At 61.7% G+C, this 50,501-nt stretch carries 33 protein-coding genes (1 of these 33 only partly in view); 19 read left to right on the plus strand and 14 right to left on the minus strand.

The window, feature by feature from the left end:
- On the plus strand, positions 1-901 hold the 3' portion of the coding sequence (locus R3F07_16160; GenBank protein ID MEZ5277916.1) for an alpha-glucosidase/alpha-galactosidase. Its footprint begins 695 nt before the window's first position; the window shows 901 of its 1,596 coding nt (coding positions 696-1,596); its start codon lies off the left edge, out of view; the stop codon is at positions 899-901.
- Positions 902-1,145: 244 nt separating this feature from the next.
- Here the strand turns inward: R3F07_16160 and R3F07_16165 are convergent, their stop codons facing one another.
- Positions 1,146-2,471: a hypothetical protein gene (locus R3F07_16165; protein MEZ5277917.1), complete on the minus strand. Its 1,326-nt coding sequence runs from the start codon at positions 2,469-2,471 to the stop codon at positions 1,146-1,148.
- Between the two features lie 155 nt (positions 2,472-2,626).
- Between R3F07_16165 and R3F07_16170 the strand changes: the two genes are divergently transcribed.
- The 4 genes from R3F07_16170 to R3F07_16185 all read left to right on the plus strand — a co-directional run bounded on the left by R3F07_16170 (position 2,627) and on the right by R3F07_16185 (position 6,429).
- Positions 2,627-2,893 carry a hypothetical protein gene (locus tag R3F07_16170; GenBank protein MEZ5277918.1) on the plus strand — a complete coding sequence of 89 codons (267 nt, stop codon included), beginning with the start codon at positions 2,627-2,629 and terminating at the stop codon, positions 2,891-2,893.
- A gap of 200 nt (positions 2,894-3,093) precedes the next feature.
- Positions 3,094-3,825 carry an SDR family oxidoreductase gene (locus tag R3F07_16175; protein MEZ5277919.1) on the plus strand — a complete coding sequence of 244 codons (732 nt, stop codon included), beginning with the start codon at positions 3,094-3,096 and terminating at the stop codon, positions 3,823-3,825.
- Between the two features lie 9 nt (positions 3,826-3,834).
- Complete coding sequence (locus R3F07_16180; protein MEZ5277920.1) at positions 3,835-5,289, plus strand: FAD-dependent oxidoreductase; 1,455 nt, start codon at positions 3,835-3,837, stop codon at positions 5,287-5,289.
- Between the two features lie 81 nt (positions 5,290-5,370).
- Entirely contained in the window at positions 5,371-6,429 is a 1,059-nt protein-coding gene (locus R3F07_16185) for an alcohol dehydrogenase catalytic domain-containing protein (GenBank protein MEZ5277921.1), read from the plus strand.
- Positions 6,430-6,532: 103 nt separating this feature from the next.
- On the opposite strand, the gene R3F07_16190 is transcribed toward R3F07_16185, so the two are convergent.
- Both R3F07_16190 and R3F07_16195 read right to left on the minus strand, forming a co-directional pair.
- Positions 6,533-7,546 carry a hypothetical protein gene (locus tag R3F07_16190; GenBank protein MEZ5277922.1) on the minus strand — a complete coding sequence of 338 codons (1,014 nt, stop codon included), beginning with the start codon at positions 7,544-7,546 and terminating at the stop codon, positions 6,533-6,535.
- A gap of 354 nt (positions 7,547-7,900) precedes the next feature.
- Positions 7,901-8,665, minus strand: coding sequence for an SDR family oxidoreductase (locus R3F07_16195; protein MEZ5277923.1), 765 nt, complete (start codon positions 8,663-8,665; stop codon positions 7,901-7,903).
- A 192-nt stretch (positions 8,666-8,857) separates the two neighbouring features.
- Between R3F07_16195 and R3F07_16200 the strand changes: the two genes are divergently transcribed.
- Together R3F07_16200 and R3F07_16205 are read left to right on the plus strand one after the other, a co-directional pair.
- Positions 8,858-10,225, plus strand: a complete 1,368-nt coding sequence (locus R3F07_16200) for a glycoside hydrolase family 27 protein (protein MEZ5277924.1) — start codon at positions 8,858-8,860, stop codon at positions 10,223-10,225.
- Between the two features lie 143 nt (positions 10,226-10,368).
- Positions 10,369-11,364 (plus strand): kelch repeat-containing protein, encoded by a 996-nt coding sequence (locus R3F07_16205; GenBank protein MEZ5277925.1) that lies wholly within the window; start codon positions 10,369-10,371, stop codon positions 11,362-11,364.
- Between the two features lie 50 nt (positions 11,365-11,414).
- On the opposite strand, the gene R3F07_16210 is transcribed toward R3F07_16205, so the two are convergent.
- Positions 11,415-12,470 carry a LacI family DNA-binding transcriptional regulator gene (locus R3F07_16210; protein ID MEZ5277926.1) on the minus strand — a complete coding sequence of 352 codons (1,056 nt, stop codon included), beginning with the start codon at positions 12,468-12,470 and terminating at the stop codon, positions 11,415-11,417.
- Positions 12,471-12,784: 314 nt separating this feature from the next.
- Between R3F07_16210 and R3F07_16215 the strand changes: the two genes are divergently transcribed.
- The 7 genes from R3F07_16215 to R3F07_16245 all read left to right on the plus strand — a co-directional run bounded on the left by R3F07_16215 (position 12,785) and on the right by R3F07_16245 (position 31,752).
- Positions 12,785-16,198 carry a hypothetical protein gene (locus tag R3F07_16215; protein MEZ5277927.1) on the plus strand — a complete coding sequence of 1,138 codons (3,414 nt, stop codon included), beginning with the start codon at positions 12,785-12,787 and terminating at the stop codon, positions 16,196-16,198.
- 513 nt (positions 16,199-16,711) lie between these two features.
- Positions 16,712-20,125: a hypothetical protein gene (locus R3F07_16220; protein ID MEZ5277928.1), complete on the plus strand. Its 3,414-nt coding sequence runs from the start codon at positions 16,712-16,714 to the stop codon at positions 20,123-20,125.
- Positions 20,126-20,304: 179 nt separating this feature from the next.
- Positions 20,305-22,782, plus strand: coding sequence for a family 43 glycosylhydrolase (locus R3F07_16225; GenBank protein MEZ5277929.1), 2,478 nt, complete (start codon positions 20,305-20,307; stop codon positions 22,780-22,782).
- Between the two features lie 188 nt (positions 22,783-22,970).
- Positions 22,971-24,224 (plus strand): MFS transporter, encoded by a 1,254-nt coding sequence (locus R3F07_16230; GenBank protein ID MEZ5277930.1) that lies wholly within the window; start codon positions 22,971-22,973, stop codon positions 24,222-24,224.
- A 140-nt stretch (positions 24,225-24,364) separates the two neighbouring features.
- Complete coding sequence (locus R3F07_16235; GenBank protein ID MEZ5277931.1) at positions 24,365-27,625, plus strand: DUF5060 domain-containing protein; 3,261 nt, start codon at positions 24,365-24,367, stop codon at positions 27,623-27,625.
- Between the two features lie 264 nt (positions 27,626-27,889).
- Entirely contained in the window at positions 27,890-29,020 is a 1,131-nt protein-coding gene (locus R3F07_16240) for a family 43 glycosylhydrolase (GenBank protein ID MEZ5277932.1), read from the plus strand.
- The gene (locus R3F07_16245; protein ID MEZ5277933.1) at positions 29,017-31,752 is read left to right on the plus strand and encodes a carbohydrate-binding family 6 protein; all 2,736 of its coding nucleotides are present in this window, start codon (positions 29,017-29,019) and stop codon (positions 31,750-31,752) included. Before R3F07_16240 ends, R3F07_16245 begins: the two co-directional genes overlap by 4 nt.
- Before the next feature lie 170 nt (positions 31,753-31,922).
- On the opposite strand, the gene trxC is transcribed toward R3F07_16245, so the two are convergent.
- The 5 genes from trxC to R3F07_16270 all read right to left on the minus strand — a co-directional run bounded on the left by trxC (position 31,923) and on the right by R3F07_16270 (position 36,988).
- Positions 31,923-32,372: a thioredoxin TrxC gene (gene trxC, locus R3F07_16250; protein MEZ5277934.1), complete on the minus strand. Its 450-nt coding sequence runs from the start codon at positions 32,370-32,372 to the stop codon at positions 31,923-31,925.
- 1 nt (position 32,373) lies between these two features.
- A complete protein-coding gene (gene clpB, locus R3F07_16255; protein ID MEZ5277935.1) occupies positions 32,374-34,989 on the minus strand; it encodes an ATP-dependent chaperone ClpB in 2,616 nt (871 codons plus the stop codon).
- Positions 34,990-35,029: 40 nt separating this feature from the next.
- Entirely contained in the window at positions 35,030-36,034 is a 1,005-nt protein-coding gene (locus R3F07_16260; protein ID MEZ5277936.1) for a J domain-containing protein, read from the minus strand.
- A 121-nt stretch (positions 36,035-36,155) separates the two neighbouring features.
- Positions 36,156-36,554, minus strand: coding sequence for an Hsp20/alpha crystallin family protein (locus R3F07_16265; protein MEZ5277937.1), 399 nt, complete (start codon positions 36,552-36,554; stop codon positions 36,156-36,158).
- Between the two features lie 8 nt (positions 36,555-36,562).
- A complete protein-coding gene (locus tag R3F07_16270; GenBank protein ID MEZ5277938.1) occupies positions 36,563-36,988 on the minus strand; it encodes an Hsp20/alpha crystallin family protein in 426 nt (141 codons plus the stop codon).
- Between the two features lie 479 nt (positions 36,989-37,467).
- Here R3F07_16270 and R3F07_16275 point away from each other — a divergent pair, with 479 nt between their 5' ends.
- Together R3F07_16275 and R3F07_16280 are read left to right on the plus strand one after the other, a co-directional pair.
- Positions 37,468-39,000, plus strand: a complete 1,533-nt coding sequence (locus R3F07_16275; protein ID MEZ5277939.1) for a GH3 auxin-responsive promoter family protein — start codon at positions 37,468-37,470, stop codon at positions 38,998-39,000.
- A 407-nt stretch (positions 39,001-39,407) separates the two neighbouring features.
- Positions 39,408-39,842: a DnaJ domain-containing protein gene (locus R3F07_16280; protein MEZ5277940.1), complete on the plus strand. Its 435-nt coding sequence runs from the start codon at positions 39,408-39,410 to the stop codon at positions 39,840-39,842.
- Positions 39,843-39,893: 51 nt separating this feature from the next.
- Here the strand turns inward: R3F07_16280 and R3F07_16285 are convergent, their stop codons facing one another.
- The 5 genes from R3F07_16285 to R3F07_16305 all read right to left on the minus strand — a co-directional run bounded on the left by R3F07_16285 (position 39,894) and on the right by R3F07_16305 (position 45,713).
- Positions 39,894-40,361, minus strand: a complete 468-nt coding sequence (locus tag R3F07_16285) for a hypothetical protein (protein MEZ5277941.1) — start codon at positions 40,359-40,361, stop codon at positions 39,894-39,896.
- A 106-nt stretch (positions 40,362-40,467) separates the two neighbouring features.
- Positions 40,468-41,628, minus strand: coding sequence for a DUF481 domain-containing protein (locus R3F07_16290; protein MEZ5277942.1), 1,161 nt, complete (start codon positions 41,626-41,628; stop codon positions 40,468-40,470).
- An 84-nt stretch (positions 41,629-41,712) separates the two neighbouring features.
- Positions 41,713-43,248 (minus strand): sulfatase-like hydrolase/transferase, encoded by a 1,536-nt coding sequence (locus tag R3F07_16295; GenBank protein MEZ5277943.1) that lies wholly within the window; start codon positions 43,246-43,248, stop codon positions 41,713-41,715.
- Between the two features lie 104 nt (positions 43,249-43,352).
- Complete coding sequence (gene larA, locus R3F07_16300; GenBank protein MEZ5277944.1) at positions 43,353-44,612, minus strand: nickel-dependent lactate racemase; 1,260 nt, start codon at positions 44,610-44,612, stop codon at positions 43,353-43,355.
- A gap of 129 nt (positions 44,613-44,741) precedes the next feature.
- Positions 44,742-45,713: an integron integrase gene (locus R3F07_16305; GenBank protein MEZ5277945.1), complete on the minus strand. Its 972-nt coding sequence runs from the start codon at positions 45,711-45,713 to the stop codon at positions 44,742-44,744.
- 1,084 nt (positions 45,714-46,797) lie between these two features.
- On the opposite strand from R3F07_16305, the gene R3F07_16310 reads away from it, so the two are divergent.
- From R3F07_16310 to R3F07_16320, 3 genes are all read left to right on the plus strand, one after another.
- The gene (locus R3F07_16310; protein ID MEZ5277946.1) at positions 46,798-47,346 is read left to right on the plus strand and encodes a transposase; all 549 of its coding nucleotides are present in this window, start codon (positions 46,798-46,800) and stop codon (positions 47,344-47,346) included.
- Between the two features lie 458 nt (positions 47,347-47,804).
- Positions 47,805-48,503, plus strand: a complete 699-nt coding sequence (locus tag R3F07_16315) for a hypothetical protein (protein MEZ5277947.1) — start codon at positions 47,805-47,807, stop codon at positions 48,501-48,503.
- A gap of 640 nt (positions 48,504-49,143) precedes the next feature.
- The gene (locus R3F07_16320) at positions 49,144-50,277 is read left to right on the plus strand and encodes a transposase (protein ID MEZ5277948.1); all 1,134 of its coding nucleotides are present in this window, start codon (positions 49,144-49,146) and stop codon (positions 50,275-50,277) included.
- The last annotated feature ends 224 nt before the right edge of the window (positions 50,278-50,501 follow it).

Genomic DNA, 50,501 nt, shown 5'->3' on the forward strand with positions numbered 1-50,501 from the left:
GCTCGAGCTCTTTGAGGAACACCCGGAATACAGCGTCAATGAGAAGGTCCGCATCGACGTCCTCCGCCGTTTTGGCTACTACAGCACGGAGTCAAACGGACACCTGAGCGAATACCTGCCCTGGTACCGGAAGCGGCCGTCCGAAATCAAGAAGTGGATCTCGATGAGTTCCTGGATCAACGGGGAGACCGGCGGTTACCTGCGGGTCTGTACCGAGGGCCGCAATTGGTTTGAGACCGATTTCCCGAACTGGATCAAGCAAGAGGCCCCGAAGATCTCCGCGGAACACCGCAGTGAGGAGCACGGCAGCTATATCATCGAGGCGTTGGAAACCGGCCGGGTCTATCGCGGCCACTTCAACGTGCCCAACCGGGGCCACATTACGAACCTTCAAGACGGCTGCATCGTTGAGATTCCCGGCTATGTCGACCGCAACGGCCTCAATATGCCGGTGGTCGGGGACCTTCCGATGGCCTGCGCGGCCACCTGTTCGGTCTCAGCCCGCGTCCAGCAGATGGGTGTCGAGGCGGCCGTTCACGGCGATCTCACCCTCTTGAAGCAGGCCATGCTCCACGATCCCCTGACCGGCGCGATCTGCAATCCCGAGGAAGTCTGGCAGATGACCGATGAAATGCTGGTCGCCCAGGCGAAGTGGCTTCCTCAATACAAGACCGAGATCCCCGCGGCCCGCCGGCGTCTCAGCGAACACGTGAAGAACGGCACGCGGGTAAAGCTCAGGGAAACGTGGAAGGGTTCGGCCCGCAAACGGACCAAGACCATCGAAGAACTCTCCCGCAACGTGGCTTCCGCCCGGGCCAATGCCTCCGCTGCCGACAAGGGCAAGATGACCCTGGACGGGCGGGTGGCCCGACTGGTCAAGGAGAACGGCAGCCAGCCCTGAGCATAAAGGAATCCATCCTGAATGGTTCTAGGCCGAATCCATGCAGTTGGAAGTTGAGATGGGAGTCACCTTTTGGTTGGGGTGCAGGAATTCTCATGGCAGATCGAATTGCCCGTGCTCCGAATGGCTGGCCAGGGACGACCAGCCCTGCTTCGCCAATGGTACGGCACGGCGTCCCTGACGCGTCGCCATTGCACTCAGCCCAACGGCATCGTTCCGACTTTGCCATTCATCCCTGAATCCTTCAGTCAGGCGAAGGGATCCTGGTATTGATCGAATCCCGGTCGGACTTGATCTCTGTCCGTAGGTAGAGGACATAGGAGACTCGCTGCACCATGCGGAACGCCCTTGCCTGGCCATCCCGCCAACCCGGAGAGAATTTCATCGCACTCAGATCCTCCAGAACCCAGTCGGAGTAAATCCGATTGGTCGTGCCGGTCACCTCGAGATCGAGAAGTGACCCGGCCTCATCCACCCGGAAGGCGATCTCGACCGCCCCGTCGGCAAAAGCGCTTTTCATCTGAGGCGGGAAGGTATCCCTGAGTGGCCGATCCGCGATGGGAGGAATCACCTGAATCGGTCGGGGAGGGTCGATCAGGACCCCCTCAGGGCTGTCACTGAGGAATCCGAAATGCAACTCCAACGGAGTGCCCTCGGGGTAGTCCACCTGTTCTTCGGCTGAAAGCCGCCAGGATCGAACGGCCAACAGAGCCTGCAGCGCATAGGGAACCGGAACCTCATCGATGATCCGGGCCGAGGAGACGACCCCGTTCGGACCGAAGTCCGCCACCACAGAAACCTCAAGAGATTCCGAATTCTGGCCGAAGCCCGGATACTGGGGAAGGGATCGGACCGGATCCGCCCCGAGTACCTCCCCATGGTTCCCCATCGCGGTCGGCGCGAGGTAGAGAACGAGGTGACTCTCAATCGGAACCCCATCCCTCGTCGCGGGCTTGAACCGCAGTTCGTTTCGCGCCGGTTCGAAGTAATGCCTGATCAGCCCCTTGGCCAGGTCGTCGTCTCCGAAAAAACGCTTGATCGCCCCGCTCGCGTCGATCTTGAAATCCACCCGTATCCGACCAAACACCACGTGTTCATCCTCCTCCCGTGCCGCACAGAGGGTGTTCATCCGGGTGGCCAGCTTCCGGTCGATTGTCCAGAGGGGGCGGGCGGGGATGTAGTCGCCATTTCGGCGTCGTTCCTTGTCGATGAAGTAGTCGATGACCGTATAGCGGAAGAAACCGACGACGTTTCGCCCCCCCTCCTGCGCCGGACGGAAGGTCCAGCGGGCGACCGCATCCCGCATCGGCTCACTAAATTCCGCACTGGGGAGGTAAAAGGCACCCGACCCGATCAAACCTCCCTCACTCGAAATCATCAGGTCATAGACGACCTCCCTCTTCTCTCCCTCCTTCAGGGGATCCGCCGGATATACCGGAAGCATGAATTGCTCGATGCGCGCCGCTTCATACCCCTCGGCCTCGAAAGAGGGGTCTGCCGGCAAGGCAAAGAGGTTCCGGGCGAACAGCCCAGCCCCAAGGCCGACGGTGAGAAGAAATCGGATCTTCATCGTTGGAAGCAATTTCCCGCAGAATAGGGAAGGCCCGGTCATCTGTGCGAGTCTGAGCCAAGCCCTGCGCATTGATCGGCAGAAAACGCCGATCCGTACCATCGGCGTGATCTTCCAAACTTCCCTTCTTCTCTTCCTCCCGCCAGAAACCCTCCATGCATGCGATTCACCTGCACGGCCCGAAAGACCTGCGTCTCAGCGAACACGTGAAGAACGGCACGCGGGTAAAACTCAGGGAAATGTGGAAGGGTTCGGCCCGCAAACGGACCAAGACCATCGAGGAACTCTCCCGCAACGTGGCCTCCGCCCGGGCCAATGCCTCCGCTGCCGACAAGGGCAAGATGACCCTGGACGGGCGGGTGGCCCGACTGGTCAAGGAGAACGGCAGCCAGCCCGGGAAGATGGCCCAGAGCGCAGGCTGACACCATGGCCTTGCCCTATCGGCCTTCCTGACCGGGAGGTTGTCCCGACCGCCGCGGCCCTCCCATCGGCCCGATTACGTCCGTGGTGCCCCGAGGCCCGATCGGCAGTCGGAGACGGATTAAGACTCCGGGACGGTTCGGTTCTTCTTGACCGGGGGAAGGATGGAAGGGTTCTCTGAAGACCGAGGAGAACCGGAATCATGACACAGGAACTGAACGGGAAAGTCGCCCTCGTGACCGGCGGCGCCAAGGGTTTCGGCCGGGGCATTGCAGCGGCGCTGCGCCAGGCCGGAGCCACGGTCTTCATCACCGGCCGCGACCAAAGGGCCCTCGACGAAGCCAAGAATGCCATCGACGTGAACGCGATCCGGGCCGATGCCACTTCATCGAACGACTGGGATCGCGTGATCGAAGAGATCCTCAACCGGGCCGGCCGGATCGATATACTGGTCAACAACGCCGGGGGCGGTATCCGAATTGTACCGACGGAGGAGCAGACGGACGCGGATATCGCCGAAGTCATCGCCCTGAACCTGAACGGCCCCATCTACGGATGCCGCAGAATCGCCCCGCTCATGCGGAAACAGAAATCGGGCACCATCATCAACATCTCCAGCAGCGCCGCTCACTATGCCTGGCCGGCTTGGGGCATCTACGGAGCCGCCAAGGCCGGCCTGAATCACTTTTCCAGGTCCCTCTACGTCGAGCTGCGCCCCCACGGGGTCCGGGTGACCACGATCAGTCCATCCTGGGGGGCAACCGGCTTTCTGGGGGCTGCAGGAATGGATGCGATGGACCCGGACACGGTGTCCCGCAGCATCCAGCCCGCCGAGCTGGGAAAACTCGTGACCAACGTCTGCCTCCTGCCGGACCACCTCTGCATCCAGGAGACCATTCTCTGGCCCATGATCCAGGACGTGAGTCCGATGTAGAGGCGCTCCATGACAACAGAACGCTACGATCTCGCGGTCATCGGTGGCGGAAGCGGCGGGTTCGGCGCGGCCCTCGCCGCCGCCCGGGAGGGCTGCCGGGTCATCCTGATCGAGCGCGCTCCCACCCTTGGGGGCAATGCCGCCAGAGGGGGGGTCAACTGCTGGGAACCGGGGGCCGGCGGGACCGGCTTTCCCTTCGAAATCTACAAGCACCTCAAGAAGATGCCCCGCTCTGTCGGCATCTATACTCATCGCCGCCACATGTCTGTTCCGGTGGCCGGTCAACCGATCTTCCCCGGGGGTGAACAGGTCATCGACCCGGATCGACGTTATGTCGATTCCCTCCGTCGGTTTGCGGGAAAATCCGTCGAACGGGATTGGGCATTCACTCGGGAGCATTGCCATGGCGTACCCTTCGAGCCGGCCGCCTACGAGCGCGTCATCGGGGAAATGCTCGCGGAAACCGGCCGCGTGACCACTCGCGTTGGGACGGCCTTCACGACTGTTGAAGTGAGCGGGCGGCGGATCACCTCGATCGGCCTTGATTCCGGTGAGGTGATTGAGGCGGATACCTTCATCGATGCCACGGCCGACATCCACCTGGCCGCGATGGCCGGGTGTCAGACCCAGCTGGGCCAGGAAGCCCGGAGCGTCTACCAGGAACCGAGTGCCCCGGAGAAGCCGACCGATCGCTTGAACGCGGTCACCCTGATCTACCGGGTCGACCCTCGCACGGACGGCCCGGGGGTGGACCCGCTGCCCGACGGTATCGCGGAAAGCTGCTGGTGGCGGAAGGAATTCCCGGTCGCCGCCTGCAATGAATACCCGGCCGGCGGGTGGAACATCAATATGCTGCCGACGATGGAGGGGCTCGAGGCGTGGCGGCTGGGGCCGGACCGGGCCCGTCTGGAATGCCGGCGCCGGGTCATCGCTCACTGGCATCATTTCCAGACGGTCTTTCCCGAATGGCGGCACTACCGCCTGACCTGGATCGCGCCGGCCCTGGGGGTGCGCGAGACGCGGCGCTTGGTCGGACGCCATGTCCTGACCGAGCACGATCTCGACGCCACCCTGAAGAGCCAGACCCATCCCGACCTCATCTGCATCGCCGATCATCCCAAGGATGTTCACGGCGAAGCCCGCCAGGGCATGATGAAGGAAGTCTCCTTTCCCTACGGAGTCCCTTTCCGGTGTCTCCTGCCGAAGGAATTCGACAACCTCGCGGTCGCCTGCCGGGGCGCGAGCTTCTCTTCCATCGGCGCCTCCAGCTGCCGGCTGTCCCGAACCATGATGCAGCTCGGGCAGGCGGCCGGCACCGCCGCCGCCATCGCCCGGCGTCATCGTATTTCAATTTCAGATACACCGGTCCGGACACTGCGGGAAACCCTGCAGGCCCGGCAGGTCCAGCTCACCTGGCCGGCGCCGGCCGGTCTGCAGGCTTATCTCGAAGCCGAGGACGCCTGACGGTGCCCGACGGGAAACGCAGCTCCGACCGGAGCATCTTCCAAACTTCCCTTCTGCGGCGCTTCCCTCCAGAATCCCTCCATGCATGCGATTCACCTGCACGGCCCGAAAGACCTGCGTCTCAGCCAGGTTCCCGATCCCGACCACGATCCTGCCTCGGGCGAGGTCCTCATCCGGGTCGGTGCGGTCGGGATCTGTGGCTCGGACCTCCACCTCTACGAGAGCGGACAGATCGGAAATATCGGGCGCTCGGCCCCCTTCGTGCCCGGTCACGAATTCATGGGAACGATCGAGGCGATCGCCCCCGGGACCCGCGACGGGCACAATGCCCCACTCAATGTCGGCCAGCGCGTGGCGGTCGATCCGCAGGTCCCCTGCCGGCACTGCCGCTGGTGCGACGAGGGGCATCCCAACCTCTGCCCGAACCACAACTTCTTCGGCCTCCACCCGGCCGACGGTGCCCTTCGGGAGCAGATGATCGTTCCGGGCCGGAACTGCTTCCCCATCCCCGATTCGATCAGCGACGGCGGCGGGGCCGTTCTTGAGACCCTCGGGGTCGCCATCCATGCCGTCGACCTCGCTCATCCCCGGGTGGCTTGCTCGAGCGTGGTCATCGGCTGCGGACCAGTCGGACTGCTTGTCCTCCGGATGGCCAAGCTGGCCGGGCTGGAACCCCTCATCGCCATCGATCCCATCGCCAACCGCGTCGATCTGGCCCGCGCATGGGGGGCGACCCATGGAATCGTCGGGCGATCGGAAGAGGCGATTGAGGAAGTCAGGGAGATCACCGCTGGACACGGGACCGATTTCACCTTTGAAGCCGCCTGGGCGGGACCTTCAGTGGGCGCAGCCGTCACCATGGCCGCACCCGGAGGACGGGTTGTCCTCGTGGGTATCCCGCCCGATGATGCCTGCGCAATGGCCCATTCCGAAGGACGCCGCAAGGGACTCTCGGTCATCTTCTCCCGACGGATGAAGCACGTCTATCCCCGCGCCATCAAACTGGCCACCGGCCCCTCCCCTGCGGTCGCCGTCGACGAACTGATCTCACACGTCTTTCCACTGGCCGAGACCGCCAAAGCCTTCGCGCTGAATTCCGCCTACGGGGACGGGGTGATCAAGGCGATCATCCGGCCGTAGAGAATTGGGGCGTAGGAGAGGCTTTACGCCTCGATCAACAATTCTATCGAGGCGTCAAGCCTCTCCTACAGATCATCTCACGGAAAGTTCATCCCAATCGCTCTCAAGGATAAATATCCTTGGGTGCGCTTTCGTAAAAGTCCCTGATCTCGCCGAAGCGCCGGTCCCTGACCTTGTGGCCCCATTCGGGTTCGGTGATGAGCGGGCGGCCGATGGCGACGAGATCAAACTGTTCATCGTTCAACAGCTTCTCGAGTGCCTTGAGACTCTCCTTCCCGTCCCCGGCAAACTCTTCGGATTTGAGCCCGATATTGCCGACAATGATGGTGGGTAGCCCGGTCAGTTTCTTCGTCCAGCCCGCCAGGGTCAACGGATCACCGTCGAAGGGAGGTTCCCAGAACCGGCGGGTGCTGGGGTGAAGCATGTCCACCCCGGCTTCGACGACTGCGCTGAGCAGCGTCTCGAGTTCGGCCGGCGAATGGAAATAGGAGGCGGTCATGTCATCCACCCGCCAGTTTGAGAAACGCAGACAGAGCGGCATGTCCGGCCCGATCTTCAACCGGGTTTCGCGGATGATCTCAGTGGCAAACCCCATGTCTCCTGCCCGCATGAAACTGTCGAGCAGGTAACCGTGCGCCCCATGAAGTTCGACTCCGTCAAAACCGCACTTCGGCGCGACCTCGGCCGCATGACTGAAAGCCTGAAGCAGATCCCGCTTGTCTTTCGCGGTGGCCAGACGAACCACTTCCTTGCCGTCGTCATCCCGGATCGAACGGCCCGCCACGCCGGGTCTCACCAGGGGACCGCAATGCCAGATCTGCGGGAAGATCCGGCTGTCTTCAGCGTGCACAGCCTCGACCACCTGGCGCCATCCTTCTACCGTGTTCGTCCGGAGAAAAGGTACATCGCCATAGGCCGCCCTGGCTTCCGGGTGATCGACCAGGACACCCTCCGAAACGATCAACCCGATGCCTCCCGCTGCCCGCTTCCGATAGTACTCGGCCATCATCGGAGTCGGATTGCCATCCACCGCCCGGCTCCGGGTCATCGGGGCCATGGCAAGGCGGTTCTTCAAGGACAACCCTGCCACTTCAATCGAATCAAACAACGTCTTCATAAAGATGGAGAAAACGCGGCCAGGGACATTCAGGCGAGACTGAACTCCGAATCACCGGCAGTCCCCCACCTGCAGACCGCCGGCCGGTTTGTTTCTTAACGCGACAAGCCATCCGTTCAGACTCGGTTCCCTGTGGACCCTGCCCAAGCGAGCCGTCCGTCCCGGCAAACTGCAGGGGATGACAGGATGATGCGCTACCCTGATCAACTTCCCGAGGAACTTTGAAGCCAACCACTGCCAGCCCGGGGACGTCGACGAGCCGATACGGATCATCGACGAAGGACCGTCCTGGTTCCGCGCGGTCGGCCTCAAGACCTTGGGCGGATTCGATGTGAACTGGTCCGTCAAGGACGGTTAACCACCCAGCAACGTTCCGCCGTCGCAGACGAGGTTCTGGCCCGTGACCAGGTCTGAGCCCGTGATGATCGAGACAATCGCCGCCGCCACATCCTCGGGGGTGCAGACCTTTTTGAGCACGGCCGCGTCCGCGCGTGCCTTCCGGGCCTCTTCATAGCCTTCACCCAGCCCCTCCTGCAGCCATTCGCCGGCAATGAAGCCTGGAGCCACGGCATTGACACGGATCCGCGGGCCAAAAACCCGGGCCAGGGAGAGCGTCAGTGTGATCACGGCCGCCTTCGAGGCGCAGTAGGGAACCGAACTGCCTGTGCCGCGGATGCCGGCAATGCTGCTGAGATTCACAATCTCTCCTCCACCGCTCTTTTCCATCCATGGTTTGACCGCACGGCAGCATTGAAAGACACCCCGCACATTGGTGGCGAAGAGGTCGTCCCAGTGCCGTTCCTCCACCTTCTCGAGCTCTCCGTGGGGTATGAATACCGTGGTCCCGGCGTTGTTCACGAGGATATCGAGGTGTCCAAACTCTTGGTGGGCCGTCGCCATCAGGGCGCGACAATCCTCGTCCTGCCGCACGTCTCCCTGAATGGCCAAGGCCCGGACCCCGCGGGCTTCGAGGTCCCTCACGGTCCGCTCCGCCCGTTCCCGGGATCGATGGTAATTGATGACGACGTTGCAGCCCAGACGCGCCAGAGCCAGACCGGTGGCTCGGCCGACTCCACGAGCCGCCCCCGTGATCACAGCGACTTTTCCCGCCACTTGCATGGGTTCTCTCTAGCCCCGGCATGGAGATACCGCAAGCACGCGGTTTCTCCTGGTTCGCCTTCGGGTCCGAAACCGGCCGTTTGCGCAAACCCGGCTCCGGTGTCCGCTTCACCTCTTCTGTCCTGCTTCGAGTTTACGGTCCAGCAACCGATCACTTCAGCCGGCCCCGCCGGAATACCACAGTGGAGCCCCATGTCCCTGAATCTCCCCACTCCTCCTCTCGGCTGGAACAGCTTTGACAGCTTTGGTGGCTACCTCCACGAAAAGGCCGCCTTCGAGCAACTCGAAGCCTTTGCCTCCAGGCTGGCGCCGGCCGGCTACGAATACTTCGTGGTCGATATCGGTTGGTACGGAGAATACGAGTTGAAGGCCGGCACCCTCTATCCTTCGCCCAAGTCCAAGCACGCGATGGACGCCCACCTCGATGCATTCGGCCGTCCCCTTCCCTCGACCTGCTATTTCCCCAATGGATTCGAGCCGCTTATCCGTCGAACCCACGAACTGGGCCTGAAGTTTGGTCTCCACATCATGCGGGGCGTGCCGCGAAAGGCCGTGGCCCGGAGTCTGCCCGTTCTGGGAACCGAGGTCACTGCGGCGGACATCGCCGACACATCCTCAACCTGCCCGTGGTGCCACTACAACTACGGCATCGACATGACCCGACCCGGAGCCCAGGCCTACTATGATTCGCTTGTCGCCCTCCTCGCCTCCTGGGGGGTCGATTTCATCAAGGCCGACGATATCACCGGCTATCCCGCGGAAATCGAGGCCATGACCCGGGCCATCGCCCGGACCGGACGTCCCATCGTGCTGAGTCTCTCCCACGGAGGTGAAGCCGACCCAGCCATGCTGCCCGTTTACCGGCAGTCCGACATGGTGCGCATCACCAAGGACATCTGGGACGACCTCGAATCGATCGAACGCTCGTTCCTCGCCTGGGATTTCTGGCAACCGCAGACCGAACCCGGCTTCTGGCCGGACCTCGACATGATTCCCTTCGGCCGACTCCAGACCATGAGTCCCGAGCCGGCGCCCGGCGAGTTACCCGAAGGTCGGAATCCCTCTCTCTGCGGAAAGGGGTTCCTCCGGGACTGCCAACTCAGCTCCGACCAGAAGCGCACCTTCATGACCCAGCGCGCGCTGTTCGCCTCGCCCCTCTTCCCCGGTGGTGATCTGACCACCCTGACCGAAGATGAGACGCGGCTGCTGGCCGATCCGCGCATGATGGCCTGCAATCAGAACGGGGTCAGCGGGTCCATTCTCTACATGCGGGGCGACGTCCAGGTCTGGCGGGCCGCGCACCGAACAAGGCCGGGCTGTGGGTGGCTCGGCGTTTTCAACCGCAATCCCGCCCGTCGTCCGGAGTCCATCATCCTCACGCCGGACCGCCTCGGTTTATCGCCCTCCACCCGCCTCCACGATATCTGGGAAGACGCGGATCTCGGCCACCTCGGCGACAGCCCCTACATCCAGGTCGCCCCGACCGCCGTCTGCTTCATCGAATACACGGACGGACTCTGGTCAAAGACAACACTCAGGCCGGAACACCCCTCGGATTGAGTTGCTCCCGGGGACACGGCTCCCACGCGACCGGGAAACGCGACGCACACGGGTTTCTCCACGCGATGCCATGAAGTAGCGCCCACCATTTGACATGGACCTCTCCTGCCCTCCCTGCTAACAGATCCAATCCTTCACCTCCGATGAGAGTCCATTCGTCAATTCTGCTCGTCCTTCCCGTCCTCCTCTCGCCAATACCCGGTTTCTCATCGGACGACTCCGACGCCGCCTGGGGGACCGTCGAGTGCGTCGGTGAACCGCATGCCCGCCACGAGGCCGCCTTTGTCGCCTGTGCAGACCGATTCCATCTGCTGGGCGGGCGGCGTATCCAACCTGTCGATATTCTGGATCCCGAGACGAACACCTGGAGATCCGCCTCTCCGCCTCCCTTCGAGATCCATCACTTTCAGCCGGTCACCCATGCCGGCAAAGTCTACCTGCTCGGCGCCATGACCGGCGGCTATCCCCACGAGACTGCGGTCGGACAGATTCTCGTCTACGATCCAGCCGAGGACCTCTGGAGCCTGGGCGACGAGATCCCGGAGGATCGCCGACGAGGCGGGGCCGGCGCCGTGCTTCACGAAAACACTGTTTACCTGGTCTGCGGGATCATCAACGGCCATTGGGATGGCAACGTGGCCTGGCTCGATGCCTGGGACCTCGAAACGGGAGAATGGCGGAGGCTTCCGGACGCTCCCCACGCCCGCGACCACTTCCAGGCCGTCATCATCGGCGACCGGATCTACGCAGCCGGAGGACGCCGCACTTCCGGATCGACCAGGGAGGTCTTCAATCTGACCGAGGCGGCCGTCGATGTCTTTGACCTGAAGACCGGAACCTGGACCACTCTGGAAAACCCCATCCCGACACCGAGAGCCGGGACCGCTGCGATCGCGATCGGCCATGACCTGATCGTGGCAGGCGGCGAAAGTGATCGCCCGGAAGCCCACCGCGAGGTCGAGGCCCTCGACGTCCGGACGGGCCTCTGGCGTTCATTGCCCTCCCTCGTCCAGGCGCGCCACGGATCCGGGCTGGTCTTCCATCAGGGCAGTCTCTTCATCGCCTCGGGCAGCGGTGCCCGAGGGGGCCGGCCGGAACTGACCACGATGGAACGGCTCACGATGGTGGACCCCCGCTGAACCGGGACGAACCGCCGAGGAGGCCTCCCCTCTCCGCCCGGATCTGCCTGTCAGGAGCCCGTCGGCACCGCACGACGGTCCAACACGGTGTTACCCATCATCCAGGTAGCCGTTATCAGGATCGCCCGGGGATGGGCCGGGACACCAACTTCACCATTCTGCAGGCCCCGGATCATGATGTCGACCGCCGCTTCACCGGCCTCGTCATTGTGCTGATCCATGGCAGCCCAGCCTTCGGCATCGAGCCGCCTTTCGAGTAGAACGAGCCCCATGTCCCGGGGAACCCGGTAGCCGCGTTCTTCCAGCCAGCGACGGACGTTGATGTGCAAAGTGAGGATGACATCGGGCCGGTGCTTTTCCAGCCATCGGTCGACGACTCCCGGATCCTCCCAGGCCTTTTCCTGATCGGACAACCAGGGCACCCGGTCCGACGGAGGCAATTGCCGTTGGGCGTAGGCAAATCCCGCGCTGAAGCGTCCATCGACGAGCAGATCGACCGACTTGTCCACGACCAGTCCCGGACGCCGGTAGCCCAGGGCCACCACCCGGTTGACCGCCTCGACGATCAAGGCGTGGTGATCGACACAACTGTAGGAGAAGCGCGGTGATTCCGTGCGGACGCCGGTGAGCACGCAGGACCGGGTTTCCCAGATCGGACTCCACTTCTCCGGCATGTGGCGCTGGCGAAAGGTGCCAACCAGGATGATGCCGCGAATTCCCCGCGCACTCAGGATCGAGTCCAGGCGTTCCGGACGCATCCCCTTGTCGTAGAGCCAGAATTCATCCATGCCGTAGCCCTGCTGGGCGGCCCGGTGCCGACAGCCCGCCAGCCACGCCGCCAAGGTCGGATGATCGTGGATTTCCGCTGAATGCGGATACCCGTTGAGCAGACCCAGGGTCCGTTTGAACTCGATGCCCTGCGATCGCCGGAGCTCGGCCATGAGGTGCGACATGACCGGGTTCTTCCGGTAGCCGAGGTCCGCGGCAATCTTGACGATCCGCTCGCGGGTCGGGGCCGAAATGCGATCGTCGTGGCGCAAGGCCAGGGAAACCGCGTTCTTGGAAACGCCGGCGGCCTGCGCGATATCTGCCATTGTGACTGCCATGCGTGGTGATTCTCGGGAAACCGAAACTGGGGAAATTTCCCAAAGGCAGGAACTCTATCACATCCCGTGTTTTACTGTCAACCGAGAAAGCATTTCTGCCTCTGAGCGAATATGATAAAACCTACCAGACTCAACCCTGTAACCCGAACCCCCGGGCATGCCCATCTGCCTGAAATTTCTCACCAACCGAGTTTTCAACTGACGCCAACATTACGGTAATGCGATTGTGCCGACCGCCTCCCTGATCCGGTCGACGCGACTCAGGCCCTGCGGGGCCACCTTACTCTCCCTCGATAACCGTGTATCCAATGAACATGAAAACGACACCAACCGACAAATACCCGGGTCTGCCCTCTTGGTTCAGGTCCCTGCTGCTACCGGCAGCCGCCCTCAGTCTGTTCTCTGCAACCGCCTTCTCCCAGGAAGTCGCCCCGGCCACAGCTGCCGGGGAGGCCGACGAGGAGGTCGTCGAACTCTCTCCATTCGTCATCGACGCCGAATCGGAGACGGGTTGGGTGGCCTCGGAAACCCTGGCCGGCAGCCGCCTCAAGTCGAAGTTCAGCGACATCGCCGCACCGATCGAGGTGCTGACGATGGACTTCATGGACGACTACGGTCTGAACAGCATCGAGGATGCGGCCAAGTACACGGTCAACGTGGAGTCCGGCGACGACATCACCCTGGGCAACGGCCTGCCCGGCTCGACCGGAAGCGGCACGGTGCGTATCCGGGGCCTGGCTGCGCCGACCAATTCGCGCGAGTTCTTCGGTTCGCTCATGCCCAGCGACAACTACAACATCGACCGCCTGACCGTCGCCTCCGGCCCGAACTCGATCCTGTTTGGAACGGGCAGTCCGGCCGGTGTGATCGACTCGAGCCTGAAGCGGCCGACCTTCAAGAACGGCGGAACGGTCGGTCTGCAGGTCGATTCCTTCGGCGGATACCGCGGCACCCTCGACTACAACCAGGTCCTGGTGGACAACGTTCTTTCGGTCCGGGCCAACGCCCTTTACGGCGTGCGCAGCTGGGACATCGAGGATGCCGATGAGACCAGCAAGCGGATCAATGTCGGCGTGACCTGGAAACCCTTCAAGAACACGACCTTCTTTGCCAACTACGAGTACACGGACATCGACTCCAGCCGGCCCTCGACCCTCTGGCCGACCGATCAGATGACCACCTGGTACGAGTCCTCCACCTACGGACTGGGCGGCGGTTATCCCAGCCGCTATATCTTCCCCAACGACGCGGCCTGGGCCGCCGGCGGCGACGGCGTGGCGGAGCGTTACCTGCCACCCAATCCGTCCCAGGGTGTCGCGCCGGTTCCCGGTATGCAGCAGCAGCTTTTTGATGTGGCCGGCAACTTCCCGGTCGTCATCGATGGCGCCAACGCGATCAGCCAGATCTGGGGCTGGCAGAATTCCGTCGATATCAACCAGGTTCCCTCGTGGAATCACATTTCGCCGATCAACAACGAGGCGGACGGCTGGACCATCCTCTCGGACAAGTACTATCCGGTCGATGTCAACACCCTGGCCAACGTGCGCGGCGCCAACACCAAGTGGGACACCTTCAACTTCAACTTCAGCCAGAAGATCATCGAGGATCTCTACTTCGATGCGGCCTACCAGTACCAGAAGCAGGACCTCTTCTCCTGGGAAAAGATCAACTATATCAGCGCCCAGACGCCGACCATTGACGCCAATATGTATCTGCCGGACGGCGTCACCCCCAATCCCAATGCGGGCAAGGTCTACTTCCAGGGTTATCCTGCCTATTCCAAGGGAGTCCAAGAAGTGAACGACTGGCGCTTGGCTCTCTCCTACGAGCTGGACTTCGTCAAAAAGACCGAACGCTTCGGCTGGTTGGGCAAGCACCGCCTGGCCGCCCTACTCTCCGGTTTCCAATCCGAGCAGCGCGAGCAGGCCTATCGCTACCATATCCAGCCCAAGGAAGAGGCCGGCGGCTGGCGCGATCCGGTCTTCCCGGGAATGGACTACGCGGTGGACACCCTCCATGAGGGCATCAACGTCTCCCCGCTGCTCTCCTCCCCCTACCAGACCTCGACCACCAACGGCGTCTCCTCCATCCGCTTCAACAACGCCGGGGAGCCCATCCGCCAGAACAATTCGGCTTGGCGCACCAGCGCCCAGCGCCGTCCCCAGGTGCGTTATTATCTCGAGGGCAACGAGTTCATCCCCAACCACTTCATCCCCTCGGGCGAGCCCTGGACCATCACCGACGCCAACGGCGAAGCCTGGACCATGACTCCCGAGGAGTGGTACGTGGAGGATGGCGTCCGCTGGGTCAGCCGCGAGGGCTTCGCCCCACAGGGCAAGACCAAGCAGGACACCCAGCAATTCACCTACCAGGGGTATTTCTGGGGCGGACGCATCGTCGCCACCTACGGCTACCGCGAGGACAAGATCAAGGCGGCCAGCCTCGACTACATCAACGACCAGCAGAATGGCGTGCAGGAGAACTTCTTTGATGTCGACTTCGGCGAATACGGTGAATCCGAGTCGGGCACGACCCAGACCAAGGGCATCGTGGCCTATCCCTTCCAGGGCTGGCTCCACATGCCTCTCGGCTTCGACATCGGCGGCTTCTACAATGAGTCCGACACCTACCAGCCGCCCACCCGCAACTACGATCCCTACGGCGGCCTCTATCCCGGCGCCCTGGGCGACGGACAGGACTACGGCGTGATCATCAGCATGTTCGACGGCAAATTGACCGGACGCTTCAACATCTATGAAAACAGCTCCGGACCGCAGCGGGCCGGCAACGTGCCCTTCAACCGTTTCCGCTTCACCTTCAACGGACCGTTCAACCGGGTGACCGCCCTGGCGCCTTCGATTGAAGGTACCAGTGGATGGCCGACCAATGTGGAAGGAACCAGAGACCGGGTCTACAATGAACTCGGCGCCGGCGATCCCTACTGGGTGGTCAGCTTCCGCGAGGCCACCGGTCAGGAGCTTCAGCTGAACTGGAAACCGGTCAACAACCTCGACCTGCGGTTCACCTGGAACTCCCAGGATGTGGTCGAAAGCCAGATCGGTCTGGATTGGTGGAACTTCCTCGATACCATTACCCCGATCATCGACAGCTACGGCTTCCCCGAAGGCGGGGAGACCGATCCCAGCGACAAGAACGGCGACGGCGTCATCACCCAGAACGTCACCTGGAAGGACGCCCCGTGGCAGCAGGGACAGTGGTCCAACTTCGTTCCGGGAGCCGCCACCCAGTCCTATACGACGGTCAAGCAGCAGTGGGACAACACTGCGATCAACGGCTCGACCGGACGCGGCATCATCGAGGCGCTCGACGGCAAGGCCAATGAGTTCGTCCGCGAGAACCGCTGGAACCTCAACGCCAACTACCGTTTCACCGAAGGAGCCCTCAAGGGCTTCGACGTCGGAGGCGCCGTCCGCTGGCGGGCCGCTCCGCTCATCGGTTACGGAGACAAGGTACAGGCCGGAACCACCATCGTCGACCTCGACAACCCGATCTACGGTTCACAGGAGGTCTACTACGACTTCCGGGCCGGCTACCGGGGCCAGATGGCGTTCATGGGCGATCGCAACTACCGCATCAACCTCAATGTCCGCAATGTCTTCGACAAGGACGAGGGTCTGGCTTCCATGGCCTCCGCCAGTGGTCAGGCCATCCGCTACCGCCGGGTTGACGGACGCCAGTTCATCCTCTCGCTCGAGTTCGACCTTTAGGGTGGGTTGAGTTCAGCAGACATCCGGAGCCGGTCCCGTCAGGGGCCGGCTCTTTTTTGTTCCTCGCTCCGCAATTTATTTGACTGTCAAATCAAAAGAGGACTGCGCTTTTCTGCAAAAGAAAGCAAATCCGAAACTGACCGCTGAAGCGTACCGGTATCTACGATACGAACTTAACCTTTGGCGGGAAACTGAACCCCTCAATCCCACATTCCAGAGAGCACCCTGCCGGTTCGTTCAGCGGGGCAGTGGGAAGGACCTGCACTTGCTCACTGACGGAACCCAGGGCGAGGCAACGGCACCCCCAAAGGCCTGAGCTGACGGGCGAATCAACCAGGCCACCGCTGACCCGATGCCTCCCCGGCTCCACCTCTCACCGGAACCCCATTCCCAACCTTTCCAAGAAATTCTCCCCTGCCGCTCGGTGAAAAACCAACCACTTGGCTTGCCGACCGGCGACAACGTCAGACTAACCCGAACAACAACCGGGCACTCAACCTGCCCAAACCCTGTATGAAAACAACCCAGAACAGCAGGCGATCCAGCCGATTCCTGCCCGTCGGAAGCATGTGGCGCATTCTCACTCTATCCGCTCTCGGCGCGGTGACCGCCTTCTCCCAGGAAGTCGCCCCGGCCGCAGCCTCCGGGGAGGCCGACGAGGACGTCATCGAACTCTCTCCATTCGTCATCGACGCCGAATCGGAGTCGGGTTGGGTGGCCTCGGAAACCCTGGCCGGCAGCCGCCTCAAGTCGAAGTTCAGCGACATCGCCGCACCCATCGAGGTGCTGACGATGGACTTCATGGACGACTACGGCCTGAACAGCATCGAGGATGCGGCCAAGTACACGGTCAACGTGGAGTCCGGCGATGACATCACCCTGGGCAACGGCCTGCCCGGCTCGACCGGAAGCGGCACGGTGCGTATCCGGGGCCTGGCTGCGCCGACCAATTCGCGCGAGTTCTTCGGTTCGCTCATGCCCAGCGACAACTACAACATCGACCGCCTGACCGTCGCCTCCGGCCCGAACTCGATCCTGTTTGGAACGGGCAGTCCGGCCGGTGTGATCGACTCGAGCCTGAAGCGGCCGACTTTCAAGAACGGCGGAACGGTCGGTCTGCAGGTCGATTCCTTCGGCGGATACCGCGGCACCCTCGACTACAACCAGGTCCTGGTGGACAACGTTCTTTCGGTCCGGGCCAACGCCCTTTACGGCGTGCGCAGTTGGGACATCGAGGATGCCGATGAGACCAGCAAGCGGATCAATGTCGGCGTGACCTGGAAGCCCTTCAAGAACACGACCTTCTTTGCCAACTACGAGTACACGGACATCGACTCCAACCGGCCCTCGACCCTCTGGCCGACCGATCAGATGACCACCTGGTATGAATCCTCCACCTACGGGCTGGGCGGCGGTTATCCCAGCCGCTATATCTTCCCCAACGACGCGGCCTGGGCTGTCGGCGGCGACGGCGTGGCGGCGCGTTACCTGCCGCCCAATCCGCCCCAGGGTGTCGCGCCGGTTCCCGGTATGCAGCAGCAGCTTTTTGATGTGGCCGGCAACTTCCCGGTCGTCATCGATGGCGCCAACGCGATCAGCCAGATCTGGGGCTGGCAGGACTCCGTCGATATCAAGCCGGTTCCCTCGTGGAATCACGTTTCGCCGATCAACAACGAGGCGGACGGCTGGACCATCCTCTCGGACAAGTACTATCCGGTCGACGTCAACACCCTGGCCAACGTGCGCGGCGCCAACACCAAGTGGGACACCTTCAACTTCAACTTCAGCCAGAAGATCATCGAGGATCTCTACTTCGATGCGGCCTACCAGTACCAGAAGCAGGACCTCTTCTCCTGGGAAAAGATCAACTATATCAGCGCCCAGACGCCGACCATTGACGCCAATATGTATCTGCCGGACGGCGTCACCCCCAATCCCAATGCGGGCAAGGTCTACTTCCAGGGTTATCCCGCCTATTCCAAGGGAGTCCAAGAAGTGAACGACTGGCGCTTGGCTCTCTCCTACGAGCTGGACTTCGTCAAGAAGACCGAACGCTTCGGCTGGTTGGGCAAGCACCGCCTGGCCGCCCTGCTCTCCGGTTACCAATCCGAACAGCGCGAGCAGGCCTATCGTTACCATATCCAGCCCAAGGAAGAAGCCGGCGGCTGGCGCGACCCGGTCTTCCCGGGAATGGACTACGCGGTGGACACCCTCCATGAGGGCATCAACGTCTCCCCGCTGCTCTCCTCCCCCTACCAGACCTCGACCACCGACGGCGTCTCCTCCATCCGCTTCAACAACGCCGGGGAGCCCCTCATCCAGAACAATTCGAGTTGGCGCACCAGCGCCCAGCGCCGTCCCCAGGTGCGTTATTATCTCGAGGGCAACGAGTTCATCCCCAACCACTTCATCCCCTCGGGCGAGCCCTGGACCATCACCGACGCCAACGGCGAAGCCTGGACCATGACTCCCGAGGAGTGGTACGTGGAGGATGGCGTCCGCTGGGTCAGCCGCGAGGGCTTCGCCCCACAGGGCAAGACCAAGCAGGACACCCAGCAATTCACCTACCAGGGGTATTTCTGGGGCGGACGCATCGTCGCCACCTACGGCTACCGCAAGGACAAGATCAAGGCGGCCAGCCTCGATTACATCAATGACCGGCAGGCCGGCGTGCAGGAGAACTTCTTCGATGTCGACTTCGGCGAATACGGCGAATCCGATTCCGGCACGACCCAGACCAAGGGTATCGTGGCCTATCCCTTCCAGGGCTGGCTCCACATGCCTCTCGGCTTCGACATCGGCGGCTTCTACAATGAGTCCGACACCTACCAGCCGCCCACCCGCAACTACGATCCCTACGGCGGCCTCTATCCCGGCGCCCTGGGCGACGGACAGGACTACGGCGTGATCATCAGCATGTTCGACGGCAAATTGACCGGACGTTTCAACATCTATGAAAACACCTCCGGACCGCAGCGAGCCGGCAACGTGCCCTTCAACCGTTTCCGCTTCACCCTCAACGGACCGTTCAACCGGGTGACCGCCCTGGCGCCTTCGATTGAAGCTACCAGTGGATGGCCAAAGAACGCGGAGGGGACCAGTGACCGGGTCTACAATGAACTCGGCGCCGGCGATCCCTACTGGGTGGTCAGCTTCCGCGAAGCCACCGGTCAGGAGCTTCAGCTGAACTGGAAACCGGTCAACAACCTCGACCTGCGGCTCACCTGGAACTCCCAGGAAGTGGTCGAAAGCCAGATCGGTCTGGATTGGTGGCGCTTCCTCGACACCATCACCCCGATCATCGACAGCTACGGCTTCCCCGAAGGCGGCGAGACCGATCCCAGTGACAAGAACGGCGACGGCGTCGTCACCCAGAACGTCACCTGGAAGGATGCCCCGAACAACCAGAATCAATGGAATCTGTTTGTTCCGGGAGCCGCCACCCAGTCCTATACGACGGTCAAGCAGCAGTGGGACAACACCGTGATCAACGGCTCGACCGGACGCGGCATCATCGAGGCGCTCGACGGCAAGGCCAATGAGTTCGTCCGCGAGAACCGCTGGAACCTCAACGCCAACTACCGTTTCACCGAAGGAGCCCTCAAGGGCTTCGACGTCGGAGGCGCCGTCCGCTGGCGGGCCGCTCCGCTCATCGGTTACGGAGACAAGGTACAGGCCGGAACCACCATCGTCGACCTCGACAAACCGATCTACGGTTCACAGGAGATCTACTACGACTTCCGGGCCGGCTACCGGGGCCAGATGGCCTTCATGGGCGATCGCAACTACCGCATCAACCTCAATGTCCGCAATGTCTTCGACAAGGACGAGGGTCTGGCTTCCATGGCCTCCGCCAGTGGTCAGGCCATCCGCTACCGCCGGGTTGACGGACGCCAGTTCATCCTCTCGCTCGAGTTCGACCTTTAGGGTGGGTTGAGTTCAGCAAACATCCGGAGCCGGTCCCGTCAGGGACCGGCTCTTTTTCCTGGTGGATTCCGCGTATCCCGGGGTTCCCTCATCCGGGTTGCCCTCAGGGTGCATTTCGTCTAGAAAATCCGTCCGACTCTTTCGGATACACATAGCCACCCGAGTTTCCCACCCGTGCCATGGACTCAACCCGCCGCCTCCGACTCCTGGCCGCGCTTTTTGCGCTGCCTCTCCTTCACTCGTCCGCCCAACCAATGAGCCGCGCGGAGCAGGTCCTGCGCGAGAACCAACCCCGGGCCGACCGGGGCGACGGAACCTACCGGAACCCCGTCCTCGCCGGTCACTACCACGATCCCAGCCTGGTCCGGGTGGGTGATGACTACTACATGACCCACTGCCCGGACCTGCTGATCTGGCACAGCCGCGACCTGGTGAACTGGGAGCCGATCGGTCGGGTGAATCATGGCATCAGCGGCGACATCTGGGCGCCCGATCTCGTCCACCACAACGGCCTGTTCTACCTCTACCTTCCGGTCCGTCTCTCCGAACCGAATCAGCCCCTGCGCTTCACCAATGTCGTGCTGACAGCCGAAAATCCGGCCGGACCCTGGACCGACCCGGTCGACCTGGGAATCGGGGGAATCGACCCGGGCCATGTGGCCGGCCCGGACGGGCGTCGCTTTCTCTACGTCAACCAGGGCCGGGTCGTCGAGCTCACACCCGACGGACTCGGCGTGATCGGCGAGCCGCGTGAAGTCTATTCCGGGTGGCCCATCCCGGAGAACTGGATCGTCGAATGCATGTGCCTGGAGAGCCCGAAGTTCGTGACCCGCGACGGGTGGATCTACCTGGTCTCCGCCCAGGGCGGCACGGTTGGCCCCTCGACCAGTCACATGATCACGGTGGCGCGATCGCGCTCGCCGGAAGGTCCCTGGGAAGACGCGCCGGGCAATCCCATGCTGAGGACGGCGAGCCGCACGGAACCCTGGTGGTCGCAGGGCCACGGGACGCTCATTGATGCTCCGGACGGATCGTGGTGGGTCGTCTATCATGCCATCCGCCGCAACCATCGCGCCCTTGGACGCAATACCCTCCTGCTTCCGGTCACCTGGACCGACGATGGCTGGCCGGTCATTCCGCAAAACGTCCGGTCCGATTCGGTTCTTTCCAAGCCTCCCGGGCAAAGCGTCGGCCACGGCCTGCCGCTTTCCGATTCATTTGCCGGCCCGCAGATCGGCCTCCAATGGATGGGGACCGGCGATGAGACAATCACGATCTCCGATGGCAGTCTGGCCCTGGCATCCCGGGGCAACGGACCGCTGGATGCGGCCGATATCCGCATCCAGCCCGTCAATACGAGCTACGAGGTCCGGGTCGAGGTGGAACTGGCCGGGGCCTCCGAGGGCGGCCTGCTCATCACCGGGGCCGAGGCCGGACCCACCGGCGTCTTCCTGCGGCCGGGCGCGGTCGGCACCTACGCCCGGGGAAGGGAAAGGTCGACGGTTGGGACCGAGGCGCAGCGCCTCTTCCTGAGGATTCGCAACGTGGAGGACGATGTCGCCCTCTACCGCAGTCCGGATGGCCGGAACTGGACCAAATTTGCATGGGGGGCGGAGGTCTCCACCTACAATACACTGAGGATCGCCCTCTATGCGGCGGGCGGGGGGGCGGTCCGCTTCCGCGATTTCCAGTACCGCGGTCTTCCCGCGGACGACACCGCGGTCTTCTCAAGATCGGACCTCTATATCCGCGATCCTTATGTCCTCCCCGTCGAGGAGACGCAGACCTACAACCTCTATGCGACCAGCCGGGACCAGGAAAGCGGACGTCGTGGCGTCCGCGTCTACAAGAGCCGCGACCTTGAGAACTGGCTGGATGGAGGGCTGGTCTTCGAGATACCCGACGGCAGCTGGGCCGATCCCGCCAAATCGCTCTGGGCACCCGAGGTCCATCGGTATCAGGAGAAATACTACCTCTTCGCCACGCTTTCGAATCCGGAGAGGGAGTTGCCGGCCGATCTGCCCGACCGGCCTGATCTCTACCTGCGCGGCACCGGTATCTTTGTCAGCGACTCGCCGGACGGACCTTTCCTGCCCCTTTCGGACAGGCCTCATACGCCCGAGGACTGGATGAGCCTGGACGGCACGCTTTGGGTGGAAGACGGCGTGCCCTATATGATTTTCTGTCACGAATGGTGGCAGATCGGCGACGGAACCTTTGAGCTCGTTCCGCTTTCCCCCGGCCTCGAACGGCCGACCGCCGATCCGGTTGTTCTCTTTCACGCATCCGAAGGGCCGTGGACCCGTGACATGAGGGAACAGGCCCGCCGGCGGGGTCGGGACACCTGGACCGGCCGGGTCACCGACGGGGCCTTCTTCTACCGATCAAAAACTGGAAAGCTGATCATGCTCTGGTCCAGTTTCGGTGAAGACGGCTATGCCTGCAGCTACGCGGTTTCGGAAAGCGGGCGATTGAGCGGACCGTGGATCCAGGCGGAAACGCCCCTCTACGATCGGGACGGCGGGCACGGGATGATCTTCCGGACGTTCGACGGACGCCTCATGCTCTCCCTCCACGCCCCCAACGATCATGAATCGGCCCGGGCCCAATTCCTCGAGATCGAGGATCTGGGAGACTCCCTGCGAATCCTTGAGTGACGGTAAAGCCCGGCAAGGCGTGAAAGAAGCCGGCTAAAGTGGGATCCTCAACTGCACATTGTTCGATCTACGATGAATCCCGATCCGATCCATCAAGCTGGACCTTGGTCCGGCCCTACGAACTGTCGTTCCCAGATCTCTGAAACCTGACCTCTGACCTCTTCTCCCACGCCCTTCCCTCCTCCTCCATGCCCCGCCGTTACCTCGTCGTCGTCGCCACCTTTCTGCTGTCTTTCCTGCTCTACGTCGACCGGGTCTGCATCTCGACCGCCAAGGAGCCGATCGTCGAAGATCTCGGACTGTCGGATGCGCAGTTCGGCTGGATCCTTTCCGCCTTCGCTTTCGGTTACGCCCTCATGCAGACTCCGGCGGGAGCGATGGCGGACAAATTCGGAGCCCGGCGCATCCTCGCCTCGGTGGTGACCCTCTGGTCTTTTTTCACCGGCCTGACCGCGCTGGCCTGGGGTTTTGTCTCGATGATGGTCGTTCGCTTCTGCTTTGGCGCGGGGGAGGCCGGCGCTTTTCCCGGGATGGCGCGGACGGTCTATTCCTGGATCCCGGTCAGTGAGCGGGGGCTGGTCAAGGGGATCAACTTCTCGGCCTCCCGGCTCGGAGCGGCCCTGACCATGCCGGTCCTTCCGTGGTTGATTCACGCCATCGGCTGGAAGGAATCCTTCCTTCTGCTCATGGTCATCGGCTTTGCCTGGGCCACCATCTGGTGGCTCTGGTTCCGCGATGAACCGGCCGAGCACAAGGGCATCGATGCAAAGGAGCTCGAGTACATCATTGCCAACCGACAGGAGGCGGGCGCCAGGAAGATCGCGCCCACTCCTCTCAAGGCCGTCGAGCTCTTCACCTCCGGAAATCTCTGGCTGATGATGGGGCAGTACTTTGCCAGCAACTTCACCTTCTTCTTTACCCTTTCCTGGCTTTATCCCTACATCAAGCGGACCTACGGCCTCGATTACACCGAGGCCGGCTTCTACACCATGATACCCCTGCTCGCCGGTGCCCTCGGCAACCTGACCTCGGGCAGCCTGGTCGACCGGCTCTTCCGTCACGGACACCGCGCCTTTTCCCGGCGACTGCCGGCCATCCTCGGTTTCGGATTCGCCACGGTCGGCCTTCTGATGAGTGTCGACCAGGCCAGCGTCATCGGCGCCGTCATCTGGCTCTCGATCGGGGTCTTCGGGGCCGACATGACCCTGAGCCCGTCCTGGTCGTTCTGCATCGACATCGGCGGACGGCATGCCGGCGCGGTTTCCGGGACCATGAACATGGCGGGCAACCTCGGCTCGGCCGTGGTCGGCATCCTCTTCCCTTACCTGATCGCCTGGACCGGCGGTCCGACCACCTTTTTTTACGTGGCCGCCGCACTCAACGCCGCCGCCATCGTCTGCTGGCTCCTGGCCCGACCGGAAAACCGTCTCCCTTCCGCGTGAATCGTCGACAAACTCATCTCTTGGTCAGGGTGTAGCCACTTCGCTGTGTCGAAGTGTCCTTGTCTCCTGCAGGAACGCCGGCACAGCGGCGCTGCTACATCGATTCAAGCTTCCAGCCGCCCCGTAACTCTTCCACCTTTATGAGATCCATCTATTCATCGTACCGCCAAACCGCCCTGACCGCGTTCTGGGCGGCCGCGCTCCTCACCGCCGGATGCACGACCTCGATCACGGATACTCCGGCAGAATCAGCCTCCGCAACGGCCCCGGCATCCCGGGAAGCGATCCCAGCCGGCACCCTGCCGATCATCGACTCCAACGTCATTTTCGAGGAGGTCGATGGTCTCGTCGCGGTGGAAGCCGAACACTTCAACGACCAGACCCTGACGTCCGTTCGGGCCTGGCACCTGGTTTCACCGAAGAGTTCCGCTCTGCCGGAGCCGGATGCCGATCCCGCCCACCTGGCTGGAGCCAGTGGAGGCGCCTACCTCGAGGCTCTCCCGGACACCCGGAAGGACCACAGTGAAACCCTCATCACCGGGGAGAACTTTTCCAACGACCCCGGGAAGATGGCAATTCTCAGCTACCGGGTTCATTTCAATACGCCCGGCAAATACTACGTCTGGGTTCGGTCCTTTTCCACCGGATCGGAAGACAACGGCATTCACGTCGGTCTGGACGGCACCTGGCCCGAGAGTGGTCGACGATGGCAAACCGTGGCCAAGAACCAGTGGAATTGGGACTGCCGGCAGCGCACGACCGAGGTGCACGTGGGTGTGCCCCTCCAACTCTTCCTCGAAATCCCCAGCACCGGTGAGCACACCATCCAGTTCTCCATGCGCGAAGATGGGTTCGAGTTCGACAAGTGGATCATGACCCTGGATCGGGATTTCCAACGACCGGACGACACCGGACCTGAAACGCGGGTTCTCGCGGGAACCCTTCCGCCACCCTTCCCTCCCACCTGGCCTGACCACTGGGGACAACCGCCGCCAATTCAAACCATGGACTACGTCCCGCTCCCCGGCGGTTACGGATTCGGGAGCTCCACCCTGGCCCATTGGATACAGGGTCATCTCGATGCGGATCAGGATCGCGGCAATGGCGTCCTCTCACTCTCAGCGGCCGATTTCCCGGTTGAGGGAACCGGCTTCTACCTGGACCGGGACCGCTGGCTGGCCATCAACCCGGACAAGAACCGGGAAGCCTCCACCCGGACGATGGCGCCGGTCGCCAACGCCGTCTATGACATCACGCTGCACGCAGTCGGCGAGAACGACGGGGCTTCAGCCTACGAGGTGCTTCTGGGCGGACGTCTGGTCGGCACCTTCACACCACCCCTCGGTACCGGCATATTTGAAGAGGGTGAGGCGTTCAACCAGACCTGGCGCAACGTCGAAGCCAACGAGGGCGAGACGATCGAGATCCGCGCCCGGGTGGGTTCGAACGACGGCAAAGAATTCAGCAGGGCCCGCTGGTCGAAGATCACCTTCAAACCCGCCAGTCATGATCCGGGTGACGCCCCTCTGGCCATGGTCGGAGCAGCCGGAGCCGGCGCCATTGTTCCGGTCGCCCCGCGTCAACCCGATGGTCTCGGAGAGATCTCACTGACCGGGGAGTCGCGCCGATGGCACAAGATCACCCTGACCCTCGATGGTCCCTTTGCCCGGGAGATGGACTCCGCGCCGAATCCCTTCACCGACTACGCCATGGAGGTGACCTTTGCCCACGAGTCGGGTGACCCCACCTACCGGATACCCGGCTATTTTGCGGCCGATGGGAACGCGGCGGAAACCTCGGCCGATTCAGGCACGAAATGGAGGGCCCATCTTTCACCGGACAAACCCGGCCGGTGGACCTACCGGGTCTCCTTCCGCAAGGGTGACCGGGTTGCCCTCGGCGGGGTCGACGGCGGAGCACTCGCGCCTTACGACGGACTGGAAGGCAGCTTTGAAGTCGGGGAGACGGACAAGACCGGCCGTGACTTCCGAGGCCGGGGTCGCCTCCGCTATGTCGGTCGGCACCATCTCCGTTTCGCCGGAAGCGGCGAATGGTTCCTCAAGGCCGGGGCCGATGCCCCCGAGACCCTCCTGGCCTATGCCGACTTCGACAACACCATGGCTCTCCGGGCGGACGTCCCGCTCAAGACCTGGTCCCCTCACCTGCGGGACTGGAACGAGGGAGACCCGACCTGGCAGAACGGGCGGGGCAAGGGTCTGATCGGTGCCCTCAATTACCTTTCCGCAAAAGGCGCCAATGCCTTTTCCTTCCTGACCTACAATGCCGGCGGCGACGGAGACAACGTCTGGCCCTTTGTCGAACGTGACGACAAGCTGCACTACGACTGTTCCAAGCTCGATCAGTGGGGCATTGTCTTTGACCATGGCACCCAACGCGGCCTCTACCTTCACTTCAAGCTGCAGGAAACCGAGATCGACGACAACCGTGCCGGTGCCCGCAAAAACCCGAAAGTCATTCCCGAATCCCTCGACGGCGGTCTTCTCGGCCCGGAACGCAGGCTCTACCTCCGCGAGATCATCGCCCGGTTCGGTCATGCCCTCGCCCTGAATTGGAACCTGGGCGAGGAGAACACCCAAACCACGGATGAGCTCAAGGACATGTCGCAGTACATCCACGACCTGGACCCCTACCATCATCACATTGTGGTCCATACCTTCCCCGAACAACAGGACGAGGTTTACCGACCCCTGCTCGGTGAACAGTCCTTCCTGACCGGGGCCTCATTGCAGAACAGCGCGATCGGCGACAGCCATCACCAGGTGGTCAAGTGGAACCGGGAGTCGGCCGCCGCGGGGAAACCCTGGGTGGTGGCCTTCGATGAAGCGGGCAACGCCGGGCAGGGCATGCCGCCCGACCCGGATTACCCCGGCATGCCGGAAGATTACAGCGGCCCGACCATCGACCAGACCCGCCAATGGGTGCTCTGGGGCACCTTCATGGCCGGGGGAGGCGGAGTGGAGTATTATTTTGGATACAAACTTCCGCAGAATGATCTTGTCTGTGAGGACTGGCGCAGCCGCGACCGATCCTGGGACTACTGTCGGATCGCCCTGGATTTCTTCCGGGACCAGCGGATTCCGGTCAGCGAGATGACCAACCGCGATGAACTCGTCGGCAATCCCGATCATGACAACCGCGCCTACTGTTTCGCCAAAGAGGACGCCCTCTACCTCGTCTACCTGCCGAACGGCGGTTCGGTCGAACTCGACCTGTCCGATGCCGGCGGCTCGTTCACCATCGCCTGGTTCAATCCACGGACCGGCGGTGACCTGATTGAGGGGTCGGTTTCCACGGTGGAAGGCGGCTCGCCCGTGACCCTCGGTCCCCCGCCGATGGATCCGGGGCAGGATTGGCTCGCCGTTGTGCGGAGACAACCCTGATCGCCGGAGTCCCAAACATCCAGATGCAGGGGCGGGATTCTTCGCCCGGGTTGGTCTGCCGATGCCCTCGGCCGCAAGGTGGCGAATTCCAAGGGTGACGCCGCCTACCGGAGACTCCAGGGGAAGTGCTGACTTTCGACCAGGCGGCTGAGTCTGGAAAATCATCCCAAGGTGGCCCCTGTTGGGCTGCGGGTGGGAGAATGGCATGGCGGTTTCGCAGCGGATCGCCATCATGGGACTATGCTACTCGGACCGGCCGGACCCTTGATCATCCGAATTCTGCCATTCCTCGTTTTCGCGACCCTCGTTCCGAGCGCGGTCGCCGACACCTCGGCGGTCTTCCGTTACCAGAATCCCATCTCGGAGGGCCTGGATCCGAAGGGGGTCCGCGATTGCCAGGTCTTCCGTGATGGCGAGAGGTGGTATCTGACCGCCACCGCCTGGCCGCACTGGCCCCGCCAGGAAGCCTGGGGTATTCTCAATCCCGGAGTGGTTCTCTATTCGTCCGACGATCTGCTCAGCTGGAAGTTCGAAAAGGTGATCCTTCCCCACGGAGGTCCGGACAAATGGTATCACCGCCGCTTCTGGGCCCCGGAGATCCACCGGCTCAAGGGACGTTACTACGCCCTCTTCAATGCCAGCAATCCCGACAATGGATTCCCCGGGCAGCACACCGGGTTCGCCGTGGCCGACCGTCTGATGGGACCCTATACCGTGGTGACCGGGGACGCCCCCCTCGGAAACGGCAATGACCTGACCTTCTTCGAGGACGACGACGGCTCGGTCTGGGCCTTCTGGAACCGGGGACGCGAATTCGGGATCGGCTTCGCCCAGGTCGACCTGGAGACCGGCACCTTCCTGACCGAGCCTCAGAGTGCGATCACCCCCGCTCCGATCGAGTATGAGCTGGACGCCGACGGAAACCCGCTGATGGAGCCCGGCTACGATGGACGCCCCCGGCCGGTCATCCGACGCTGCTTCGCCTGGGACAGCATCGGAATCGAAGGCGCCTACGTGATCAGGCGCGGAGGCACCTACATCCTTTTCTATTCGTCATGGACTCGCGGATACGAAATCGGCACCGCGACTGCCCCGGCCATCACCGGACCATGGACGAAGAGCCCCGGGAACCCCTTCTACGGGGAGCAGAACGAACAGGCCTGTCTGAAGAACGGCCTTCCCTATACCGGCCGGCCGGACAGTCCGTTCAACCAGGTCGGCCACAACGAGATCTTCACCGGACCCGACGGCAACCTCTGGCTCTCCTGCCACGGCATCCTCAAGACCAGGCCCGAGCAGCCCATGCTGGTCATCGATCCGCTCGAATTCGACGGGGACGGACAATTGGTCCGCAAGGCACCCACCCACACCCCCCAGGTCGTTGCATTGCCATGAAAAGCACCCTACCTGCCCTCGCTGCCGTCGTCGTTCCCGGGCCGTCCGTCTCAACGGCCGCGCCGGCCAACCCCCAACCCTGTATGCCGGACCGGGTCACCCGCGCCATGAATCGAATCCTCTTAGTAATCATCCTCCCGGGTCTCATCACCCTCAGCGCCACCTCTGCTCCCATGAATCTGAATACCGTCCCGCCGGAATCGCCGATCGCCTTTGGACTGAATGAGATCCGTCTTGCCCTGGCGGAGGATTCGATCGACCAAACCCCGGCGGCCACGGTCGCCGCCGCCGGCCAACCCGGGATCATCGTGGAGACCCTCGCGGCATTTCAGGCCGAAGGCATCACCAAGACCGATGATCTGCCCGCCGAGGCTTCCGCGACCGAGGGATTTGCCATTCTGACGGAACAGGGTCCCGCCCGGAATCAGGTTTGGGTCATCGGTGGCGACGAAGGCGGGGCCATGTACGGGGCCCTTGAACTGGCTGAGCAGATTCGCCAGAGAGGCCTCGATGGACTCATCCCGATCGCCAGGGCACCCGCCATGGGCGACCGTGGTGTCAAATTCAACATCCCGCTCGATGTCCGCACCCCCAGCTACTCCGATGCCTGCGATGCCGCCCAGCAGAATATCGCCGAAATGTGGAACCCGGATTTCTGGAAAGCCTTCATCGATGGACTGGCCCGGGCTCGCTACAACCTGGTCTCTCTCTGGAACCTGCACCCCTTCCCCAGCATGGTTCGAGTGCCCGAATACCCGGAGGTCGCGCTCGACGACGTTCAGCGATCCACCGTCAGATGGGAGGAAAACTACAGCCTGAGCGGAGGCGATTTTGACCATCCGGAAATCCTCGAGAACGCGGAGACGCTGCTGACGATGACGATCGACCAGAAGATCGCCTTCTGGCGCGAGGTGATGGCCTACGGACGCAGCCGGAATGTCCACTTCTACATCGTGACCTGGAACATCTTCGTCAACGGAACGAACGGCAGATACGGGATCGATACGAACATCAACAATCCGGTCACCCGGGATTACTTCCGCCGCACCATCCGGGAGATGCTGCTGACCTATCCCGATCTGACCGGCATCGGCCTCACAACCGGGGAGAACATGCCGGGAGCCACTTTCCAGGAGAAGGAGGATTGGGCCTTCGAGGCCTATGGTCAGGGCGTCCTCGATGCGGTCGAGGCCAGTCCGGGGCGCCGGGTCACCTTCATCCACCGGCAGCACCAGACCGGCGCCCGGGACATCGCGAACCGTTTCGCGCCGCTGGTCGATCATCCCGACATCACGTTTCTCTTCAGCTTCAAATACGCCCAGGCCCACGTCATGAGCTCGACCGTCCAGCCCTTCAAGGACCAGTTCATCGAGGACATCCCGCCCCTCAAGACCCTCTGGACCCTGCGCAATGATGACGATTTCCATTTCCGCTGGGGCGGCGCCGGCTTCACCCGCGAATTCCTGCAGAACCTGCCTCGCAAAGTCACGGCCGGAATATATTACGGGTCGGATCAATACATCTGGGGTCGCGAGTTCCTCTCCCTCGAACCGGAAGCGCCCCGTGAGCTCGAGATTGAAAAACACTGGTACCATTGGAATCTCTGGGGCCGCCTGAGTTACGACCCGACCCTCGGAGATGAAACCTTCGTCAACCTCATCGCCGAGCGCTTTCCCCGGGTCGACGCCGGTGTGCTCTTTGCGACCTGGCAGAACGCCTCCATGACCTACCCGCTGGTCACCGGATTCCACTGGGGCGCCCTCGATTTTCAATGGTACATTGAGGGCTGTCAGAGTCAGCCCGGCCCGGCCCGGACGCCGACCGGATTCCACGATGTCAACCGATTCATCAGTCTCCCGCCCCACCCCGGGACCGACAATGTTTCCATCCCGGACTACGTGAGTGCCCGGGTGGCCGGTTTGCGACCGCCCGGGACCACCCCGCCCGAGGTGGTGGCCGAACTGCATGAGCGTTCCGAAGCCGCCCTGGCCGGGGCAGCCACCATCGACGCGCACGGCAACCGCGACCTGCGGCGAACCCTCGAGGACATCCGGTGCATGGCGTATCTGGGGAAATACTACGCTCACAAAATCGCCGGCGCGACCGAGCTGGCCCTCCTGCGGGAAACCCTCCTGCCCGTGCACCGCGACAAGGTGGCGACCGAGCTCAACCGGGCCGCCCATTACTGGCGGCTCTACACCTCAAACGCGGCGGCCCTCTACCGCAATCCGCTCTGGACGAACCGGGTCGGCTACGTCGACTGGCGAAAGAACTACCTGAGCGTCCTCTACGACCTGACCATCGCCGGAGCAGAGGTGGCGGTTCCTTCGATCGAGCCCACTCCCGGGGGCATCCTTCTCGAGGCCGAAGATGCGGTTTCCAATGCCGGCACCGGCAGTGACAATCCCGGATTCACCGGTGCGGGTTACCTCGATTTCGCCGGCGCAGAGGGAACCCGCCAAGTGACCTGGAGCTGGGAGGCGCCCCACAGCGGCACCTACATTCTTGAGTTGCGCTACGCCCAGAGATGGGGCGGAAGTCATATGCCGGCCGGCCTGACCGTCAACGGAGAACCAGTCGATGATCTCATCATGTGGCTGACCGGCGGGCCCGAAACCTGGGTCTGGGACCGGGCCACCGTTCAGTTGCGCGAAGGACTCAACACCATCACCCTGACGCCGCCCGGCGCACCCCTCATCGACCACCTCAATATCGTCGACACCGGATACTGAAGAGAATGGGGGTGGACGCGTCGAAGTGGTGAAGGTGGGGACTAGAAGGACGGCCCGGCGGTCCGTCCCTACCCACTGGACACCCGGGCAGGGCGCGACCCCGGGGGAGCTACATTTTACTACGTAGCATACTACGGTTTGTTTTCGCCTGAAAAACCAACCGTAGTCTGCTACGTATTGTTTGCCGTGGTCACCCAGCGGATGATCTCGGCGGCCGGGACGGCCCCGGAGTGGCGGGCCAGCTCCCGTCCCTGGCGGAAGAGGACCATGGTGGGGATGCTGCGGATGGCGAGACGGGCGCCGATCATCCGGTGATCCTCGGTGTTCAGCCGGGCGGTCCGGATGCGGGGTTCGAGTGAGGCCGTGGCCCGCTCGAACTCGGGCGCCATCGTCCGGCAGGGCCCGCACCACGGCGCCCAGAAATCGACCACCACCGGAAGATCGCCGCCGGTGACCCGGTCGAAGGTCTCCGCATTCAGTTCGATCGGTTTTCCGGAAAACACCGGCCGGCCACACCGCCCGCATTTCGGTCCCTCGGAAAGACGGGTTTCCGGGATTCGATTGCCCGTGCCGCAATGGGCACAGGAAGTGACGACTGCCGTCGATGTCGGGTGAGGCATCTCAGGAAGCGGCCTCCTCAGCCGGCTGCAATTGCATGATCAGTTCGTCTCCGGCCTGGTCAAAGGCCACGGTCGAGTCCTCAAGGATGTCGCCGGCGATGAGGGCGCGGGCGAGGCGATTCTCCACCTGCTTCTGCAGGAAGCGCTTGAGCGGCCGCGCCCCGTAGACCGGGTCGTAGCCGCGTTCACCCACCCAGGTCCGAGCCTTGTCGGTCAATTCGACCGCGATCCGGCGATCCGCCAGACGCCTGTTGAGATCGGCCACGAGCAGGTCGACGATCCGGGTGATCTCCTCCAGCGTGAGCGGTTTGAAGAGGACCGTGTCATCGATCCGGTTGAGGAATTCCGGGCGGAAGCCGCGACGCAGCTCGGTCATGACGGATTCGCGCACCGATTCCGGGATTTCGCTTCCGGTCACCCCCTCCTGAAGGAAGCGGCTCCCGATGTTCGAGGTCATGATGATGACGGTGTTCTTGAAATCGACGACGTGGCCCTGGGAATCGGTGATGCGGCCGTCGTCCATCACCTGTAGCAGGACGTTGAAGACATCGGGATGGGCCTTCTCGATCTCGTCGAAGAGGATGACACTGTAGGGCTTCCGGCGAACCGCCTCGGTCAGCTGGCCGCCCTCGTCGAATCCGATGTAGCCGGGAGGCGCCCCGATCAGGCGCGAGACCGAGTGCTTTTCCATGTACTCCGACATGTCGATGCGCACCATGTTGGCCTCACTGTCGAAGAGGGATTCGGCCAGGGTCTTGGCCAGCTCGGTCTTGCCCACCCCGGTCGGTCCGAGGAAGAGGAAGGAACCGATGGGTCGACGGGGGTCCTTGATCCCGGCCCGCGCCCGCAGGATGGCCTCGGCCACCACGTCGACGGCTTCATCCTGACCGACGACGCGCTCATGGAGCACCGTGGCCAGGTGGAGGAGTTTTTCCTTCTCGCCCTCGAGCAGCCGCACCACGGGGATCCCTGTCCATTTGCCCACGATCTCCGCGATTTCGTCGGCGGAAACCTCCTCCTTGAGCATGGTGGCGCCATCAGCCGCCGACTCCATCGCTTTGAGTCGGGCCTGGAGGTCGGGGATGCGGCCATGGCGGATTTCCGCGGCCTTGTTGAGATCGTAGTTGCGCTCGGCCGTCTCGAGGTCGCGGCGGGCGGTCTCGAGGTCCTCGCGGACCTTCTGCACCTCGCCGATCGAACCCTTTTCCTTCTCCCACTGGTGACGCATCACGTCCACCTTGGAACGGAGATCGGCCAGTTCCCGGTTCAACTCCTCGAGACGCTGGCGGCTGGCTTCGTCCTTTTCCTTCTTCAGGGCGGCCTGCTCTATCTCCAGCTGCATCTGGCGCCGGGCCATTTCATCGAGCTCCTGCGGCATGCTGTCCATCTCGGTCCGGATCATGGCGCAGGCTTCGTCGACCAGGTCGATCGCCTTGTCCGGCAGGAAGCGATCGGAGATATAGCGGTGGGAGAGGACCGCGGCCGTGACCAGGGCATTATCCTGGATGTGGACCCCGTGGTGGACCTCGAAGCGCTCGCGAAGACCGCGCAGGATGGAAATGGTGTCCTCCACCGAGGGCTGGTCGACCGTGATGGGCTGGAAACGCCGTTCGAGAGCGGCGTCCTTCTCGATGTACTTGCGGTATTCGTCAAGTGTGGTCGCGCCGATGCAGCGCAGCTCACCCCGGGCCAGCATGGGCTTGAGCATATTGCCGGCATCGACCGCGCCCTCGGCCTTGCCGGCGCCGACGATGGTGTGCAGTTCATCGATGAAGAGGATGACCCGGCCCTCACTGCTCTTGACCTCCTGAAGCACCGCCTTGAGCCGCTCTTCAAACTCCCCGCGATACTTGGCGCCGGCGAGGAGCGAACCCATATCGAGTGAAAAGACCGTCTTCTCTTTCAGGCCTTCCGGCACGTCGCCGCGCAGGATGCGCTGGGCCAGGCCCTCCACGATGGCGGTCTTGCCGACACCGGGATCGCCGATCAGCACCGGATTGTTCTTTGTCTTGCGGGAGAGGATACGGATGATCCGTCGGATCTCGGCGTCGCGACCGATGACGGGGTCCAGCTTGCCCCGCCTGGCCTGCTCGACCAGGTCGATCCCGTATTTCTCCAGGGCCTGGAAGGTATCCTCGGGATGCGGGGTGGTGACCCGCTGATTGCCCCGAACCTGCCGCATGGCCTCGAGAAAGGTTTTCTCATCCAGGTTGAAACTCTGGAAGAAGCGTTGGTATTCGGGACCACCTCCGGCTTTCATCAGCCCGAGAAAGAGGTGCTCGACGCTGATGAACTCGTCCTTCAATTGACCGGCGATTTCCTCCGCCCGGTTGAAGATGTCCTGGACGAGCTGGGTGATATAGACCTGCCCGGCGGCGGCGCGGCCCTTGACCGCGGGCAGGCGGTCCAACTGCCGATCGACGGCCAACTGGACGGCACTGGGCTGGACACCCATCTTCTCGAGGATGGCGGGCACGATGCCCTTCTCCTGGGTGAGGAGTGCATGCAGGAGGTGCCAGCCGTCCACCTGTTGGTGGTCGCGACGTCGCGCCTCGTTCTGGGCCTCCTGCACACTGCGTGAGGCCATCTCGGTAAACTTGTTGAAATCAATATTCATCGCTCAAAATTGTCGTCTGTCCTATGTTTTCCCGGCGGTTTCATCCGCGCGGGTTGAAGGCCGACGCCGCGGCCAGCTTTTCCCACTGCTCTCTTTCCTTCGTACCAACGGTTTCCGGGACGCGGACGTGCAGGAGCACATGGAGATCACCACGGCCACCTTCCCGATTGGGCAGTCCCCGGCCCGGCAGACGGAGTTGCCGGCCGGCCTGCGAACCCGGCCTGATGGTCAGGTTCACCCGGCCATCAAGCGTATCCAGACTGATCTTTGTTCCGAGCACCGCCTCCCAGGGAGCCAGATCGAGGTCGCAGATCAACCGGTCGCCCTCGACCCGGAAATCCGGGTGCAGGGCGAGTCGCACATTGAGGAAAAGATCGCCGGCCGCGCCGCCGGCTGAACCGGCTCCGCCCTGCCCGGCCAAACGGATGCGCTGACCCTCCCGGACGCCCTTCGGGATTCTGACCTGAAAAGTCTGGGTCTGCTCCGAGCCGGTCGTCGGATCGACCTTGCGCAGACTGATCTGCCGGGTGGAGCCATTGAGGACCTCTTCCAGCGTGACCATGATCTCAGCCTCCACATCATGACCACGGGCCGGATGCTCGAACCCGCCCGAACGCCGGCCCGCGCCACGGCTCTGTCTCCGTCCAAACGGACTTCCACCCATCCCGAAGAACTGCTCGAAGAAGTCGCTGTAGCCGGTGCCTCCGAAATGGAACTCGAAATCGTCCGCCTCCCCTGCTGGACCACCATTGAACCCGTCTGGCCGGGGACCGCTCCAAGACCGGCGGTACTGAGCCCGCCGTTGCGGCTGGTCCCAATCCGCACCCAAGGTGTCGTACTTCCGGCGTTTCTCCGGATCCTTCAGGACTTCATAGGCTTCGTTGATTTCCTTGAAACGCGACTCAGCGGCGGCCTTGCCTTCAGACTGGACCTTGTCGGGATGGTGCTTGCGGGCAAGATCCCGAAAAGCCTTCTTGATGGCATCGGACGAGGCGTCCTTGGCGACACCGAGTGTCTGGTAGTAATCCTTGAACTTGATGCTCATAAGAAGCGCCTGGCGATAATCTAGCCCACCTTCACCGATCCTCAATGAAAAGCCGGGCAGGATTGACCCTGCCCGGCTCGAATCAGACCTGATCGCTCAGACTGTAAGGGTGACGGTCCGGTCAATCGATTGAAATCACCCGGGGTTTTGCGGCCTCGGCGATCGGGAGGCGCACCTTGAGAATCCCCTCCTCCGAAGTGGCCACGATCGCATCCTCATCCACTTCCACATTCAGTCGAAGCTGGAGACGGAAGGCGTGGTTGGTCAGCTCCCGATGGAGCGGACGCCAGGTTTCCGGAAGTTCATGGACCGGCTGTCCCTCGACGGTCAGCGTCCCCTTTTCGACCGTCACGGTGGCACCCTTGCGGTTGACCCCCGGCATGAAGACGAGGACATCGTATCCGTTCTTGTCGGAATTGACCTCGTAGTGAGGGCGGCGGTAGCGCTGAGGCTGGACTTGGCCGACGGCGGTTTCCGGCTTCTTCTGCAATTCTGTCTTCATATTGAATAGACCTTTCATGTTTCGGATTAGCTGATGGTGATCGCCCGCGGCTTGTGGGCCTCGGTCTTTGGCAGGGTCACGGTGAGGATTCCATCCTCGAGCCGGGCCTTGACCTTATCCGAGTTCACATCATCGCCGACGCTGATCGAACGAGAGAAGGAACTGACACTCTCCTGCTCACCCGACTTGGTCTTGCGCTCACCGGAGAAAGTGAGGACCGCATTGTCGAGCTCCAGTTTGATGTCGCTCTTCTTCACGCCCGGCAGTTCAGCACGGACTACATAGTTTTCACCGTCATCGTAGAGATCGACCGGGATTTCCGAGGCGCCAGGAACGCCGAAGAACTCATCCGACCAGCCCGGCCAACGGCCGAGACCGGAAAAGGCACGGCTGATCATCCGATCAAACTCGCTGAGACTTTCATTTGGGTATTCGTATCGTATAAGGGTCATTGTTGTTTCCTCCTTGGTTAGGTTTGCCTTTACAATTGCAGAAAGGGTGCCGACAGCTTGAAAACCTTAACAGATTGGTAATCAACGTTTCATGGTTACGGATTGATTTCTGGATGCGTCAATATGACGCACAAACAGACCCGAAATCGAGCCATCACGTCCTGGCCCCGTCGGCTGCGCCTTATTGGCGCTATCCGATCCACGGGAGGGTTCACGACCGTCAATCCGACTGGGTCTGGCGGGCGCAGCATCGGTCAAGGTCGGCAACGTGCTGTCCGATGTGCCGATGCTTCCGGGGGCCCGACCGTGAAAAAACCGGTAAACGAGGGCCGTAACCCCTACGGATTCAGAGAGTATTTCCGTTTATAGAAGCGACCCGATCACCCGAGCGGGTCAGTCAAAGAAATGTCTATTCATCGTCAGTTCTCAGCCGCTTTCGTCACCCCCGACCGGACCGATCCACCGGCCGGGCTAGAGCCATGAAATTCCTGACCGCCGGCCTGATGCATGTGACGACCGGGCTGGAAACCGCCCGCTTTGCCCGCCGTTTGAGCGATCCAGCCGCCGGAGTCCGGCATCAGGAAAAGGTGCTCCGGCAATTGATCACCGGTCTGGCCAAAACCCGCTACGGAATCGAACATGGGGTGGAGGCCGGGATGGACGACCAGAGTTTTCGTCGCAATGTCCCTCTGGCCACGGCACAATCGATCCAGCCTTATGTCGATGCCGTCATCGGAGGCGCCCCCGATGAGCTTTGGCCGGGCCGCTGCCGACACTTTGTCCGGACCAACGGAGGCACCGCCGGCCCCCCCCGGCAGTTGCCCCTGAACGATTCGATCCTCGAACACTATCACGAAGCGGCTTACCAGATCGCCCTCATGCACACGGCGGGCACCGGACACGCGGGAGTCTTTCACGGCCGGCATGTCTATCTTGCAGAGACGGCATCCCTCAGGACCGGACAGGCCGACCTGCCCGGGATCCTGACCGAGACCATGCCGCGATGGACGGAAAAGTTCCTTTTTGTGCCCGGCCAGGAAACCGCGTCGATTGTCGACCGGGATGCACGAATTCAGAAGACGGCCGAGGAGGCCCTCTCCCAGGACATCACACTGTTGGCGGGTTCACCCCGAACCCTCATCCGATTCACCGAGGCCGTCCTCGCACAGACTGCAGCCGCCGGCCGACCGATCCGGACCCTGACCGACGCCTGGCCCAATCTCGAATGCGTCATCCACGGGGGACACTCTGTCATCCCCTATCTCGAGGCCTTGACCCAGCGAATCGGACGGAGGGTGGTCATGAGCGAGGTCTTCGCCACGACTGAAGCCTTTGTCGCCGTCCAGGACGGCAAACCCGACGGTGCCTTGCGCCTGCTCGATGATACCGGCGTCTACTTCGAGTTCCTCCCCCTCCACGCCAAACCGGAGGACCAGAAACAGGCCCTTCCCGTTTCCGCGATCCGGGCCGAGGTTGACTATGAGCTGGTGGTCACAACCCCGGCCGGACTCTGCCGCTACCGCACTGATGAGATCGTCCGGTTTGTGTCGGCCAAGCCCCCGCGATTGATCTACCGCGGCCGACGTTCACCGGCCCTGCAACTTGGAAATACCCTGCTGATGGATCGGGATCTCAATGATATCATGGCCAAGATCTGCCGCCGGCACAACTGGGTTCCCGAAGGCTTTCATGTCAACCCACTGCATACGGAGTCCGGCGATTGCCATGAATGGTGGGTTGAGCTGAAGCCACCCTGCCGGGAAACGCCCATTTCCAAGATCATCGAAGAAGAGCTCGATGATGGATTGAGAACGACCTGCCACGCCTACCTCGAACAACGGGAAAGCGGAGCCCTGCATCCCCCCATCGTACGTTTGATCACTCCGGGCGTATTCGAGCTCTGCCGCAAGGAGATCGGCCGCCAGAACGGAGAACACTCCTTTCCCGTTGCCCGATCGGATCGGCAGGTGGCCGAGCAGTTGATGCAGTATGCCGGGGTTCAGGCAGACTGAACAGAATCACGCAGGTCGGATCAAATTTGTGCTGACCGGACTGTTTTCAAGAAACGGATGGAGACCGGTTGCGCAACAAACCGCGCCGTTGCGTTACGAAACGGTGGCGGTGATTCGGCCGTCATGGAATTGGCACGCCGCCTGCTATCTCCAACACAGTTTTGGTTTCCCTGCTGCGGCAGGGTTTGGGGTAACATGGAAGTCCCTTAAGTGGGACTGAGAAAACAATGGGGCCGGCGATTAGGGGTTTTCGCCGGCCCCTTCTCCATCGTGCCGAACCGACGTTCCTTCTTTCCGAACTGGTCAACGACCTGATCCGATCATAGGTTCTCCGCAATGTGTGTTGGAACCTTGGGTCATCGTCCAGCCTGGAAGGCCCGGATCCGCCTTTGTGAGAAGCTCGGCCCGTGAGCCAATTCAGCCTGACAGACCTGATCATCGTCCTCTTCCTCTCGCTGGTCGTCGGTTACTTCCTGATCTCCCTGCTGATTCCGGAGCGGATCTGGAAGAACCTGCGCAAGCGAAACAGGAGTCATTCGCGCGGAGGTCAGGACCACCGGGAACCCGCCCCGCCCGGGTCCCGCCCCTCCTCCAACCGGACATCCACCCTGACCATGGATCATCCCGATCGAACACCGACCGAAAGGGAGTATGCCCGGATTCTTGGACTTTCCGGCCGGGTCACCCTCTACCAGATCAAACTCGCCTACCGACACGAGATGGCCAAGTACCACCCGGACAAGGTGAACCACCTCGCGCCGGAGTTCCAGGAGCTGGCCCGGGAACGCACCCGCCTGATTCGCTCCGCCTACGAGTATTTCCGCAGTCGATACGGAAAGTGAGCGCAGAGTCGGTAACTGCCGCCCAAGCCGCCGTCACGGAAACAAGACGGACTAAAGAAACAGCCCGGTCCCTCTGAGGGCATAGCGGACGACGTCGCGGGGGTCGGCGATCGTATCGGGGAAATCGAATCGGTAAGGTTCCGAACGCCGCCTCCTGTCGGCGCCGGAAAAAACCGAATCATCATCCGACACGTAGACCCAGGCCAGCCACTCGTCAAGAAGCTCAAAGGCCCGCCGGCGCGCCTCGATCACCAGCGAATCGGCACCGGGGACATCGGGTCGGGATTGGGCTGCCGGGCCGTCATCCGGATCCGCGGACGAGAAGTCGAAGAATCCTTCGACCGGCCGGGTCGGTGCGGCACCGGCACCGGGTTTTTTCCAGACACCGGTGGTCGGCGAATCCCGGCCAACCTTCCCACCCGGTTCTGACTGATTCCGAACGGAGAATGACCGATTGCCCAATGGACCCGGGATTCCTCCACCGGGCCCTTCCGTTCCGTGATCTCCCATAGGATCCATCCAGTTTCGACCCGAGCCGGGGCAGGAACAAGCCTCAGGCGAGAGGGATCCGGTTTTTCGGAAAATCCCCTAAGAGGAATCGGCCGATATGCCCCGTTCGAGGCGATCAGAGGTCAAGTCCCAGACCGATGGTCATCCTGAAATCGTCCTGCTGCGGAACAACCCCGTTGTCGCCTGCCACCGGATTCTGCACCCGGTCCCAGATGAACGAGATATCCAGGTCCAGTTTGCTGGTCAACTCGGTCTCGAAGGTGGTGATGAAGTGGGTATTGAGGCCTCCTGAATCCTTGTCGCCAATCGTCAGCTGCAATTCGCTGATAAGGTCGACCCAAGACGTCAGTTCAGTGTCATACTTTGACGACACCGTCCCGGTGAATGTCTTCCGGGTGGACTCCGCTCCGGGTTCGACGGAGAGGTAGTTGATGATCTGATAGCCAGGGCCCCCCGTGATATTCCACTCGGTCTTCTTGTTGTCGATCAGGTTGTATCCGAGTTGGGCACCCAGGGTGTAACGACTGTTGATGTTCTGAAAGGTGTCGCGGAAATACTCGAGATTGACTGGTCGGACGAAGAAACGGCGGGAGTAGAAATAGTCAAAGTAACTGGTCACCCGATGATTGTTGGCCGTATCAATCGTGTCGGACCGATTGATCGTTCCCAGGTAATCCAACGCCAAACGCGTCTTCGCGGTTCTTCGCTGTATACTCCATTTGGTATTGTAATCGACCTGGGAGGCATTGCCTTCGCGAATGTTCAATCCGAGCGACACTTTTGCCTTCCAGTAGTTGATCTCCTTCGGCTCGCCCGCCGCGATTGAGACAACCAGGTCGCGATCCACCACCACTTCCTCCCGGCCGCGGACGGTGAGCTTCGAACCGGTGAGCGAGAGTGTACCGATCGCGGGCTCCTCTTTGTCGACATTGACCTGGTGGTAGCGCTTGGTCCGGATCTGCTTGATATCCTTCCAATCCAGGCTGAGCACCTTGAGCTTCTTGCTGTCGAACTCCAGGGTCTTGTTGTAAAGGCCGATGATCTCTCCCTTGAGCCATTCATCCGAAGACAGCTGGATCCAGTCGTAACCATCGGAAGGGGGCGTCCACTCCGAGTTCACCGAGGGGTTGTCGCCGGCAATCGGTTCCTCGCCCGCTGCCGTCATCCAGAGAGGGCTGAAGAAAAGGACGCCCGCGAGGCAACCCACCCTGAATGCGTGGTCCAGAAGCCATCGACCCGAAAAGGATTTCTGTCTTTTTCGCTCAGTCGAGCTCATCGCAACAAGGCTGACGGCTTCACCCGATGGTTGTTCATCGGGGAACAGAGAATCAATCGGGACTAAGGGGTCAACCGGGTATTTTCAGGCAAAACTGACCCGGGGCGGCCCGACCGGCTCGCGCTCCATATGAAGCCGGGCCAACCGGAGAAGCAGGTTCCCGCGCAGGGATCGGAAGGCCCCGTCATCCCAGAGATTGTGGTATTGATCGGGATCGGCCTGCAGATCGTAGAGTTCCCCGGCTTCCGTATGCCGATAGACGACAAGCTTGTAGCGTTCGGTGATCAGGGTGTGCTGGTTGAGGGTCCATTGGGTCGCCCGCATCTCGACAAGAACCGCATCCTGCACCGTATCGGTTTCGCCGCGTAGCAGCGGAGTCAGGTCGACGCCCTGCCATTCCTGGGGCGGATTCAAACCGGCGAGGGAGAGGAACGTCCTCGGCAGATCGACGAGATTGGCCAGGGACGGGACGGTCCCCCGGCTCTTGATCCGGCCCGGGCCCCAGACAAGGAGGGGCACCCGCTGGCAGTCCTCGAATGCGGCCAACCCCTTGCCCCAGAGCCCGTGATGTCCGTGCATTTCTCCGTGATCCGAGGTCCAGACGATGATCGTGTTGTCGATCTGTCCAGTTTGCTCCAGAGTGCGGATGAGGGATCCAAGCCGATCGTCCAGAAAGGCCACCATCCCGAGTGTGGCCTGCATCGCTTCCCGCTTCCGGGCATCCTTCTCCGGCTCACCGAAGCAGGAGGGAACCGTCGCCTCCTCCCGCACCGCGCCTCCGAGGGTCTTCGGTGCCCCCACCCCATCGTTGAGCCTGCCGAAATCCTTCTCCCGACACATCCGGTAGACCTCGGGCTTATCCTCGAATTCGCCCTCCCGATACCCTTCCGGCAGTTCCATCTGGTCGGACCGGACCCGGCTGTACCAGGGTTCCGGACAGAGGTGGGGTTCATGGGGATCCTGAAAGCTCGCCCAGCAGAACCACGGCCGGCTCGCATCCTGCGATTCGATATACCGTCGCGTCAGCCCGGCCACCCACTCCGTATCATGGAACTCGGGCGGGATATTCCAGCTGCCGCAGGCCTGATGGTCGTAGCCCCCCCGCATCTGGGGGAACCATTGCCGGTAGTCGACGCCCGCTTCCTCGAGAAACGTCCGGTAGTGCATGGCCGGGATATTGTTGGTCGTGTGGCCGGTGCTTCCCTCGAAGGTCTCGAACCCGAGGTAGGGGCCTCGCCAGTTGCGGAAGAAGCCGGGATCCGGTTCCTCTCCTCCGGCCATCTGTCGGGCTTCATCGGCCCGCCTCACGAAATGGGTCTTCCCGAAAAGAGCAGTCGCATAGCCGGCCTTCCCGAGAACCTCGGGGAGGGTCGGACCCGGAAAAGGATCGGGTGTCACTCCGATGGTGTAGGCAAGGTGAGAGGACGGATAACGCCCGGTCAGCAGGGAGACCCGGGTTGGCGTGCAGACCGGCGACGGACAATAGGCGCGGTCGAAATGGACCCCCTCCCGACCCAGACGATCGAGATGCGGCGTGTCGATCGCGCGGAGTCCCTTCAATCCGAGATGGTCGAAGCGCTGCTGGTCGGTCGTGATGAAGAGGATGTTAGGACGGGACATGGCGAGATTGAATCCGGGCAAATCAAACGCGGGGTAAAGCCTCCCCTGCCGGATGGATTCTGAAAACGTTCGACTTGACCGATGGCATCAGGCGGGGCGAACCCTCAGGTCCGCAAATACGGGATGGTCAGGGGCCCTTCCGGCAGGATGGCGACCGGCGCATTGCGACCGATTCGATCCAGCTCCACATCGAGGGCCGCCCGCAAATCGGTCACCGGTTCGAGAAAAGCGCGTCGGACCTCGGCCGGATTCAGTTCACTGAAGAGGCTGACCCGGGTCCGCAGGACAATCAGCGCCAGAAGTTGGACCTGCCAGCGATCGACCTCGGAAAAGCCCGGTCGGCTGATCGCGGCCAGCGCCTCGGAGGCGCTGGTGAAACGAAAGAGCATCTCCCGGAACCGTCCGTGCGACGGGAAGCCGTCATTGCACCGCGCGGCGGTCAGGATGAGACCGCCATCGGCCGTGATCTGCGAGGCGGCCGACATCCCCTTGACCGTCTGATAGAGATTCAGGTCAAGCGGGTACCCGCTGTTGGTCGTGATGACGATCGGAAACGGCTCGTCCACCCCGGTCATGACGGTCTCGCGGACAAAGGCGCAGCCGGCCTCGTGCGCCTCGATCACATCGCCGCAGAAGAACCGGGTGATCTCCTTCCTGATGTTGAGGGTGACGTTGAGCAGGAAATCGACCGGCAGGAGACTTCCGGCCGCCCGCAGGTGGGCCTGGGTCGGATTCCCCTCGAGCCGTCCCCAGGTGCTCCGGGGATCCCCGATATTGGGCACGCTGTGGTACTGCATGATCCCCTCCAGTCCGGCCACCCCGGGGAAGCAGCCCTTGTAGCCCCCGGAAAATCCAGCCATGAAGTGCGGCTCGATGAAGCCGAGCAGGATGCGCCGGTCGGCCTCTGCGTATTCGCGATTGTAGGACACCGGGTAGCCGAAGGAAGACGTGCCCACCTCGACCAACCCCTCCCGGTTGACCGCATCGTGGTTGACGATCCGGTAGCGGTCGACCACCGCATCACCGACCATCCGACGCAGTTCGGCCTCCGTGTTTCCCCGATGGGTTCCCGTGCCGATGATAATCGTGATGTTCGCGTCGGGGACATGCGCAAGTTCGCCAAAGAGCCAGGGCAGCAACCGGTCGCTCGGCAGCGCCCGGGTGATGTCCGGGATGGCCACGGCCACCGTTTCGCCCGACCCGATGCGGTCGCGCAAGGGCGCCCCGCCGATCGGATGCCGGGCCGCCTCACGAAACGCCGCCCCCTCGTCGGCCAGGCCGGGAAGAAAGCGGGGCCTCATGATGGTCGCGTTGATCCCGGTCAGGTCGAGATCCAATCCCGTCTCCCCAAATTCCAACCGCACTGATTGAGCCATACCGCCCATCGAAACCCGCTCGATACCCGGAGGCAAACGCGAAGAACGAAGCCCGCGACTTTTCAAAGCCAGGCCAGGAAGACCCACCCGCCTTTCCGGATTACGCTCTGGTTTCCGCTACGATCCGAGTCGGTCCAGCGGACTGCGTACACCCATTCCTGGTCTTTTCGTGACATGGGTGTAGATCATGGTGGTCTCCAACTTGGAATGTCCCAGCAGTTCCTGAACGGTCCGGATGTCGGATCCGTTCTCAAGCAGGTGGGTGGCAAACGAGTGCCGGAGTACGTGCGGAGTGACCCGTTTGTTCAATCCCGCTTCACGCGCGGCATTGGAGACCGCCACCTGAATCCTCCGATCAATGACATGGTGCCTTCGCCTGAGTCCACTGACGGGGTCGATGCTGGTCTCGCGGGAGGGGAAGAGCCACTGCCAGGGCCATTGGGTCCCCGCAGTGGGATACTTTCGTTCCAACCCCTCAGGGAGCCAGACACCGGCCAAGCCTTCCAACCGGTCCTTCTCATACAGTTTTCGCACGGCCCGCATCTGCCACTGAAGCGGTGCAACAAGCCGCTCGGAAAGAACCGTCACCCTGTCCTTGTCACCCTTGCCGGCGTGCACGGTCAACTGACCCCGATCCGGGTCAATGTCCTTGACCCTCAGGCGCAGGGCCTCCATCAGGCGCAGACCAGAGCCATACATGATTTCGACCAGAAGTCGGACGCTCCCATCCATTTCGCTGAACAGTCGGTTGCACTCATCCGGTGTCAGAACGACAGGCATGCGTTTCTTCCGGGCCGCTCTTTGAAATCCAAACTCGCCGAGATCCCGCCCGAGAGCGTCCCGGACGAAGAGGACGATCGCATTGAGCGCCTGCCTCTGGCTTGACTGGCTCGCCCGGCCGGAAACCGCGATCTCGCTGAGGAATCGGCTCACATCTTCGCGATCGATGGTTTCCGGGGCCATGGGGGCCACAAAGTCGACCAGCCGCTTGGCCCATCCCCGGTAGGTCTGCTCAGTGCGCCAGAGATGGCCCTTTTCCCGGCAGACACGAATCAGCTTCTTTTCCCACTCGGTTGCCCCACGGTCCAAGTGCCCGGGCAGCGGAGGGCGCGAACTCTGGGAGGCCGACGGACGGCAGTCTGCCGCAGGCGGGGGTGCGGGGGCAGTAATGGTGGGATGATCCGCTCGAAATCCTTTATTCCGACAACAGGCTGCCTCTTTGAAGAACCACCTGAGAGCGACACAGGTGGCGGACGTATCTCCTTGCATTTTAAAGGCCTCGATATAGATTCGGGCCAGCATGATTGAGGCCGGAGATCTCTGGGTTCGACAGTGCGCCAGGAATCGGAAGATCTCGCGCTCATGGCTCCCCTTGACCCGGCCGTTCAGACCGCTGCGATACAGGTGCTCCCTCCAATCCCCGAAGTGGACCGGCACCTTCCAGGAGTCTCGAATTTCGTTCTCTTCGGACATGGTTCCCGAGTTTCGCATTCTGGGAGTCGGTAAGGCAAGCCCAATGTGAACAAATGTTCACCTTTGTCATTTAGGTAGAACGTAATTTGCTCCAAATGAACAGATTGAACATAACAAACTCGGATCGGCCCGGTCCGATTCAACACACCATCAAAACCCGAAAACCGAATCTCAGTTTCGGTGAATAACACTGTTCGAGGAAAAAAGATATAGTGAGGGGAATAATCCCCAAAGCGTGGATACATAATTGTCCTGCCCGCAGTATCCATTAATGTAATATAGCGATGCCTAAGCTGGCCCAGGCGCTTTCCTGTTTTCTTCCGCAGTTCAAGAGAAGAAACGCCCTGAGCAACCAGCAGTCCAAGGTGTTGGGCAGCATCCTGGCCTGCCGGACCTCAGCTTTGGGAATCGGGCTTCACCGCGTCTGTGACTGCGGCCATGAGCTGATCGCCTATAACAGTTGCCGTGACCGTCATTGTCCGCTGTGCGAGGGCAGGGCGACGCGGCGGTGGCAGGCGACGCAGTGCGCCAATCTGCTGCCTGTGCCCTACCATCATTGCGTATTCACGATTCCAGACGCGCTGGGCACGTTAGCATGCTACAATGAGGAGTTGCTCTACGATCAGTTGTTCAGGTCAGCGCCGGTTGCCTGGCTTCATTCTTCCAGAACGACCGGCGATTCCGCGGGCAAGGCGCTTTCATGGGCATCCTGCACACGTGGGGTCAGCGGCTTCAGTTCCATCCCCATGTCCATTACCTTGTCGCCTGCGCTGCGCTCAGGCGTGACCACACCCTGGCCGTAAGCGACGGTTATCTCTTCGATGTCAAAGCCCTTTCCCGGGTCTTCCGCGGCCGCTACCTGGACGCCATCGAGCAATTGCTCCAGCAGAGCCGGCTGACCTTCCCGCCGGGTTGGTCCAGGCGAAGCGTCTGCGCCAGCCTGCAGCAGGCCTCACGGCGCAACTGGTGCGTCTACACCAAGCGGCCCGTCTGCGACCCGGCCAAGCTGGTCGAGTATATCGGTCGTTACGCCCGTAAGGTTGCGGTATCCGAGAGTCGCATAGATTCATTTGATTCCTCCTCAATCACCTACCGTTGGAAGGACTACCGTGACGGCCTCTACCAAACGCGCCGTGGTCAGCGCCTCTTCTTTCGTCAGGCTTTTCGTCCAGCACATCCTTCCCTTCGGCTTCAAGCGCATCCGCTACTTCGGATTCTGGCGCCCAGGCGGGCTCAAGCGCGCACGTGAAGCCATGGCGATGCACGCGGTGAAAAGATGCGTCGCTGCGTGGAGACTCTGCTTGCTGCCGCCGAGCAATTGATTCTCAGCGTCGGTGAACCCATCTGGCATTGCCCCCGGTGTGGCCAACTCCTCCAGCGCCTCGACCTTGCCCCTTTGCCTGCCCCAAACACTTCATGATTGCCTCCCTGAACCGTCCTAAGTTCGCGCTCCGGTTGACCCGATGGATCAGCCGACACCCCCTTTGTTGTCCCAATCCAAAATCCAGCCAAATCCGCCCAGTCCAGACTCGTCAATTCACCGAGAAACCTCTAGATTCAACCGATGATGCCTCGCACTTTATGCCTTCTGTATTCAACCCACTCATCAGAGAATGAGGTCAAATGCGTGCAAACCCCATATCCCTCAACCAGCTCGAACCAGCCGTTGGAGCGGACACGCTTCGCGCGCCGCTCAACTTAGACGTTATGAAAGCGATCCGAATAGCGGTGAGTCTTCTCGTTCTCGTGTCATTCATGCGACCGATCGTTAAGTCCGGGATCTCGGTCTTGGGTGGAGGATTCCCGACCATGTTGCCAGCGAATCTTGTATTTGGCTTAATCGGTTTGGGTACCGCTCTCCTGATTCTCCCTGGTTTGAGGAGGATCTGGAAGAACGCCTCTGTTCTTCTTGTGGCGATCGGATTCGTAGGTACTGCAGCGGGTATCGTTTACGAGACCCATCGGATCGAGAATCTCGCCGGTGCTATTCGAGAAACCGGAGGGCTGGGCTACGTTGGCTCAGAAGAGGTTGGCTACTGGATCACAGATGAGCCGACACTTGACAGGATAGCTGGTATTCTGGAGGACGGCGAAAGCCGGATCGAATGGAGGGGTAGTAGTTGGTTCTGGATCAACGGGGGCAAAGCCTGCGCCTGTCACGACGGTAAGTCGATACGATTTCGGGATGGACGAGGAGCAGTTACCTTGAAGCACGATTGCTTTCAGATTCTTGGCTTTGTCCAGATTCGGAACTCCAATTCGAACGAGTTTGTTCGGGCTCTGGAAGATGCCTTGTATGACCTAGGATTTTGGGAAGCCATGGGGGTAACCCAGATTGATCATCGGAAAGGAAACCATCATAACCAGGCGAGTGAGGTAACGGCTTTCAGCCGCACCTCCTCTTGAACGATATGCAGAAAAAATGACACGATTCTTTTCAATATTCAGCCTGGTTTTCGGTTCGACCTTTCTGTCTGCATCTGAGCCAACCTTCCATGGAAGCCTTTCTGAGGTTTGCCGCATCACCTATCACGGGAACACCCAAGCAGGCGAAATGGATGAATATCTCGCTGTCTGCATATTGCTAGACGAGCATAGAGGTAGCGATACTTCGCTTTACGTCGTCACCGCATACGAAAGAGAGTACCCACCCCATATAAGACGAATTATTCGGCAAGCACACTCACCCGCGATTGAAGAAAAGGATGGAAAGATATCGATCCTATACACAAGTGGCGCAAACACGACATGCGTAGACACTTACACTCTTGCAAGCGGAGAGCCTGAATTTATTTCGACCGAAACCATTTCATGGAATGATCAAGGTGTTTTCCGAACAAGTGAGTCATTCGAAAACTACGTCGATCTAATCAATAAAAGAAAAAAGCATATCCAGTCGTCCCATACAACTCCGGCCAGCGCTCCGCGCTAGCCTACGCATATGGACTTCACGTTCGAGGAAAAAATAGATATAGTGAGGGGAATAATCCCCAAAGCGTGGATACATAATTGTCCTGCCCGCAGTATCCATTAATGTAATATAGCGATGCCTAAGCTGGCCCAGGCGCTTTCCTGTTTTCTTCCGCAGTTCAAGAGAAGAAACGCCCTGAGCAACCAGCAGTCCAAGGTGTTGGGCAGCATCCTGGCCTGCCGGACCTCAGCTTTGGGAATCGGGCTTCACCGCGTCTGTGACTGCGGCCATGAGCTGATCGCCTATAACAGTTGCCGTGACCGTCATTGTCCGCTGTGCGAGGGCAGGGCGACGCGGCGGTGGCAGGCGACGCAGTGCGCCAATCTGCTGCCTGTGCCCTACCATCATTGCGTATTCACGATTCCAGACGCGCTGGGCACGTTAGTACGCTACAATGAGGAGTTGCTCTACGATCAGTTGTTCAAGGTCAGCGCCGGTTGCCTGGCTTCATTCTTCCAGAACGACCGGCGATTCCGCGGGCAAGGCGCTTTCATGGGCATCCTGCACACGTGGGGTCAGCGGCTTCAGTTCCATCCCCATGTCCATTACCTTGTCGCCTGCGCTGCGCTCAGGCGTGACCACACCCTGGCCGTAAGCGACGGTTATCTCTTCGATGTCAAAGCCCTTTCCCGGGTCTTCCGCGGCCGCTACCTGGACGCCATCGAGCAATTGCTCCAGCAGAGCCGGCTGACCTTCCCGCCGGGTTGGTCCAGGCGAAGCGTCTGCGCCAGCCTGCAGCAGGCCTCACGGCGCAACTGGTGCGTCTACACCAAGCGGCCCGTCTGCGACCCGGCCAAGCTGGTCGAGTATATCGGTCGTTACGCCCGTAAGGTTGCGGTATCCGAGAGTCGCATAGATTCATTTGATTCCTCCTCAATCACCTACCGTTGGAAGGACTACCGTGACGGCCTCACCAAACGCGCCGTGGTCAGCGCCTCTTCTTTCGTCAGGCTTTTCGTCCAGCACATCCTTCCCTTCGGCTTCAAGCGCATCCGCTACTTCGGATTCTGGCGCCCAGGCGGGCTCAAGCGCGCACGTGAAGCCATGGCAGTACGCGGTGAAAAGATGCGTCGCTGCGTGGAGACTCTGCTTGCTGCCGCCGAGCAATTGATTCTCAGCGTCGGTGAACCCATCTGGCATTGCCCCCGGTGTGGCCAACTCCTCCAGCGCCTCGACCTTGCCCCTTTGCCTGCCCCAAACACTTCATGATTGCCTCCCTGAACCGTCCTAAGTTCGCGCTCCGGTTGACCCGATGGATCAGCCGACACCCCCTTTGTTGTCCCAATCCAAAATCCAGCCAAATCCGCCCAGTCCAGACTCGTCAATTCACCGAGAAACCTCTAGATTCAACCGATGATGCCTCGCACTTTATGCCTTCTGTATTCAACCCACTCATCAGAGAATGAGGTCAAATGCGTGCAAACCCCATATCC

Source organism: Opitutaceae bacterium (assembly GCA_041395105.1).
Classification (GTDB): domain Bacteria; phylum Verrucomicrobiota; class Verrucomicrobiia; order Opitutales; family Opitutaceae; genus B12-G4.

Bases quoted from the DNA above. Each gene is read 5' to 3' on its own strand.
- R3F07_16165 (MEZ5277917.1), bottom strand. From the start codon at position 2,471: ATGAAGATCCGATTTCTTCTCACCGTCGGCCTTGGGGCTGGGCTGTTC.
- R3F07_16170 (MEZ5277918.1), top strand. From the start codon at position 2,627: ATGCATGCGATTCACCTGCACGGCCCGAAAGACCTGCGTCTCAGCGAA.
- R3F07_16175 (MEZ5277919.1), top strand. From the start codon at position 3,094: ATGACACAGGAACTGAACGGGAAAGTCGCCCTCGTGACCGGCGGCGCC.
- R3F07_16180 (MEZ5277920.1), top strand. From the start codon at position 3,835: ATGACAACAGAACGCTACGATCTCGCGGTCATCGGTGGCGGAAGCGGC.
- R3F07_16185 (MEZ5277921.1), top strand. From the start codon at position 5,371: ATGCATGCGATTCACCTGCACGGCCCGAAAGACCTGCGTCTCAGCCAG.
- R3F07_16190 (MEZ5277922.1), bottom strand. From the start codon at position 7,546: ATGAAGACGTTGTTTGATTCGATTGAAGTGGCAGGGTTGTCCTTGAAG.
- R3F07_16195 (MEZ5277923.1), bottom strand. From the start codon at position 8,665: ATGCAAGTGGCGGGAAAAGTCGCTGTGATCACGGGGGCGGCTCGTGGA.
- R3F07_16200 (MEZ5277924.1), top strand. From the start codon at position 8,858: ATGTCCCTGAATCTCCCCACTCCTCCTCTCGGCTGGAACAGCTTTGAC.
- R3F07_16205 (MEZ5277925.1), top strand. From the start codon at position 10,369: ATGAGAGTCCATTCGTCAATTCTGCTCGTCCTTCCCGTCCTCCTCTCG.
- R3F07_16210 (MEZ5277926.1), bottom strand. From the start codon at position 12,470: ATGGCAGTCACAATGGCAGATATCGCGCAGGCCGCCGGCGTTTCCAAG.
- R3F07_16215 (MEZ5277927.1), top strand. From the start codon at position 12,785: ATGAAAACGACACCAACCGACAAATACCCGGGTCTGCCCTCTTGGTTC.
- R3F07_16220 (MEZ5277928.1), top strand. From the start codon at position 16,712: ATGAAAACAACCCAGAACAGCAGGCGATCCAGCCGATTCCTGCCCGTC.
- R3F07_16225 (MEZ5277929.1), top strand. From the start codon at position 20,305: ATGGACTCAACCCGCCGCCTCCGACTCCTGGCCGCGCTTTTTGCGCTG.
- R3F07_16230 (MEZ5277930.1), top strand. From the start codon at position 22,971: ATGCCCCGCCGTTACCTCGTCGTCGTCGCCACCTTTCTGCTGTCTTTC.
- R3F07_16235 (MEZ5277931.1), top strand. From the start codon at position 24,365: ATGAGATCCATCTATTCATCGTACCGCCAAACCGCCCTGACCGCGTTC.
- R3F07_16245 (MEZ5277933.1), top strand. From the start codon at position 29,017: ATGAAAAGCACCCTACCTGCCCTCGCTGCCGTCGTCGTTCCCGGGCCG.
- trxC (MEZ5277934.1), bottom strand. From the start codon at position 32,372: ATGCCTCACCCGACATCGACGGCAGTCGTCACTTCCTGTGCCCATTGC.
- clpB (MEZ5277935.1), bottom strand. From the start codon at position 34,989: ATGAATATTGATTTCAACAAGTTTACCGAGATGGCCTCACGCAGTGTG.
- R3F07_16260 (MEZ5277936.1), bottom strand. From the start codon at position 36,034: ATGAGCATCAAGTTCAAGGATTACTACCAGACACTCGGTGTCGCCAAG.
- R3F07_16265 (MEZ5277937.1), bottom strand. From the start codon at position 36,554: ATGAAAGGTCTATTCAATATGAAGACAGAATTGCAGAAGAAGCCGGAA.
- R3F07_16270 (MEZ5277938.1), bottom strand. From the start codon at position 36,988: ATGACCCTTATACGATACGAATACCCAAATGAAAGTCTCAGCGAGTTT.
- R3F07_16275 (MEZ5277939.1), top strand. From the start codon at position 37,468: ATGAAATTCCTGACCGCCGGCCTGATGCATGTGACGACCGGGCTGGAA.
- R3F07_16285 (MEZ5277941.1), bottom strand. From the start codon at position 40,361: ATGGATCCTATGGGAGATCACGGAACGGAAGGGCCCGGTGGAGGAATC.
- R3F07_16290 (MEZ5277942.1), bottom strand. From the start codon at position 41,628: ATGAGCTCGACTGAGCGAAAAAGACAGAAATCCTTTTCGGGTCGATGG.
- R3F07_16295 (MEZ5277943.1), bottom strand. From the start codon at position 43,248: ATGTCCCGTCCTAACATCCTCTTCATCACGACCGACCAGCAGCGCTTC.
- R3F07_16310 (MEZ5277946.1), top strand. From the start codon at position 46,798: ATGGGCATCCTGCACACGTGGGGTCAGCGGCTTCAGTTCCATCCCCAT.
- R3F07_16315 (MEZ5277947.1), top strand. From the start codon at position 47,805: ATGAAAGCGATCCGAATAGCGGTGAGTCTTCTCGTTCTCGTGTCATTC.
- R3F07_16320 (MEZ5277948.1), top strand. From the start codon at position 49,144: ATGCCTAAGCTGGCCCAGGCGCTTTCCTGTTTTCTTCCGCAGTTCAAG.